Origin of the sequence: Comamonas sp. MYb396 (genome assembly GCF_037479555.1) — a bacterium.
Taxonomy (GTDB): Bacteria; Pseudomonadota; Gammaproteobacteria; order Burkholderiales; family Burkholderiaceae_C; genus Comamonas.
Genome location: NZ_JBBGYU010000002.1, coordinates 278001 through 334854 on the forward strand (window position 1 = coordinate 278001; position 56854 = coordinate 334854).

The following is a 56854-nucleotide window of genomic DNA, read 5'->3' on the forward strand; positions in this document are numbered from 1 at the left end:
GTGGTCAAGGCGCCACGCACGGCACGCGCGTTCTCGCGCGCAGCCAGCAGGCAGCTGTAGATCGACGAGGTATTGGTCTCATCGCGCACCATGAAGTGCAGCACCCCATCGAGGGTGATCTCGTCATGGCGCTCGTAGTAGGCAGGCAGCAGCTCGCTGATGGACAGCACGCTTTGCCAGGCCTTGGTCGCTGCGGTCGCGGACTGCGGCAGCATGGAGGTCTCGTAGCTCACATTGAGCATGCGGGCTGTGTTCTCTGCCCGCTCGGTATAGCGGGACATCCAGTAGAGGTGATCGGCGGTTCGGCTCAACATAGTGACATTCTTTCGCTAGGCAGATGGATGGCTTTCAAACAGGAACCTCCGGGGCTCACTGCTGCATGCCATCCCATTCGCTGTAATCGTCCTCCGGGCCGCGCAGCACCCAGGTGTCCTTCGTGCCCCCGCCTTGCGAGGAGTTGACCACCAGCGATCCATCCTTGAGCGCCACGCGCGTGAGGCCCCCGGGCACCATCTGCACCTCCTTGCCGCTCAGCACAAAGGGGCGCAGATCGATGTGGCGCGGCGCAATGCCGCTTTCCACATAGGTGGGGCTGCTCGACAGGCTCAAGGTCGGCTGGGCGATATAGCCATTGGGCTTGGCCTTGAGCACTGCGCGGAAGGCCTCGATCTCGGCGCGCGTGGAGGCCGGGCCGATCAGCATGCCGTAGCCGCCAGCGCCATGCACCTCCTTGACCACCAGCTCATCGAGGTGGTCCAGCACATAGGCCAGGTCATCGGGCTTGCGGCACATCCAGGTCGGCACGTTCTTCAGGATGGCCTCTTCACCCAGGTAGAAGCGGATCATCGCCGGCACATAGGGGTAGACCGATTTGTCATCGGCCACGCCCGTGCCCACTGCATTGCAGATGGCCACATTGCCCTTGCGGTAGGCGCGCATCAGGCCGGCGCAACCCAGGGTGGAGCTGGGGCGGAAAACGGTGGGGTCGAGAAAGTCGTCATCGACCCGGCGGTAGATCACATCCACCCGCTGCAGACCCTGCGTGGTGCGCATGTAGACCACATCATCGCGCACCAGCAGGTCCTGGCCTTCGACCAGCTCCACGCCCATTTGCTGGGCGAGGAAGGCATGCTCAAAGTAGGCGCTGTTGTACATGCCCGGCGTCAGCACCACCACCGTGGGGTTGTTGGCCGCCTGGTTGGGCGCACTGGCACGCAAGGTGTCGAGCAGCATATCCGGGTAATGCGCCACCGGCGCCACCGCATGGCTGCTGAACAGGCTCGGAAAGAGGCGCATCATCATGCGGCGGTTTTCCAGCATGTACGACACGCCCGAGGGCACGCGCAGGTTGTCTTCGAGCACATAGTAGGTGCCGCTGCCGTCCACCTCGGCTGCGCGCACGATGTCGATGCCGGCGATATGCGCATAGGTGTCCAGCGGCACATGCACGCCCCGCATCTCGGGCCGGTACTGGCTGTTGTCGAGCACCAGGTCGCGCGGAATGATGCCGGCCTTCAGAATTTCCTGGTCGTGGTAGACATCGTGGATGAAGCGGTTCAGGGCTGCCACGCGCTGCACCAGGCCCTTTTGCATCTGGGCCCACTCCTGCGAGGGAATGATGCGCGGGATCAGATCAAAGGGAATAAGGCGCTCGGTGCCCGAGCCGTCTTCGTCCTTTTCGCCATAGACCGCAAAGGTGATCCCTACGCGGCGGAATATCAGCTCGGCCTCCTCGCGCAAGGCTTGCATCTTCTCGAAGGGCTGCAGCTGCAGCCATTTGGCATAGCTTTGGTAGTGCGCTCTTTCGGCACCTGCTGCATAAGGCAGGCCCTGGTACATCTCATCGAACTTTTGCATCGCAAAATCCTTTCTGGCACCAGCAGCTTAGCAAGTTTCGCGCCACCCAAAACTAAGTACTAACCTTCATCAAGAATTAGTGCTTGATTTGTTTTGTTAATATCCAATATGCCGCTTGTCTGGCCCTGCTCGGCAGCCTGGTGGCGCCAATAGCGCGGCCGCTTTTGCCGCTCGCACAGCAGCGTCTGGGGCTGGTCGGAGCGCCAGTGCGCTGCACCGCAATGGACCGTGTTGCGCAGCACAATCTGCATCTCCTGGTAACGCTGCTGTACCCGCGCAGCCGGGTGCCCGAAGCGGTTGCGGTAGCCCGTTTGTGCCACCACCCAGCGCGGGCGCACCGCCTCCAGCAGCGGCCGCGTGGACGAGGTGTTGCTGCCGTGGTGTGGGGCCAGCATCAGGTCGGCCCGCAACACAGACGGCGCTCCCGCATAGCGCTGCACCAGCGCCCACTCCTGGGCCCGCTCGATATCGCCGGGCAACAAGGCGCTGGCGGCATGGCCGCCGTGCGCCGCCGCCTCGATACGCAGCACGCAGCTGTGGGCATTGCCCGAGCTATCCCTTGGAATGGAACTGTCTGTGGCACCCAGCTCCTGCGCCCCCGGAAACAGAATGCTGAAATGCACTCCATCCCAGATCCAGGCCTGGCCCGCAGCACAATCTTGCCAGGGCGCTTCGGCAATGCCCAGGCGCTGGCGCTCATGGGGCAGCAGCGAGCCCAGCATGCCCACCGGCTGGAGCTGCTCCACCACCGCCTGGGCACCGCCCGTATGGTCCACATGGGCGTGGCTGAGCACCAGCAGATCGAGCCGGCCGCTGTCCAGCCCGCGCACGCCCATCGCCCGCATCGCCGGCACCACCACCCGGTCGCCTGCATTGCTGCCAGACCCGTACAACGGGCCCGCGTCATACAGCAGGCTGTGCCTCGCCGTCTGCACCACCACCGCCTGGCCCTGGCCCACATCCAGCGCCCAGAGCGCAAACTGGCCATGGGGTGGCCGCAGCGGCTGCCAGAACAAGGCGGGCAGCAGGCAAGGCAGGCCCAGCAGCCGCAAGCGCCAAGGCCAGGGCAGCACCAGCCAGATGCCACCCAGCACGGCAACGAACGCCGCCCAGCCCGGCGCTGCCGCCAGCCACAACGCCGCATGGGGCCAACTGGCCAGCCACTGCAGCGCGGCCATCAAGGGCTGCAGCGCCCAGGCCGCTGCCGTCCACAACGGCGGCAGCACGGCGCCCAGCAAGGCCAGCGGCGTGACCACCCAGGTCACCCAGGGGATGGCCAGCAGATTGGCCACAAAGCCGACCAGCGACACCTGGCCAAACAGCAGCAGGGACAAGGGCGTGATCGCCAGGGTCACCACCCACTGCTCGCGCAGCAGCTTGGCGGCGGCAGCGCAGGCGCCGCGCAGGCCGCGCTGCGCCCTGCCTTGCTCGGGCAGTGCAGCGCTGCGGCTACCCCCCCCTCGGTCGGATGCAAACAAGATACCGACTGCCAGAAAGCTCAGCCAGAACCCCGCCTGCAGCAAGGCCATGGGCTGGGCCAGCACCACACAGACACAGGCCAGCAGCCAGCGCATATGCCAGGGCCATTGCCGGCCGCTCGCAGCGAGCGCGGCCACCACCACCAGCATCAGCACCGTGCGCTGCGCCGGAATGCCCCAACCGCTGAAGAGCGCATAGAGCCCCGCGCACAGCACCCCGCCCCACAGGGCGACATGGGGTGCCGGCAGCCACAGGCACAGCGCCGGGCTGCGCCGCCAGCCCATGCGGATCAGCGCTGCCGCCACCCAGGCAAACAAGGTGATATGCAGGCCCGATATCGCCATCAAATGGGCCACGCCGGTGGTGCGGAACACACGCCAGTCCTCGCGCTCAATGGCACGCTGCTCCCCGGTCACCAGCGCCACCAGCACGCCGGCAATGCGCGCCTGCTCTGACGCCTGCGCCTGGCCCGGCGGGGCAAGGCGCTGCACCATGGCATCGCGCACCGCCTGCCGCCAGCGCTGCACCACATGGCCTTGGCCGGAGGCCAGCAGCTGCGGCCCCTGGGCCTGGCCGTGGCGCACATAGCCCGTGGCCTGCACGCCCTGCTCCCACATCCACATCTCGTAGTCAAAACCATGCGGATTGAGGCTGCCATGGGGGGCACGCAAACGCAGCGGCAGCCGCCAGCGCTGCCCCGCCTGCAGCAGCGGAAGATCAGCCTCTGCCGATGCAGACGGCTCGGGCGCCGCAGCCGAAAAAGCCCGGTGGTCGGCGCGGTACCACGACAGGTCGATCAGCGGCGGCACCGCCACCGGCGCCCCCTGCTGCCCGCCTTGTCCGCCCCGCCAGGCCTGCCCGGTTTTGAGCCGAAAACGCTGGCCGCCGGTGATCGGCAAAGGCATGGCGACAATGACGCCCTCGACCTGCAGGTCTAGCCCTTCCAACGCTGGCAGCAGCTGCGTTTGCGCCTGATGGGCGGCACGCATGCCCGCCAGGCCCAAGGCCAGCGCAGCGGCGGCCAGGCAGCACAGCGCGCGATCCGGCCACGGCAGCGGCCCGCGCCAGCGGCTCAGCAGCAGGCTGGCCACCGCCCCCAAGAGCGCCAATGCCGCGTACTGCCAGACAGGCGCCAGGCTGGCCTGCTGCAGCTGCAGCGCCGTACCCGCCAGGATGCCCCAGAGCCAGGCCGCCGGTCGCCAGTAGCCCGCCCAGCCCGGCCCCACACTGCGCTGGTCTGCCCGCTTGCAGGAAGAGGTCTCCATCATCTCCACATGCTAGGCAGCGCTGCCTGCAGGCCCGATCAGGGCTTGCCCTAGAGTTCACCGCCGCCCCTCTCAAGCGACATGGGAAACGGCGCCCTGGCAGGGCATTTGTGCCACACTTGGCGCTTTGCCCCGCCTCCACTTTTGAAAGGACTCCATGAGCGTTTACGACAAACTCCAGGCCCTCGGCATCAGCCTGCCGCCACTGGCGGTACCCGCAGCCGCCTATCTGCCCTATGTACAGACCGGCAACATGGTGTTTTTGAGCGGCCATATCGCCCGCAAGGATGGCAAGCCCTGGGTGGCGCAGTTTGGCCGCAACATCAACACCGAAGAAGGCAAGCTCGCGGCCCGCGCGGTGGCCATCGACCTGCTGGGCACCTTGCAGCATGCCGCCGGTGGTGACCTGAACCGTGTCAAGCGCGTGGTCAAGCTGATGAGCCTGGTCAACAGCACCGGTGACTTCACCGAACAGCACCTGGTGACCAATGGCGCCAGCGAGTTGTTCGCCGAAGTGTTTGGCCCTGAAAAAGGTGCCCATGCCCGCAGCGCCTTTGGCGTCGCCCAGATCCCCATGGGTGCCTGCGTCGAGATCGAGCTGATCGCCGAACTGGCCTAAGCCACGCAACCCGCCATGCGGCGCCCATGCCCTGCGGGTATGGCGCCGCATTGTTTTTGCATGCATCCACGCCCGGTGGGGGCTCTAAGATCTCTGTCTTCCACCCAGCAAGGACAACACCGGCATGAGCATCTACGACCAACTCAAAGCGCTGAACATTGAACTGCCGCCCGTGCGCACACCGGCTGCGGCTTACGCACCGTTTGCACAAACCGGCAAACTGGTCTTTATCAGCGGCCACACGGCCAGCAAGAACGGCCAGTCCTGGACCGGCAAGCTGGGCAAGACCATGGACACCGCCGAAGGCCAGCAGGCAGCGCGCGCGGTCGCCATCGACCTGATGGGCACCCTGCAGGCAGCAGTGGGCGGCGATCTGAACCGGGTCAAGCGCATTGTCAAGCTGATGAGCCTGGTCAACAGCACCGAAGACTTCACCGAGCAACATCTGGTCACCAACGGCGCCAGCGAATTGCTGGCCCAGGTGTTTGGTCCCGACAAGGGGGCGCATGCCCGCAGCGCCTTTGGCGTCGCCCAGGTCCCCCGGGGCGCCTGTGTCGAGATCGAACTCATCGCCGAAATGGAATAAATCTGTCGATTAATCAATAGATTTTTCGCTAAATCCCTACAAAAGCCGCAGCCATGCGGCTTTCTTATGGGCGCCGTATCATGGCAGTCGCTAACGCCCCCCTGCCTGATTGACACACCCCATGCAAGAGCCCCGCCCCGCGCCCTCCTCCAGCAACACCACCCGCGGCAACGGCGGCTTTCAGCGCCTGCGCAGCGGCTGGCTGGTGGCCACTGCTTGCTCATTGGTGGCCTGCGCCTCCACCCCCGACGAGGACAGCCAGCGCCGCTACCAGGCATCGCCCCAGTATTCCTCGGCCGACAAGCGCTTTCAGAACCCGCCCAATCCGGCGGCCAAGCCCCATGCCGGCGGCTTTCAGATCTGGTCGCGCTTTTTGTTTGGTGACAAGAGCGGCACCACACCGCAGGACAGCATTCCGGTCCACACCGTCACCCCGGCGCAGCTGCAAGCGCTGCCCGCCGATGCCAACCATGTGATCCGGCTCGGCCACTCCTCGCACCTGCTCAAGCTCCAGGGCCAATACTGGCTCATCGACCCGGTGTTTGGTGAGCGCGTATCGCCGTTCAGCTTTATCGGCCCCAAGCGCTTCCACCCCACGCCGCTGCCCTTGCAGGACCTGCCGCCGATTGCCGGTCTCATCCTGTCGCACGACCATTACGACCACCTGGACGAGCCGACGATCAAGTTCCTGCTGGGCAAGGTCGAGCGCTACTTTGTGCCGCTGGCCGTGGGCGCGCGCCTGCGGGACATGGGCGTGGCGCCCGAGCGCATTGTCGAGCTCGACTGGTGGCAGCAGGAGCAGCACGCCGGCGTCGAAGTCACCGCCACGCCCAGCCAGCATTTCTCGGGCCGCACGCTCAATGACCGCAACAGCACGCTCTGGGCGTCATGGGTGCTGCAGACCGGTGGCCAGCGCATCTACTACAGCGGCGATACCGGCTACTTCCCCGGCTTCAAGGCCATTGGCGACAAGTTTGGCGCGATGGACCTCGCGCTGATGGAAAACGGCGCCTACGACGCCTACTGGCCCTCCGTGCACATGACGCCGGAAGAAACCATCCAGGCCTTCAGCGATGTGCGCGGCCAGGTGCTCTACAGCGTGCACAACAGCACCTTTGCGCTGGCCATGCACGGCTGGCGTGAGCCGCTGGACCGGCTCGCGGCGCTGGCGCAGCAGCAGGGCATCCAACTGGCCACGCCCGAGATCGGCGAGGTGCTGACCGTGGGCCAGCCGCGCAGCAACAAGCAGTGGTGGGAAGCGCTGCGCTAAGCGCCGCTCCCAAGTTTCCCCAGCCGCTCAAACCAAGGCTTACTCCACCTCAATCTGGGCGCGCTGCGCCACATCGCGCATCAGCGGCAACTCGCGCTCCACACGGGCCTGCAGGGCACGGCCATTGCCCCAGGCGGGCGTGAGGCCAATGCTTTCAAGCTTTTGCTGGGTAGCGGGCTGGGCCATCACATCGGCCAAGGCGGCTTCGAGCTTGGCACGCACCGGCTCAGGCAGGCCAGCGGGCGCCAAAAAGGCAAACCAGGTGCTCATGTCAAAACCGGGAAAGCCGCTTTCGGCCACGGTCGGCACCTCGGGCAGCAAGGCCAGGCGCTGGGCGCCCCGCGCGGCAATCGGTTTGATCTTGCCGGCCTTGATCAGCGGCGTGGTCGCCACCACGGTGTCCACCGCCAATTGCACCTGGCCCCCCATCAGCGCGGTCAGGCTCGGCGTGCTGCCGTTGAAGGGCACATGCAGCATGCGCATGCCGGTCGCCGTCTTGAGCATCTCGCCGGCAAAGTGCACCGACGAGGCCGGGCCGAAGGAGCCGTAGGAAAAGCGGTCTGGCGCCGCCTTCGATTGCGCCACCAGGTCCTGCAGTGATGTGGCCTTGACGGCCTGGTTCGCCACCAGCACCAGGCCCATGTCTGCGACCAGGCCCAGCATGCTGAAGCTGCGCATCGGGTCATAGGGCAGCGCCTTGCGCACCACCGGGTTCATCGCCAAGGTGGAGCTGGCACCCAGAAACAAGGTATAGCCATCGGCAGCCGACTTGGCCACCTGGCCGCCCGCAACGGCCGTGCCTGCCCCCGGGCGGTTCTCGACAAACACCGACTGGCCCAGCTTGTCGCTGAGCTGCGAGGCCAGCAGCCGTCCCAGGATATCCGTGGCCCCGCCGGGTGCAAAAGGCACCACCAGCTTGATCGCGCGGTCGGGGTAGCCCTGCGCCAGCGCAGGGCGCAAAGCCAGGCCGGCAGCGCCTGCGGCCAGGTAGGTCAAAAAGCGGTGACGGGATATCGGCATGGACATGGGATCTACCTTTTTGTGAACAAACGGGTGCAGAACCATCGCAGACCCGCGCTGCCAAGGCGCCGGGTCTGCTGCGGTATGCGCAGGGGAAAATGTGCTGGGCGATAGGGGCCGGCAAGCGCGGCTCGGCTAGCCAAGCAAGGGGCTGCGCCGGCGCGCATGGCCGCTGGCCTGGTCGTAGGCATGGCCGATTTGCAGCAGCGCTTTGTCAGCCTGGGTAGGCCCGATGATCTGCAGACCGGCAGGCAGCCCGTTGGGGCCAAAGCCGGCAGGCACCGACAAGGCCGGCAAGCCGGCCATCGTGGCGCCCACCACCGTCTGCATCCAGCGGTGGTAGGTGTCCATGCTGCGGCCGCCCACGGCATGGGGCCAGTCCAGCTCGGCGTCGAACGGAAACACCTGCGCAGCCGGCAGCACGACAAAGTCATAGCGCTCGAACAAGCGGCGCAGCACCTCGTACCAGCTGCTGCGCACCTTGGCGGCGGCATAGATATCCATGCCCGACAGCGCGCGGCCGCGCTCCATCTCCCACAGCGCTTCGGGCTTGAGCAGCGCACGCTTTTGCGGGTCGTCATACAGCGCCGCATTGGCGCCTGCCACGCTGAAGCTGCGCAGATCGATCCAGGCCCGCCACAGCTGCTCCAGGTCAAAGTCGGGCAGCACCTCATCCACCGTGCAGCCGATATCAGCAAAGGCGCCCAGCGCCGCGCGGCAGGTCTCAAGCAGGCCCGGCTCGGTCGGCAGGTGCCCGCCCAGGTCGCCCAGCCAGGCGATCTTGCGGCCCCGGAAGTCACGCTCCAGGCCCTGGCCCCAGTCCTGCGCGCCTTCGCTGCGGCGCGTGAGCGGCAAGCGCGCATCAAAGCCCGCCTGCACCGACAGCAGCAAGGCCAGATCGGGAATATCGCGTGCCATGGGCCCGGCCACGCTGAACTGCTGGAAGAACACCTCATCGCCCGGGCCATGCGGCACGCAGCCCACGGAGGTGCGCAGGCCGTAGACATTGTTGAAGGCCGCTGGCGTGCGCAGCGAGCCCATCATGTCCGAGCCATCGGCCACGGGCAGCATGCGCAAGGCCACCGCAACGGCTGCACCGCCGCTGCTGCCACCGGCCGAGCGGCTCTGGTCAAAGGCATTGCGCGTGGTGCCGTAGACCGGGTTGTAGGTGTGGCCGCCCAGGCCAAACTCAGGCGAATTGCTGCGCGCCACAAAGAGCGCGCCGCCTGCGCGCATGCGCTCAAAAATCACTGCATCGCTGCTGCTGACCTGGCCCTGGAAGATGGGCGAGCCCTTGGTGGTGACCATGCCGGCGGCGGGCGAAATATCTTTGGGCGCCTGTGGAAAGCCGTGCAGCGGCCCCCGGCTTTTGCCCTGGGCCAGTTCAGCATCGAGCTGCGCGGCCTGGGCCAGCAGCGGCTCGCGCGGCATGGGCGCGACCAGCGCATTCACCTGGGGGTTGAGCCGGTCGATCTGGCCCCAGAAGGCCTGCAACACCTCGGTGCAGGACAGCGCACGCCGCTGGATGGCTGCGGACAGCGCCACGGCGCTCAACTCGACGATGCTGTGGTCGGCAGGAACAGGCTGGGATGGCATGGGAGGTATGTCTCTTTGATGTCAGAAAAATCCAGCATAGGCAATGCGGCCTATTTCGACAATCACAATTTTTTGCGGTTATCGTTGCGTTTTTTGCAAAGCAGACCATGACCCCCTCGCAGCACCTCCAGGACACCGCCATCCGCTATTTTCTGGAGGTCGTGCGCAGCGGCTCGGTGAGCGAGGCCGCACTGCGCCTCAATGTCTCGGCCTCGGCCGTCAGCCGCCAGATCGCATCGCTGGAGGAAGTGCTGCAGGTGCCGCTGTTCGAGCGCCGCCCGCGCGGCATGGTGGCCAGTGCGGCCGGTGAGCTCTTGGCCACCCATGCCAAGCGCCACGCGCTGGATGCCGAGCGCGTGGTCGCCGATATCGAGGCACTGCAAGGCCTGCGCCGGGGCCAGGTGCGGGTCTGCGCATCGGCGGGTTTTGCGTTTGAGTTTTTACCCCTCGCGATGGCCACGTTCCGCGAGCAGCACCCGGGCATGCAGTTCCAGCTGGTCTCGGCCTCACCCGCCCAGGTGACCCAGGCGGTGCGCAATGGCGAGGCTGATGTGGGCCTGACCTACAGCCGCGCTGCCGTGCGCGATATCGATGTGCAGCACCGCCAGAACTCTCCCGTCATCCTGATCATGCCGCCCGGCCATCCGCTGGCCCGCTTTGCCAGCGTCAGCCTGGCGCAGATGCAGCCCTACCCGCTCGCGCTGCTGGACGACGGCAATACCGCGCGCCAGCTGTTTGACATTGCCAGCGGCCAGCGCGGCCTGGTGTTTGACCCGGTGCTCGAGAGCGGGCAGTTCGATGCGCTGGTGCGCTTTGTATTGCACGGCGGCGGGCTCACCCTGGGCGGCGAGGTCACCGTGCGCGAGTATGTGCGCCGGGGCCTGCTGCACACCGTGCCCATCCGCGAGCGCGGCATGCATGCGCGCTCCATCGAGCTGCAAACGCTGACGGGCCGCAATCTGCCCCGGGGCGTACGGGCCTTTGTCGAGCATCTGCGGGCGCTGTTGCCGGCGCAGCGTTGATCGGCGCTGCAACGACGGGGCATGAAAAAGCCCTGCCGGACAATACCAGGCAGGGCTTGGGAGTGAATGACCGCGCGCTTTATTCGACGCGGAACACGGCGCTGGGCTTGAAGCCCAGGTCGGCGAGCTTGCCCTTTTTGGCGCGGCCGGCCTTGGCGTTGTTCAGGCTGCGGATCTCCAGGGTTTCCTCGCGGGCCTTGCCGCCGCGCCCCACGCCTTCGATGCGGATGCTGCGCGTGTAGACGGCCACACCGGCCAAGCGGTCCTTGTCTTCCAGGTCAATGAGCTTGAGCCCCTTGCCGCCCTTGGCCATGTGGTTGAGCTCGCCGATCTCGAAGGTGAGGATCCGGCCACCCACCGAGGCACAGGCCACATGGCTGGCATCGGCTAGCGGCTGGCTGCCGCTGCTGCCCGAGATATGCGAGGGGGCGCAGAGCGTATCGCCCTCGTCCAGGCTGACAAAGGCCTTGCCGCCCTTCTGGCGCGAGACCATGTTTTCCACCAAGGCCGTGAAGCCATACCCCGCGCTGCTGGCTAGCAACAAATGGGCCGACAGCGGACCGGCAAAGTAGTACTGGATCTGGGTGCCCGCTTCCAGCTCCATCAAGGTGGTGACGGGCTGGCCATCACCGCGGCCGCCGGGCAGGTTGGCGACGGCGACCGAGTAGACCCGGCCGTTGCTGCCAAAGACCAGCAGCTGGTCGACCGTGCGGCATTCAAAGGTGCCATAGAGGCTGTCACCCGACTTGAAGCTGAAGCTGTCGGCCGCATGGCCGTGGCCGGTGCGGGCACGCACCCAGCCTTTTTCCGACACCACGACGGTGACCGGCTCATCGACCACCTTGACTTCGGCAACCGCCTTTTTCTCTTCCTGGATCAAGGTGCGGCGCGCATCGGCAAACTGCTTGGCGTCGGCCTCAATCTCCTTGACCATCAGGCGCTTGAGCGAGGCGGGGTTGGCCAGAATGTCTTCGAGCTTGCCCTGCTCTGCGCGCAGCTCGCTCAGCTCCTGCTCGATCTTGATCGCTTCGAGACGGGCCAACTGGCGCAGGCGGATTTCCAGGATGTCGTCGGCCTGGCGCTCGCTCAGGTCAAAGCGCGCCATCAGCGCGGCCTTGGGCTCGTCGCTGGCGCGGATGATGGCGATCACCTCATCGATATTGAGCAGAATGGTCTGCCGGCCTTCCAGGATATGGATGCGGTCGAGCACCTTGGCGAGCCGGTGCTCGGAGCGGCGCGTGATCGTCGTCTGGCGGAACTCGATCCACTCTTCCAGCATCAGGCGCAGTGACTTTTGCGTGGGCTTGCCGTCGATGCCGATCATCGTCAGGTTGACCGACGAGGAGCTCTCCAGGCTGGTATGCGCCAGCAGGCAGGTGATCAGCTCGGACTGCGGCGTCTTGCCGGTCTTGGGCTCGAACACCAGGCGCACGGCCGCATCCTTGCTCGACTCGTCCCGCACCACATCGAGCAAGGACAGCACGGTGGCCTTGAGCTGGCTTTGCTCCTGCGTCAAGGTCTTCTTGCCGGTCTTGATCTTGGGGTTGGTCAGGTCCTCGATCTCTTCGAGCACCTTTTGCGAGGACACGCCAGGCGGCAGCTCGTTGACGACCAGCTGCCACTGGCCACGCGCCAGCTCTTCGATGGTCCAGCGCGCACGCACCTTGATCGAGCCGCGGCCCGTGCGGTAGGCATCGGCAATGTCCTTGTCGCTGCTGATGATCTGGCCGCCACCGGGGAAGTCCGGACCGGGGATGATCTGCTGCAGATCGAAGTCGGTCATCGCCGGCTTCTTGATCAACGCCACGCAGGCATCGGCCACTTCGCGCAGGTTGTGGCTGGGGATTTCGGTGGCCAGGCCAACGGCAATGCCGCTCGCGCCATTGAGCAGCGAGAACGGCAGGCGCGCGGGCAGCTGGCTGGGCTCCTGGGTGGAGCCGTCGTAGTTGGGCACAAAGTCCACCGTGCCCATGTCGATCTCGTCAAGCAGCAAGCTGGTGATCTTGGACAGGCGCGCCTCGGTATAACGCATGGCCGCTGCGCCATCGCCATCGCGGCTGCCAAAGTTGCCCTGGCCATCGATCAGCGGGTAGCGCTGGGCAAAGTCCTGGGCCATGCGCACCAGCGCGTCATAGGCCGATTGGTCGCCATGCGGGTGAAAGCGGCCCAGCACATCGCCCACCACACGGGCGCTTTTGACAGGCTTGGCCGCCGTTGCGCGGTTGGGGCCGCTGTAGCCCAGGCCCATGCGCTCCATCGAAAACAGGATGCGGCGCTGCACGGGCTTCAAGCCATCGCAGACATCGGGCAGCGCGCGGCCCTTGACCACCGACAGCGCATATTCCAGATAGGCGCGCTGCGCGTAATTGCCCAGGTCCAGGCTCTCGCCGTCGTCGGGCACCGGGTTGGACAGCAGGTCCTGACCGTTCTCTTCACTCATAGGGGTTCAGCTTTCTTTGCTTGTGGCACGGCTGCGCGCGGCTGGCTTGGGTTCGATTGTTTATTCAGCGGCATGGGCAGCAGGACATCAGATATCAATTTCGACCTCATGGCCGTGCAGCTCCATCAGGTCGCGGCGGGCCGCAGCCTCGCCCTTGCCCATCAGCTGGGTCATGACCTCACGGGTTTGCTGCACATCGGTCTGGCTCAGGCGCACCGGCAACAGGCGGCGCGTGTCCGGGTTCAGCGTGGTTTCCCACAGCTGCTCGGCATTCATCTCGCCCAGGCCCTTGAAGCGGCTGACCTGGCATTTCTCGCGCGGCACACCGTCCTTGGCGGCCTTGTCGAAGATGGCATGCATCTCGGCCTCGTCCAGTGCGTAGACCTTGGCAGCGGGTTTCTTGCCCCGGGCAGGGATATCGACGCGAAAGAGCGGCGGCCGCGCCACGCAGACATGGCCCTTGTCGATGAGCTGCGGGAAATGCTTGAAGAACAGCGTCAGCAGCAGCACCTGGATGTGCGAGCCGTCCACGTCGGCGTCGCTCAGGATGCAGATCTTGCCGTAACGCAGACCGCTCAGGTCGACCTCGTCATCGGGGCCATGCGGGTCCACGCCGATGGCTACCGAGATATCGTGGATTTCAGTGTTGGCAAACAGGCGGTCGCGGTCCACTTCCCAGGTGTTGAGCACCTTGCCGCGCAGCGGCAGGATGGCCTGGGTTTCCTTGTCGCGGCCCATCTTGGCGCTGCCGCCGGCCGAATCGCCCTCGACCAGAAACACCTCGTTGTAGGCCAGGTCGCGGCTTTCGCAATCGGTCAGCTTGCCGGGCAACACGGCCACGCCGCTGCCCTTGCGCTTTTCCACCTTCTGGCCGGCGCGCTGGCGCGTCTGCGCCGCCTTGATCGCAATCTCGGCGAGCTTCTTGCCGTATTCGACATTCTGGTTCAGCCACAGCTCCAGCGCCGGCCGCACCATGCCCGAGACCAGGCGCACCGCATCGCGCGAGTTCAGGCGCTCCTTGATCTGGCCCTGGAACTGGGGATCGAGCACCTTGGCCGAGAGCACATAGCTGGCACGGGCAAACACGTCCTCGGGCATCAGCTTGACGCCCTTGGGCAGCAGCGAATGCAGCTCGATAAAGCTCTTGACCGCCTGGAACAGGCCATCGCGCAGCCCGCTTTCATGCGTGCCGCCCGCCGTGGTCGGGATCAGGTTGACATAGCTCTCGCGCACCGGCTGGCCTTCGTCGGTAAAGGCCACGCACCACGATGCCCCTTCGCCCTCGGCAAAATGGTCATCGCTGCGGCCGGCAAAGCCCTCGCCCTCGAACACGGGAATGATCGGGTCCACCGGCAAGGTCTGCAGCAGGTAGTCCTTGAGGCCGCCCTTGTACAGCCAGGTCTGCGTCTCGCGGCTCTTGTCCTGCGTCAGCTGCACGCTCACGCCCGGCATCAGCACGGCCTTGCTGCGCAGCAGGTGCACCAGCTCGCCCATCGGCAGGTGGCTGGATTCGAAATACTTGGCATCGGGCCAGACGCGCACCGTCGTGCCCTGCTTGCGGTCACCGCTGACCATCGCGCGCACCTGCAGGGGCTCGACCACATCGCCACCGGCAAAGGCCATTGTGGCGACCGAGCCATCGCGGTGCACCGTCACCTCCATGCGGGTGGCCAAGGCGTTGGTCACCGAGACACCCACGCCGTGCAGACCGCCCGAGAAGCTGTAGGCGCCGCCCTGGCCCTTGTCGAACTTGCCGCCCGCATGCAGGCGGGTGAAGACCAGCTCCACCACGGGCGCATGTTCTTCGGGGTGCAGGCCAAAGGGAATGCCCCGGCCGTCGTCCTCCACACTCACCGAGCCATCGGTGTGCAGGTAGACGCGAATTTTCTTGCCAAAGCCGGCCAGCGCTTCGTCGGCCGCGTTGTCGATCACCTCCTGGATGATGTGCAGCGGATTGTCGGTGCGGGTATACATGCCCGGGCGCTGCTTGACCGGCTCAAGCCCCTTGAGAACCCGTATCGAGCCCTCTGCGTATTCACTGGTAGACGTGTTTTTGCTTGCCATAACTTTCCATTCTAGCGGCTGCCATTGTAAATAGCTGTATAGATAAACAGGTGGAACTTGTTGACGATTCACGACGCTTGGCCGCAAAAGCCTGCAATGGGCTTGGGCGGCCACCGGGCAATATGCGGGCGACAGCCGGTTTTTGGCGTTGGAGTAACAATTCTTGGATAACGAGACATCCTTAGACTATGCAAAACAACGCACAACGATTGTCCATGGCCCGCGTGCTGCTCTGTGGCGGCGCCGTAGTGACCCTGTCCATGGGCATCCGCCACGGTTTTGGCCTCTGGCTGCAGCCGATCACCCAGGAGATGGGCTGGACGCGCGAGTCCTTCGCCTTGGCGCTGGCGGTGCAAAACCTCAGCTGGGGCCTGATCGGCATCTTTACCGGCATGCTGGCCGACCGCTTTGGCGCCAGCAAGGTGCTGGTCTGCGGCGCGCTGCTGTACGCGCTGGGCCTGGCCGGCATGGCCTGGGCGCCCAATACGCTGATGTTTGCGCTCACCGCCGGCCTTTTGATCGGCATGGCGCAGACGGGCACCACCTATGCGGTGATCTATGGCGTCATCGGGCGCCAGTTGCCCGCTGAGAAACGCTCCTGGGCCATGGGGGTGGCCGCGGCCGCAGGCTCCTTTGGCCAGTTCTTCATGGTGCCGGTCGAGGGCCAGCTGATCGCCAGCCTGGGCTGGCAGAACGCGCTGCTGGTCTGCGCCATCCTGGTGCTGACCATCGTGCCGCTGGCCATTGCGCTGCGCGAGCCCAATTTCCATGCGCTCAAGCGCAGTGCTGGCGCTGGCGCGCAGCAAACCATTGCCCAGGCCGTGGCAGAGGCCTTTCGCAACCCCAGCTTTTTGCTGCTGACCGCCGGTTATTTTGTCTGTGGCTTCCAGGTGATGTTCATCGGCGTACACATGCCCAGCTACCTGAAGGACTTTGGCCTGCCGCCCCATGTGGCCAGCTATTCGCTGGCGTTGATCGGCCTCTTCAATATCTTTGGCACCTACCTGGCCGGGTCGCTCGGCCAGCGCATGGCCAAGCGCTACCTGCTCTCGGGCATTTATTTCATCCGCGCCATCGCCATCGTGGTGTTCCTGCTGGTGCCGCTGTCGCCCTGGTCGGTCTACGTCTTTGCCGCCGTGATGGGCTTTTTGTGGCTGTCCACCGTGCCGCTCACCAATGGCGCCATCGCGCAGATCTTTGGCGTGCAGCACCTGTCCATGCTCAGCGGCTTTGTGTTCTTCAGCCACCAGATCGGCAGCTTCCTGGGCATCTGGCTGGGCGGTTACCTCTATGACCACACCGGCAGCTATGATGTGGTTTGGTACGTGGCCATTGGGCTGGGCGTGTTCGCCGGCCTGGTCAATCTGCCGGTCAAGGAAGAGCCCGTGCAGCGCCTGCCGCTGACGGCCTGATAAGTGAACTTTCATGCAACAGCCTGCACCACCCTCACTCCCCACTGCTGGCGCCGCGCCGCTGCGCGGCTGGCAGCGCGCCGCCATCTGGCTGCTGGTGGCGGTGCTGCTGACGCTGGTGTTCATGCTCTACACGCAACCGGAATTCATGGTGCAGATGGCCGACCATGTCTGGGCCTGTTTCTAGCGCATGTCCCATAGCCCCGCCCCCTCGCCCTGGATCACCCGCTTTGCACCGGTGCTACCTGCAGGCGGCCAGGTGCTGGACCTGGCCTGCGGCCAGGGCCGCCATGCCCGCTACCTGCAAGCACAGGGCTTGCGGGTGACAGGCGTTGACCGCGATGGCGCGGCGCTGCGTGCGCTGCAAGCAGATACGGCGGGCGAATGGCTGCTGGCCGATATCGAAAATCGGGCCTGGCCGCTCGAGGGCCGGGTGTTTGATGCGGTGGTCGTCACGCACTATCTGTGGCGCCCGCTGTGGCCGCAGATTTTGGCCAGTGTGGCGCCCGGCGGTCTGCTGCTGTACGAGACCTTTGCCCAAGGCAATGCCGCCTATGGCAAGCCTTCCCGGCCCGACTTCCTGCTGCAGCCCGGCGAGCTGCTGCAAGTCTGTGCCGGCTGGTCCGTCATCGCCTATGAAGCGGGCCTGCTGCGCACGCCGGAGCGGGTGGTGCAGCGCATTGCGGCACGCCGCCCACTGGGTGACAGCCCAACGCCACCCGCGCCGCTGCTCTGAAACCAGGGCCGCTTTGCATAACTTTGCGGCGCTGCAAAATCGGCCTGACCCCGCCCAAACCCAATGGGCATGCGGTTTTCGCTTTGTCACACCTGCCACAAAGCCGGCCCAACTTCCTCCACATTTGGCTCCTATAGTTCAGTCATGGGCTCTGCGGAGAGGCGTAAACACACTCCAGTTTCTCTGTTTCACCCGCTTCTTTCTGTCCCACACCAGATCGCGGCCTGGCCGCAGAGCCTCTTTTTACACAAGGAATGCCATGAGTTCTCAACCACTTCGCCACCGTCTGCTGTGCAGCACCGCCGTGACTGCAGCCCTCTGGATCGCCACCGCCCAGGCCTACGCGGCCAGCCCCGCCAAGCCCGCGCCGTCCAAGCAAGCCATTGAGGCCTGCCAGGGCAAGAAGGCCGGCGATAGCGTGCAGCTGACGCTGGACAACGGGAAAACAGCCAAGGCCACCTGCCGCTTGGTGGGCAAGCAGCTGGTGGCGCAGCGCGGCGCCACCATCGGGCCTTGATAAGACCGCTGGCATTGCGCCGATCAAGCAACACTTTTACACACCCACGCACTGTGTAAGAGAATAGCCGGGCAGGCATTGCGCCTGCCCGTTTTTGCCGTTTGGCCCTCCCCGTTCATTTGCCCACCTGCCTCTGTGACCACGCCCCGCCTTCAGCTGTTTCGCTTTACCCGTCTGCAAACACGGGTGCTGCTGGCCATGGTGCTGCTGCTGCTGGGCCTGCTGCTGGGGTTTTTCGGCTTTTCGTACTGGAGCCTGCAGCGCGGCCTGGGCGGCTATGTCGCGCAGATTGAGCTGGGCCGGCTGGAATACCTGGAGAGCCAGCTGCGGCGCGAGTATGCCAAGGACCCGCACTGGGTCTCGCTGACGCCGGAGCGCTGGAACGCGCTGACCCGCTTTGGCAGCCAGGCGGCCGTGCCCGTCTCGCCCCCGGCGGAGAGCGAGGCGCCGCGCCGCGCGACGATTGGCCCCATGCTGACCCAGCAATTGCGCCCCATCGAGCGCCACCCGCTGCACCAGCGCCTGGGCCTGCTCGACAACCAGGGCAAGCTGATCGCTGGTGTAGCGCCCACACCAGGCAGCGCCAAAAACCCGCTGTTCGACAGCCAGCACATGCTGATCGGCACCCTGACGCTGAACCAGCCCGAAGACCTGAAAAACCAGATCGACAATGCCTTTTTGAAGGAGCACCTGGTGTTCCTGGCCATCACCGGTCTGCTGGGCCTGCTGCTGGCCGGCGCCCTGTCCTGGTGGTTGAGCCGGCGCTGGATTCGCCCCATCGAGGCATTGAGCGAAGGCGCCAAGGCCTTTGCCAGCGGCCAGCTCGACTACCGCATTGCCGTGGCGGGCCACGACGAGCTGGTGGAGCTGGCCGACCGCTACAACCACATGGCCGAGCAGCTCTCCCAGGCCCAGGCCCAGCAGCATGAATGGCTGACCCAGGTGGCCCACGAGCTGCGCACGCCGCTGGCCGCAGTGCGGGCCGAGATCGAGGCGGTGCAAGACGGCATCCGCCGCTTTGATGCGCAGACGGCTGCGCGCCTGCACCGCCAGATTCTGCGCCTGACCCAGCTGGTCAGCGACATGCGCGCCACCATTCCCACGGCGCTGGTCGTGCACGCGCCCGAAGCCGCACCCGCGCTGCAGCTGACCGCCCACCTGCCCGCCACGGCGCGCCCGCTCGATATGCGGGCGCTGACCATCGAGGCGGTGGAAGCCGTGCAGATCCGCTTTGGCCAGGCCGGCATCGCGCTGCCCACGGCGCAAGAGCTGCACACCGCGCTGCCGCTCGCCTGGGTGCAGGGCAATGCCCAGCAGCTGCACCAGGTGCTGGGCAATATTTTGGAAAACAGCCTGCGCTACACCGATGCCCCCGGGCGGCTCAGCATCAGCGCCAGCCTGCACGGGCCAGCGCCCGCGCCCGCGTCGGGCCAGCGCTGGCTGGAGCTGCACCTCGATGACAGCAGCCCCTCCGTGCCGCCTGCGGAGCTGCCCCGCATTTTTGAACGCTTTTACCGCGTAGAGACCTCACGCAGCCGCGCCAGCGGCGGCTCCGGCTTGGGGCTTGCGATTTGCAAAAGCATTGTGCAAGCCCATGGAGGACAATTGCAGGCCTCCATCTCGTCCTTGGGCGGGCTGCGCCTTACCTTGATCCTGCCCTTGATAGACCCTGTTGCATGAACACCGCCAAACCCCGCATTCTGTACGCCGAAGACGAGGCCGATATTGCCTCGGTGGTCATTGACTACCTGCACCATGCCGGCTTCGAGGTCGAGCATTTTGCCGATGGCAGCCAGGCCATGGCGGCGCTGCGCGCACGCCCGCCGCAGTTGGCCATTCTTGACCTGATGCTGCCCGGCACCGATGGCCTGAGCATTCTGCGCGAATGCCGGGCCCGCCAGATCTGCCCCGTCATCTGCCTGACTGCCAAGGTCGAGGAGGTGGACCGCCTGGTGGGCCTGGAGATGGGCGCCGACGACTACATCTGCAAGCCCTTTTCACCGCGCGAGCTGATTGCCCGCGTCAAGGTGATCTTGCGCCGCCACGCGCCGCCTGCCCCTGGTGCGCCAGCCAGCCTGGCCGCCAGCGACTGGCAGCTGGACGAGACCACCAGCCAGGCGAGCTGGCGTGGCCAGGACCTGGGCCTGACGCGGCGCGAGTTTGCCCTGCTGCACATCCTGCAGCGCCACCCCGGCAAGATCTACCCGCGCAGCCAGCTGCTGGACCTGGCCTATGCCGATGCGCTGGAGGTGAGCGACCGCGCGATCGACAGCCATATCAAGAACCTGCGCAAGAAGCTGCGCACGGTGATGGGCGATGATGCGGACTGCATCCGCTCGATCTATGGCGTCGGCTTTGCGTTTGAAGACTGAGCAAGCCGCCAGACACCGCACTGTGGCGGTCTGGGCGGCCTGAGCACCTGCCCTGGCGCCCTCATCAATCCCGCGTGCTGGGGCTCCAGAACGCCTGGCGCACGCCCGGCTTGGCCGCCAGCTGCTGCACCATCGCATCGAGCTCCTCGCCCTCCACCGATTGCGCGGCCAAGGTCGCTTCGATGACGACCTCGCCCTCGCCAAAGGGCTGGATGTCGATGTCGCCAGGCGGGTAGCCGCCGCGCTCGAGCACATCCTGCAGCATGGCCAGCGCCAGCCGCTGGTGCAGGCGCTCGGCCACGACAAACACGGCATTGGTCATCTCGGTAGAGCCGACATCCAGCGGCTTACGGTTGATGGCGTTGACCAGCGGCCGCAGCAAGGTATTGGCCGCCAGCACCAGCACGGTGCCCATGGCCGCCTGCACGATCAGATCGGCGCCTGCGGCAGCGCCCACTGCGGCCGAGCCCCAGAGCGTCGCGGCGGTGTTCAGGCCACGCACATTGCCCTCTTCGCGCATGATGACACCGGCGCCCAGAAAGCCGATGCCCGAGACCACATAGGCCATCACGCGCACCGCGCCATCCGGCCCGGCAATGGTGTTGGCGCTGTCGACAAAGATGGCCGCGCCCACGGCGACCAGCACATTGGTGCGCAGCCCGGCCGTGCGTTGGCGGTACTGGCGCTCCAGGCCAATGACCGCCCCCAGCACAAAGGCGGTGACCAGGCTGATGGCCGTGTTGATCAGCGAATTGGCTTGTGTGTAGTTCAGCGCTTCGAGCATGGCGCCCTCCTTAGCAGATGGTTATTTTTCATGGCGCTTATTGCCAGCCGTAGCGACGGATGTACCACTTTTTCATGACCTGCGTAAGACCCATATAGGCCAGCAACACGGCAACGAGGAACACAAAGTACAGGCCAGGCAGGGCCTCCAGCTTGAAATAAGGGGCCAGCGCGCCCATGGGCAGGTAGATGCCGATGGCGACCACCACCAGGGTCATCAGGCCCACCGGCCAGGCAGCGCGGCTTTGGATAAACGGGATGCGCATGGTGCGGATCATGTGCACGATCAGCGACTGCGTAAGCAGCCCCACGACAAACCAGCCGGACTGGAACAGCGCCTGGCGCTCAGGCGTGTTGGCGCCAAACACCTTCCACATCACGACAAAGGTGGTGATATCGAAGATCGAGCTGATGGGGCCGAAGAACAGCATGAAGCGGCCCACATCGGCGGGGTTCCAGCGCTGGGGCTGGGTCAGCAGCTCGGGATCGACATGGTCAAACGGGATCGCCGACTGCGAGAAGTCATACACCAGGTTCTGCACCAGCAGCTGCATCGGCAGCATGGGCAGGAAGGGGATGAAGGCACTGGCAATCAGCACCGAGAACACATTGCCAAAGTTCGAGCTCGCCGTCATCTTGATGTACTTGAGCATGTTGGCAAAGGTGCGCCGGCCTTCCTGCACGCCCTGGTCGAGCACCATCAGGCTCTTGTCCAGCAAGATGATATCGGCCGCTTCCTTGGCTACATCGACGGCCGTGTCCACCGAGATGCCGATATCGGCCGTGCGCAGCGCTGCGGCATCGTTGATGCCATCGCCCATGAAGCCCACCACATGGCCATTGGCCTTGAGCATGCGCACAATGCGCTCCTTGTGCGCGGGGCTCAGCTTGGCAAAGATATGGGCTTCTTCGACCACCTGGGCCAGGCGCTGGTCGTCCATCTGCTCGATATCGCCGCCCAGCACGATGTGCTGCGCGGTGATACCCACTTGCTCGCAGACCTTGGCGGTGACGGCGGCATTGTCGCCCGTCAGCACCTTGGTCTGCACACCATGCCGGGCCAGCGCCTGCAGCGCGGGCGCTGCGCTTTCCTTGGGCGGATCGATAAAGGCCAGAAAGCCGCACAGCACCATGCCAGCTTCATCGGCCACGCCAAAGTTGCTCTGGCCGGCCTGGGTATCGCGCGTGGCCACGGCCACCACACGCAGCCCTTGGGCATTGAGCGCCTCGGCCGTCGCCACAATGCGCTTGCGCAGGCCCGCATCGAGGTCCAGCACGCCGCCTGCGGCCTGCACCGTGCTGCTGACCTGCAGGATTTCCTCGACCGCGCCCTTGGTGATGATCTTGCCGATGCCGGCAGCGTCACTCACCACCACCGACATGCGCCGGCGCACAAAGTCAAACGGCACTTCATCGACCTTGGCATAGGCATCGACCAGCGGGGCGCGCTCGGCATGGGCGAGCACGGCCACATCGAGCAGGCTCTTGAGGCCCGTCTGGTAGTAGCTGTTCAAGTAGGCCATATCCAGAACATGCTGCGACACATCACCCCAGGCATCGAGGTGGCGCTCGACCGAGATGCGGTCCTCGGTCAGGGTGCCCGTCTTGTCGGTGCACAGCACATCCATCGCACCAAAGTTCTGGATGGCGTCCAGGTGCTTGACGATCACTTTCTTGCGCGACAGGAACACCGCACCCTTGGCCAGGGTGGCGGTCACGATCATCGGCAGCATCTCGGGCGTCAGGCCGACGGCCACCGAGAGCGCAAACAGCAGGGCCTCGGTCCAGTCGCCCTTGGTCAGCCCATTGATCAGCAGGACCAGCGGCACCATCACCAGCATGAAACGGATCAGCACCCAGCTGACCTTGTTGACGCCCATCTGGAACGCCGTGGGGCTGCGGTCCATCGCCGAGACCTTGCCGGCCAGCGCGCCCAGGTAGCTGTGGTTGCCGGTGGTCAGCACCACGGCCAGGCCAGCGCCCGAGACCACGTTCGTGCCCATGAACACCAGGTTGCACAGCTCCACCGGGTTGTGCTGTGCCCCATCGGGCAGTTGGGCAAATTTCTCCACCGGCATGGATTCGCCGGTCATCGCCGATTGCGCCAGAAACAGGTCCTTGGCGCTCAGCAGGCGGCAGTCAGCGGGCACCATGTCGCCGGCAGCCAGCTGGATGATGTCGCCGGGCACCAGCTCGCGCACCGGCAGCTCGCGCACGGCCTGCAATGCCGACAGGCGCGAGGGTGGTGCATCCAGCGCCCGCCCCTCTTCATCCTGCGCCATGCGGCGCAGCACGGCGGCAGTGTTGGAGACCATGGCCTGCAGGCCGGCAGCGGCCTTATTGGCGCGGCCCTCCTGCCAAAAGCGCAGGCCGGTGGCCAGCGCCACCATGCTGCCGATCACCACCGTGGCCTTGGTATCGCCGGTCAGCCACGAGACGGCGGCCAGCACCGTCAGAAGCAGGTTGAAAGGCGTGCGAAAGCACAGCCACAGGTGCTCGCTGCGGGTCATGGCCTGGTCCTGCGCAATGCTGTTCCAGCCCGCTTGCGCACGGGCTTGCTGCACCTGTGCATCGTCCAGGCCCTGGCGGCTGGTGTTCAGGCTGTGCAGCAATACCTGTTCAGGGGCATGGGCGGCGTCGCGCAGCCGCTCGCCCATGGCCTTGGAAATACCGGCATCCACCGGCGTCTGGGCCAGTTGCTCCAACATGGGCAAGCGGCGGAAATGCACGCCCCAGTGGCGCGAGCGCAGAAAGTTGACGAATCCATTCTTCAGCAGGTTCAACATGACCCATCTCCCAGCCAGGGGCGCGGCTGATCCGCGCCGCATGGCGTCTGCAAGCAATACAGGCGTGCAGCTGCGCTGCCGCTGCAGTGCGGCCGCACATATGCACCTCAGACAGAAGAAAGGTCAGCGACTGAAGGGGTCCAGCGCAGCCGATGCCGAGCAGGACTGCGCTGCGCCCTTGCCCACCGGGGCGCGGCGGCGCAGCATGGTCGCGAGCTGGCGCTGCAGGCGGCAGGGCAAGCCCAGACCGCAGCAAGGCGTGATGGCCCATGGCGCAGCCTTGCGCCGCAGTGCGCGCAAGGGGGCCAGCGAAGACATACGCAGTGGCATGAAAAGCTCCCACACCCGGCATGGCAGCGCGCAACAAAGGCACTCGCCACGGGGCAAGACTGGAAGATCGAATGGGATGCCGTAGGCGCGTAGGTCTAAAAAACTACGGCGCCTGACAGCTGCCCGCCTGGTTGGGCAAGGCAGCGCGCAAAGCTGGGGCGTTTGCGATTACCTTGCCTGTGGTCGGTTGGCCGCTGGCCAACAACTCGGTAAGTCCACAGGGTTACTCCTGATAAAAAAGTTGGCCGATTGTAGATCAACGTTCCCGAAACTGCCAGTGGTTTGGAAAGCACAAATCACGCTTTACCTGCGCTTTTCAAAACGCTCAGTCCAGCACCAGCTTGCGCTGCTGCACCAGTTGCTGGATCTGGGCGCGCGTATCGCTGATCAGCAGCGCAAACTCTTGCGGGCTGCCGCCCATGGGCACCACACCGAGCTGATCCAGGCGCGCCTGCACGGCCGGTTGGCGCATCGCTTCTTGCGCTGCGCGGTTGAGGGTGTCGACCACGGCCGGCGGCGTGCCAGCGGGCGCCACCAGGCCAAACCAGGTGATGGCCAGGCGGTTGAGCGCGGGGTAGCCGGCCTCTGCCAAGGTCGGCACGTCCGGCAGCGCCAGCAGCCGCTGAGGTGCAGCCACGGCAAACGGAACCAGCCGCCCCGATTGCACCAGGCTGCTCGACGAGGGGTACTGGTCGCTCAGCACCTGGGTCTCGCCGGCCAGCGCACTGTTGATCACCGGGCCCTGGCCTTTGTAGGGAATATGGCGCAGGCGCACGCCCAGCGCTTCATTCATCGCCTCGGCAATCAGGTGGCCGATGGAGCCCACACCCGCCGATCCGATCGTGTAGTGCTCGGGCTTGGCGCGCAACGTAGCCACCAGGCCCTGCAGGTCGTGTACCCCCAGGCTGGGATGGGTGGAGAACACCGACGGAATCTGCGCCAGTGCCATGACCGGTGCCAGCGCTTGCAGCGGATCGCGGCGCACCGATTTGAGCATCACCGTATTGACGGCCAGGGTGCTGATGGTTCCCACGCCAACGGTGTAGCCATCGGGCTGGGCACGGGCCACCGCCTCGGCGCCAATCAGGCCGGCGGCACCGGCCTTGTTCTCCACCACCACCGGCTGGCCCAGCGGCTCGCGCATCGCATCGGCCAGCAGGCGCGCCACGATATCGGTCGAGCCGCCCGGCGCAAAAGGCACCACCAGCTTGACCGGCTGGCTCGGGTAGGCGCGCCGCTCCTGCGCTTGCGCCGTCACAGCGCCGGCCAACGCCAGGCCCAGACAAAACAGCGCGGACAGCAGCGCAAACGCGCGCAGGATGGGAAAGCGGGACATCATGGCAGGTGGGCACGCAACATCAGAGAGGAGAATTATCCTCCCGAGCGGGGACCTAGGACTAGGCCGCGCAGCTGGCCTGCACGCCTGGCGCCTCGTCCTGCAGCCCTTGGGATTGCGCATAGTCCATGCCCCAGTCGCGCATCGCAATCAGCACCGGTTTGAGGCTGCGCCCCATGTCGGTCAGCGCATAGTCCACGCGCGGCGGTACCTCGGCATAAACGGTGCGCGCAACAATGCCGGCCTCTTCGAGCTCGCGCAGCTGCAGGGTCAGCATGCGCTGGGTGACATTGGGAATGGCCCGGGACAGTTCGCTGAAGCGCTTGGTGCCATGGAGCAGATGGAAAAGCACAATCGGCTTCCAGGTGCCGCCCATGACGGACAAGGTCACCTCCACCGCGCAACCACTTTTGCTGTTCAAACGCTTCATATTCTCTCCACCGAGCCAGTCGACCAGGGTGCCATCCTAGCGCCAAGCCAATGCCCATGCATTGCTTACATTTTTAATACTAGACCACAAATATGTTGGTTCTGGCTTTCTGAGCCTGGCGCTTGCATGATGGCCGGGTGGCTGCGCCGTGCAGCCTTCACCGCTCTTCAACGTGATAGCAACCCAGGAAAGAGAAACGCCATGAAAGCCATACAAGTTGCCGCCCCCGGTGGCCTGGACCACCTGCAGCTGGTCGACCTGCCAGCACCTGCCGCGCCCCGCGCCGGCGAAATCCAGGTACGCCTGCATGCCAGCTCGCTCAACTACCACGACCTGGCCATTGCCGCTGGGCGCTCGCCCACGGCCGATGGCCGCATCCCGATGGCCGATGGCGCCGGTGTGGTCACGGCCGTGGGCGAAGGCGTGACCGAGTTTGCCGTCGGCGACGCCGTGGTGTCCTGCTTTTTCCCGCTGTGGCAATCGGGCAAGCAGGTGCCCTCCACCTTTTCTACCGTGCCCGGCGATGGCGTGGACGGCTTTGCGCGCGAGCAGGTCACGATGGCCGCCACGGCCTTTACCCATGCACCCAAGGGCTATACGCATGAGGAAGCCGCCACCCTGACCACCGCTGGCCTCACGGCCTGGCGCGCTTTGGTGGTTGACGGCCGCATCGAGGCGGGGCAAACCGTTCTGGTGCTGGGCACCGGCGGCGTCTCCATCTTTGCGTTGCAACTGGCCCATGCGATGGGCGCCAAGGTGATTGCGACCACCTCCAGCGCCGCCAAGGCAGAGCGCCTGCGTGCCCTGGGCGCCGACACCGTCATCAACTACCGTGACCAGCCCGAATGGGGCGATGCGGTGCTGCAGGCCACCGGCGGTCGCGGTGCCGATATCGTCGTCGAAGTGGGCGGCCCCGGCACGCTGCCCCAGTCCATCCGCGCCTGCGCGCCTGGCGGCCATATTGCGCTGATTGGTGTGCTGACCGGCTTTGCCGGCGCTGTGCCCACTGTGGAGCTGATGCGCAAGCAGCAGACCTTGAAAGGCCTGATCGTCGGCAGCCGCGAGCAGCAGCAAGACCTGGTGCGTGCGCTGGAGCAGCTGGCGCTGCGCCCCATCATCGACAGCAGCTACCCGCTGGAGAAAATCGCCGATGCCTTTGCGCACCAGATCAGCGCGCAGCACTTTGGCAAGATCTGCCTGCACTGGTAACTGGTGGCGGCAGGGCAAGTGCGCTGATGTCCGCCCTGTTTGCCCCATCTGTCCCACTTGCCCCATGAAAAAACCGCCCCGGGCTTGCGCCTGGGGCGGTTCTTCATGGAAGGCGAAGGACGCTCAGTCCAGCAGCGAGATATCGCGCACCGCGCCCTTGTCGGCCGAGGTCACCAGTTTGGCATAGGCCTTCAAAGCGGTGGACACCTTGCGTGGACGGGGCTTGGCAGGCTTCCAGCCCAGCGCATCTTGCGCTTCGCGGCGCTCGGCAAATTCCTCGTCGCTCACCAGCGCATTGATGGTGCGGTTGGGGATGTCGATCAGGATACGGTCGCCGTTTTGCACCAGGCCAATCGCGCCTCCAGCCGCTGCCTCTGGCGAGCAGTGGCCAATCGACAGGCCCGAGGTACCTCCCGAGAAACGGCCATCGGTCAGCAGTGCGCAGGACTTGCCCAGGCCCTTGGACTTGATGTAGCTGGTCGGGTAGAGCATCTCTTGCATGCCGGGGCCGCCCTTGGGGCCTTCGTAGCGCACGATCACGACATCACCAGCCTTGACCTTGTCGCTCAGGATGTTTTCCACCGCCTCGTCCTGCGACTCGACCACATGGGCCGAGCCTTCGAACACCAGGATCGAGTCATCAACACCGGCGGTCTTGACCACGCAGCCATCCAGCGCGATATTGCCGCGCAGCACGGCCAGGCCGCCTTCTTTGGAGAAGGCATGGTCGTAGGAGCGGATGCAGCCTTCGGCGCGGTCCAGATCCAGGCTGGGCCAGCGCGTGCTTTGGCTGAAAGCCACCTGGGTGGGGATGCCGGCCGGGCCCGCCATGTAGAAGGTGCGCACGGCCTCGTCTTCGGTACGCACGATGTCCCATTGGTCCAGCGCGTCCTTCATGGTCTTGGCATGCACGGTGGGCACATCGGTGTGCAGCTTGCCGGCGCGGTCGAGCTCACCGAGGATGGCCATGATGCCGCCTGCGCGGTGCACGTCTTCGATGTGGTACTTGTTGGTATTGGGCGCCACCTTGCACAGCTGCGGCACGGTGCGCGACATGCGGTCGATGTCGGTCATCGTGAAATCGATGTCCGCCTCTTGCGCAATCGCCAGCAAGTGCAGGATGGTGTTGGTCGAGCCGCCCATCGCGATGTCCAAGGTCATCGCGTTCTCGAAGGCCTTGATGCCAACGGCGCGGGGCAGCAGGGTCGCTTCGTCTTGCTCGTAGTAGCGCTTGGCCAGCTCCACGATCAGGCGGCCTGCGCGCTTGAACAGCTGCTCGCGGTCCGAGTGGGTGGCCACCACGGTGCCATTGCCTGGCAGGGCCAGGCCCAGCGCTTCGGCCAGGCAGTTCATCGAGTTGGCGGTGAACATGCCCGAGCAGGAGCCGCAGGTCGGGCAGGCCGAGCGCTCGACTTCGGCCACATCGGCATCGCTCACATTGCTGTCAGCGGCCATCACCATCGCGTCGACCAGGTCGAGCTTCTTGATCTGGATGGTCTTGCTGCCGTCAGCCGCTGGCACGGCCAGGCGCACCTTGCCCGCTTCCATCGGGCCGCCCGAGACAAACACCACGGGGATATTGAGGCGCATCGCAGCCATCAGCATGCCGGGGGTGATCTTGTCGCAGTTGGAGATGCAGACCATGGCATCGGCGCAGTGCGCGTTGACCATGTATTCGACCGAATCGGCAATCACTTCGCGGCTGGGCAGCGAGTACAGCATGCCGTCATGGCCCATCGCAATGCCATCATCGACGGCAATGGTGTTGAACTCCTTGGCCACGCCACCTGCCGCTTCGATCTCGCGGGCGACGAGCTGGCCCAGGTCCTTCAGGTGCACATGGCCCGGAACGAACTGGGTAAAGGAGTTCACCACCGCAATGATGGGCTTGGAGAAATCGTCGTCTTTCATGCCGGTGGCACGCCACAAGGAGCGGGCACCAGCCATGTTGCGACCGGCGGTAGAGGTTTTGGAACGGTATGCGGGCATCGTGGTGTACGAATCAGTAAACAATAAGAATGCGGCCTGTCTTGCATAGTGCGGGCCTGGATATACGCCAGGGCCAGCGGGCAAGTTGGCGAGAACCTCTTGAGTGCACGCCGATGTGAGCGATGATTATCGCGCAGCTGGGCAAATGACGGAGACACTCGGGTTCCAGCCAGTAAAGGCCGTAGGGGCAGCGGGCGGGCAGAAAAAAACCGCCTCGTCGGCGGTTGGTGCCCCAGCAGCCGCTGTCAGCGGCGCCGGCGGGTCGATTGGCCCAGCGCTTCCTTGGATTTTTGCAGGCGGCGCTCTTTTTTCAGCACCTCCTGCTCCATCGCCTTGCGCTTGGTGTAGCCCGACCAGTCGGCCCAGGCCCACCACAGCGCAGCCAGGCCAAAAGGGGCCAGCACGGCAGTCCAGGACCAGGCCGCCACCGGGCCTATCTCCAGGTACTTCAACAACAGCAGAATGATCCCCAGGATCAGAAAATACATGGTCTCTCCATCCGCTTTGGCCCCTTGTATGTCGGTGGCGTAAAGCCCGTAAAGAATGCAAACTTGTGGAACATCCTGGCGCCCCCGCAGTCCTATGCAGCGACCCATTAGAATTAATGTACCTCATGCGCTAAGGAGATAACACGATGAACCGTATTCTGATTGCCACGGCACTGGCCTTGTCGGCCAGCGCACCTGCGTGGGCTGATCAGGCATTGGCCCAATCCAAGAACTGCATGGCTTGCCATTCGGTCGACAAGAAAGTAGTGGGCCCCGCATTCAAAGATATTGGCGCCAAGTTTGCAGGCCAGCCCGGCGCATCCAACATGCTGGCCCAGAAGATCATCAAGGGCAGCGCCGGCGTCTGGGGCCCCGTGCCCATGCCCGCCAACACCCAGGTCAGCGAAGCCGATGCCAAGAAACTGGCCGACTGGGTGCTGACCCTCAAGTAAAGAGCGCCTCGCATGCAGGTCGGGCCTGCCGGCCCACTCCCATGAAAAAACCACCTCGCGAGGTGGTTTTTTGCTGGCTGCGCAAGTGCGTCCTTCAGAACGTATTGCGCGGCGGCTCGACATGGCGCATGCGGTCTTCAATCTGGCCCAGGTAAGCGGCATTGCTGTTGTCCGACTCCTGGGCACGGGCCACCAGGTGGGCTTCCAGCTCTGCCAGGCGGGCCAGCAGTGCCGACTGGCCAGCGGCGTGCTGGCTCTCCAGCACCTGGCGCAGCTCGGTAAAGCGCGATGCCTCGGCCTTGTCGGCCAGCTCACGCTGGGCCGTCATCTCCTTGTTGTGGCGGCGCGCCTCCAGCATGACCGAGCCCTGCAAGGACAGCACATAGGCGATGAAGATGACGCACAGCAGCACCGTCAGCGCCAGCATCAGCACACCGAGCGGGGCGTGGATGGTGGTCAGGCCCAGGTTGACCTCGGACGGGGTGGACAGCACCTCCCAGTTGAGGGCCGCCAGGCCGCCGATGAGCACGGCGATGATGAGAAGAAGAATGCTGCGCATAGTGGATTTTGATGGCAATAGTGGAACGCATAGACCATAGCACGGTCCATGCACCAGCGCTTGTCAGCCAATGCTGGCAATTTCCTAGCGGTTCTTCAGCTTTAACAACAGCTTGGCGCGCTGGAAGGCTCCAGCGCGCCATTTGTTGACATTTACCGGTCAGTGCGTATCGGACAGCTGGTCGAGGATCGCCGGGTTCTCCAGGGTGGAAGTGTCCTGCGTGATCGCCTCGCCCTTGGCGATCGAGCGCAACAGCCGGCGCATGATCTTGCCCGAGCGCGTCTTGGGCAGGTTGTCGCCAAAGCGGATGTCCTTCGGCTTGGCGATCGGGCCGATCTCCTTGGCCACCCAGTCGCGCAACTCCTTGGCAATCTGCTTGGCTTCGTCGCCAGTCGGGCGTGAGCGCTTGAGCACCACAAAGGCGCAGATCGCCTCGCCCGTCATGTCATCGGGCCGGCCCACGACGGCCGCCTCGGCCACCAGGTCGGTCTTGGCGACCAGGGCCGACTCGATCTCCATCGTGCCCATGCGGTGGCCCGAGACGTTCAGCACATCGTCGATGCGGCCGGTGATGCGGAAGTAGCCGGTCTTGGCATCGCGCACCGCGCCGTCGCCGGCCAGGTAGATGCTGCCGCCCATCTCTTCGGGGAAATAGGCTTTCTTGAAGCGCTCGGGGTCGTTCCAGATCGTGCGGATCATCGACGGCCAGGGCTTGCTGATCACGAGGATACCGCCGGTACCGTTGGGCAGCTCCTTGCCGGTCTCATCGACGATCTGGGCCATGATGCCCGGCAGCGGCAGGGTGCAGGAGCCCGGCACCAGCGGCGTCGCACCCGGCAGCGGCGTGATCACATGGCCGCCGTTTTCCGTCTGCCAGAAGGTATCGACAATTGGGCAGCGCTCGCCGCCGATGTTCCGGTAGTACCACATCCAGGCTTCGGGGTTGATGGGCTCGCCCACCGATCCGAGAATGCGCAGGCTGCTGAGGTTCCAGTTGCGAGGATGTACCTTGTCGTCCGAGTCAGCCGCCTTGATCAGCGAGCGGATAGCCGTGGGGGCGGTATAGAAGATCGACACGCCATGGCGCTCGATCATCTGCCAGAAGCGCCCGGCATTGGGGAAGGTCGGCACGCCCTCGAACACCACCTGGGTCGCGCCAGCGGCCAGCGGGCCGTAGGCAATATAGGTGTGGCCAGTGATCCAGCCGATATCGGCCGTGCACCAGAACACATCGCTGGGCTTCAGATCAAAGGTCCACTCCATCGTCATCTTGGCCCAGAGCACATAGCCGCCGCTGGCATGCTGCACACCCTTGGGTTTGCCGGTGGAGCCGCTGGTGTACAGGATGAAGAGCGGATGCTCGGCATTCACCGGCACCGGCGCGCATTCCTTGCTCTGGCCGGCCAGCGCCTCGCCAAAGCTCACATCCCGGCCGTCGACCTTGTTCCAGGCCGTCTGGGTGCGTTCAAACACCAGCACTTTCTTGACGGTGTCGCAGCCACCCATGGCCAGTGCGTCGTCGACAATCGCCTTCAGCGGCAGCTCCTTGCCGCCGCGCATCTGGTAGTTGGCGGTGATGATCAGCACCGCGCCGGCATCGATGACGCGCTCATTGACCGCCTTGGCCGAGAAGCCGCCAAACACCACCGAGTGGGTCGCACCAATGCGCGCGCAGGCCTGCATCGCCACAATGCCCTCGACGGTCATCGGCATATAGATAAGGACCCGGTCCCCCTTTTGCACGCCCTGGGCCTTGAGCGCATTGGCAAAGGCGCTGACCTTGTCCAGCAGCTCGCGGTAAGTGATCTTGGTCACCTGGCCATCATCAGCTTCAAAGATGATCGCTGTCTTGTTCTCCACCGGCGTGCCGATGTGCTTGTCCAGGCAGTTGGCGCTGACGTTGAGCTCGCCATCCTGGAACCACTTGAAGAACGGCGGCTGGCTCTGGTCCAGCACCTCGGTGAAGGGCTTGGTCCACTGCACATGCTCGCGGGCACGTTTCGCCCAAAAACCTTCAAAGTCGGACTCGGCCTCGGCGCACAGCGCCTGGTAGGCCTCCATGCTGCCGACGCGGGCCGTGGCAGACAGGCTGGCGGGTGGGGGAAATACGCGGTTTTCGACCAGAACGGATTCAATGGTTCCTTGGGCTGGGGCTGTCATGGGTGGGTCTCCTTTGCAAACATTGTAGGTATGAAAATCGCTGCTACTGTGGACCGGCGCACTTACAGGCATCTGACAACGCAGCACTGGCTGCCACCGCTTGCGATAGACAAAACCAACCACCCGATCCAGACAAGGAATTTTCCCAATCGCCACACTGCAGACGCAGGGCGCTGGCTACAATGCGCGACGCTCTTTTTAGCGGCATTTCCGCACGCGCTGAGCCAGCATCCGGACAGGCTGGCACGGACCTCAGCGATGGACGGCCGAAACACAGATTCCAAACCTGCTGCAGGGCACTCTCTCCACTACCCCCTCCACCATGTCTCTCCCTCAAAATGCTCCTTTGCGCCCCTTGCCGGCGCTGATTTTTGCCAGCCGCTGGCTGCAACTGCCGCTCTACCTGGGCCTGATCGTTGCCCAGCTGGTGTATGTCTGGCATTTCCTGGTCGAGCTGCTGCACCTGGTTGAAGCGGCCTTTGGCAGTGATACCGCGCTGCGCATCCTCGTCACCTCGGTGGGCTACTCGCCCGATGTCCAGATCACGGCGCTCAACGAGACCATCATCATGCTGGTGGTGCTGGGCCTCATCGATGTGGTGATGATCTCCAACCTGCTGATCATGGTGATCGTCGGCGGCTACGAGACCTTTGTCAGCCGCATGCACCTCAACCGCCACCCGGACCAGCCCGAATGGCTGGGCCATGTGAACGCCTCGGTGCTCAAGGTCAAGCTGGGCCTGTCCATCATCGGCATCAGCTCCATTCACCTGCTCAAGACCTTTATCAATGCGCCCAATTACAGCGAGAAGGTGCTGATGTGGCAGACCATCATCCATGTGGTCTTCCTGCTGTCCGCGCTGGCCATCGCCTGGACCGACCGCATCCTGCACCCCGCAGGCCCTGCGCACAAGGACAGCCACTGATCCAGCAGCCGCTACGCGCCCCCCAGCCCCGCCCCCGTGCGGGGCTTTTTCATGGGCGCTTTGGTGATCCGTATTGGCGAAAAATTCCTACATGGCAGCCCTTGGTTTTCATATATCAGTAGTCATTTACCCTTAAAAGACAGCATCCACAGCACAAGCAACGTGATCGGTGCGCAATTGCCAAAATCGGGGTCTTTTCTGCATTGGCTTCGCATAAAATTGAAACTAGATGTTTCCTGCTCATGCAAAGCCCTGACCGCTTGATCCGACCATATTTGGTTTTTTATTGCTATTAAAAAAGTAGCAACACAGAAATCAGATGCTGCAAATGGCCGCGTTGAGCGCTAAATTCGCCCGGATGAAACCCGCTTTTTTTGACTTCTATATTTCCAATACGTATACTTAAAGGATGTTTTACAACCTGCAACGCAGGTAATCCGTGCCTTTCTGACAGGCGCGGATCGTCTCCGTCGGGTCTTTGGCGCCACGCCAAAGTCCGTCAACAGGCCGGAATATTCCCGGCCCTGATGCCCCGGCGTGGTGGCCTTTTTACAGTGTCCGCCGCGCTCGCGTGATTGAAACGATCGGGTTTCAATGCGCACGAGAGACCCTGTACCTGGCTCGACCCTGAAGCCCATCGCTGCTGGCATGCACGCCCGGTACAGGCAGAAATTGTTGGTCACATTGCGTGTCCTGCCCACCCCACGAGGGCTTGCCATGGTTGTCGCTTCGACAGCCAGGCGCAGCTATCGGCATCAGGGTTGAGAGATTGACGGTCCCGTGCTGGACGACGCCCTTCAGGGGCGTCTTCAGCGTTGTAGCCACTACAACTTAGGGAGGAGCCACACATGGCCAAACAAATCCGTATCGAGCACGTCTTCAAGGTGTTCGGAGATTCCCCAAAAGCCGCGCTCGAGCTGGTGCGCAAAGGCGCCACCAAGCAAGAAGTCATGGAGAAGACCGGCAACTCCATCGGCGTGTTTGACGCCAACTTCACCATCGAAGCCGGTGAGATCTTTGTCGTCATGGGCCTGTCGGGCTCGGGCAAGTCCACCCTGGTGCGCATGCTCAACCGCCTGATCGAGCCCACCAGCGGAGCCATCGTCGTCGATGACCAGGACATCAACCAGCTGTCGGACAGCAAGCTGCGCGCACTGCGCCGCAAGGACATCTCGATGGTGTTCCAGTCCTTTGCGCTGATGCCCCACCTCACCGTGGTCGAGAACACCGCGTTCGGCCTGGAGCTGGCCGGCGTGGCTCGCGAAGAGCGCCTGACCGCTGCCGAGCAAGCGCTCGAGCAGGTGGGCCTGGCCGGCTGGGGCGCAAGCTACCCCGATGAGCTGTCTGGCGGCATGCAGCAGCGCGTGGGCCTGGCCCGTGCGCTGGCATCGGACCCCTCGATCCTGCTGATGGACGAGGCCTTCTCGGCGCTCGACCCGATCATCCGCACCGAAATGCAGTCCGAGCTGATGCGCCTGCAGGAGATCAAGCGCCGCACCATCGTCTTCATCTCGCATGACCTGGACGAAGCGATGCGCATTGGCGACCGCATTGCCATCATGAAGGACGGCATGGTCCAGCAGGTCGGCACGCCTGACGACATTCTGCGCAACCCTGCCAACGACTATGTGCGCGCCTTTATCCAGGGCGTGGATGCTGCAGCCGTCTTCAAGGCCGCCGATATCGCGCGCCGTGGCATCACCATCGTCAAGGAAAGCGACCAGCGCGGTGCGCGCGCCGCAATGCAACTGCTGCAGGACGAGGACCGGGACTTTGCCTATGTCGTTTCGCCCCGCAAGCAGTACCTGGGTACGGTCTCGACCGAATCCCTGCGCAATGCCTTGAAGGGCCATGTCGGCCCGTTGGGTCTGCAGCATGCCTACCTGGACAAGGTCGAGCCCATTGCCGAAGACGCGCTGGTGGCCGATCTGTTTGGCCAGGTTGCGCAGGCACCCTGCCCGCTGCCGGTGCTGCGTGCCGATGGCCGCTTTGTCGGCGCGATCAGCAAGAACACCCTGCTGCGCTTCCTGGACCGCGACACGCCGCCGGTGCCGCCGACCGACCCTGCGGTGATCGCCATGCAGGCGGCCACCGAGGCCGCTGCCGCTGAAGCCGCCAATACCGACAACAACGACAACAGGAGTGCCGCATGAGTACCGACAACACGCTGACCATCGCCCAGAACACTGCTGCGGCCGACCCCTGGGCCGATACCGCATCGACCAGCTCGAGTGCGGCCACCGCATGGACCGCCACCGACGCTACGGACGCCGCTGCAGCACCCACCCAGGCCGCACCGGTGGACGACCCCTGGGTTGCCGTGGGCAATGTCTCGGGCAACACCGACTGGCTGGGCGGCCCCGACGCCGTGGGCCAGACCGCGGACGCAGCCCAGGCTGCCGCGCAGCATGCGCAGGCCGCCCATGACAGCGGTTTCCACCTGAGCCAGCTCTGGGACGGCAGCCTGCCGGTGCAGGACTGGATCAACAGCGGCCTGACCTGGGTGGTGGCCAATTTCCGCCCCTTCTTCCAGACCGTGCGCGCGCCGATTGACGCCACGCTCACCGGTGTGGAGCATTTTCTGACCGCCATCCCGATGCTCGCGATGGTGGCGATCCTGGCGCTGATCGCCTGGCAATTTGCCGGCGGTGCCCTGGCCATTGGGGCCGTGGTGTCGCTGCTGATCATCGGCATGCTGGGTATCTGGCACGAGGCCATGGTCACCCTGTCGCTGGTGCTGACCTCGCTGGCCTTCTGCATCATCATCGGTCTGCCGCTGGGCATCTTGCTGGCCAGCAGCGACCGGGCACAGAAGTTCTTCCGCCCGGTGCTGGACGCCATGCAGACCACCCCGGCCTTCGTCTACCTGGTGCCGGTGGTGATGCTGTTTGGCATTGGCAATGTGCCAGGCGTCGTGGTGACCATCGTGTTTGCGCTGCCACCGCTGGTGCGCCTGACCAACCTGGGTATCCGCCAGGTACGCCCTGACCTGATCGAGGCGAGCCGTGCCTATGGCGCCTCGCCTCTGCAATTGCTGTGGAAGGTGCAGCTGCCGCTGTCCATGCCCTCGATCATGGCCGGTATCAACCAGTCGCTGATGCTGTCGCTGTCGATGGTGGTGATTGCCTCGATGATCGCCGTGGGCGGCCTGGGCCAGATGGTGCTGCGCGGTATTGGCCGCCTGGACATGGGCCTGGCCACTGTTGGCGGCCTGGGCATTGTGCTGCTGGCTATTTTGCTCGACCGCATCACCCAGGCCATGGGCCAGCCACGCCGTGGCGTGCGCCACTGGTGGCAGACCGGCCCGGCCGGCCTCATCGCCCGCGCCCTGCACAAGCCAGAAGCCAGCCCTGCGCCCAAGCCCCTGCCCCAGGCAGCGGCCCAAAAGCAGGCGCAGGCATCCACGCAGCCCGGCCAGGACGCCGTGCCTGCCGCCTAAGCCCAGCCAGGGCAGCCGCAACCGCCCGCTGCCCTGCCCACCCGCTTGGCCCCATTTGCACATTGATCGGCGGCGCGCACTGCGCCCGCGCCGAACCCCTAACAAGGAGCATCCATGACATCCACCCCCCATTCCTGGCAGGCCTTCGCGGCCCCCACCCGCATGGTCAAAAGCCTGCTGACCACCAGCCTGCTGGCCGCTGGCCTGGCCGCCGCCGGCCATGCTGTGGCCCAGGACCTGCCCGGCAAGGGCATCAAGGTCCAGCCGCTGCAAAGCTCGATCGCCGAAGAGACCTTTCAGACCCTGCTGGTCAACAAGGCCATGCAAAAGCTCGGCTATGACGTGCAGCCCATCCGCGAGGTGGAGTACGCCACCGCCCACGTGGCGATCGGTAACGGCGACGCCACCTACATGGCCGACCACTGGGATCCGCTGCAGGCCGACTTCTACAAGAATGCCGGCGGCGCCGACAAGCTCTACCGCGAAGGCGAGTACTCGACCAGTGCCGTGCAGGGCTACCTGATCGACAAGAAGACCGCCGACGAGCACAAGATCACCAATATCGAGCAGCTCAAGGACCCCAAGATCGCCAAGCTGTTTGACACCGATGGGGACGGCAAGGCCGACCTGACAGGATGCACCCCCGGCTGGGGCTGCGAGGGCGCGATCGAGCACCAGCTGACGGCCTACAAGCTGCGCGACACCGTCACCCATGTGCAAGGCACCTATGCCGCGCTGATGGCCGACACCATCGCCCGCTACAAGTCCGGCAAGCCCATCCTCTACTACACCTGGACGCCGTACTGGGTCAGCGCCGAGCTGCGCCCTGGCCGTGATGTCGTCTGGCTGCAAGTGCCGTTCACCGCACTGCCCGGCAACCAGGCCGATCTGAAGACTGCGCTGCCCAACGGCAAGAACTACGGCTTCCCGCTCAACACCCAGAAGATCGTCGCCAACAAGAAGTTTGCCGAAGCCAACCCAGCGGCCGCCAAGCTGTTTGCGATCATGAAGCTGCCGGTCGCGGACATCAACGCGCAGAACCTGGCGATGAAGGACGGCCAGAACAAGCCTGCCGATATCGAGCGCCATGCCGACGGCTGGATCAAGGCCCACCAGGCCGAGTTTGACGGCTGGATCAAGACGGCGCTGGACGCCGCCAAGGCGCAATAAGCCTGCCTGCAGCACCCGCCCGGCAGGACCTTGCCGGGCCGGTGCCTTTCCCCCTGGGCATGCCGCCATGCCCACCGCTGCAGCGCCAGCGCTGCGCAGCCCCAAGCCCCCCGCAAGCTGCACACAGACCAGCCGGCACCACCGGCCGGGCGCCGTCTTGCCCCAGGGCTGCCCATGTTCCCTCTCGGTGCACATCGGGTGCATCGCGTATCCATCCAAGGAGAAGACCATGACTGATAAAAACCGCCTCAATCGCCCCGTCCACCTGGCCTGCGCCGCCGCCATCGCGCTGATGGCCTGGGGCCCCGTCGCCCAGGCGCAAGACCTGCCCGGCAAGGGCAAGGATGTGCTGCCGCTGCTGGGCACCGTGGACGAGGAGATGTTCCAGACCCTGATCGTCTCGCGCGCGCTGGAAAAGCTCGGCTACACCGTCAAGGACCCCAAGGGGCTGGAGAACGGCACCGAGCACGTGGTGGTCGGCCAGGGCGATGCCACCTTCATGGCCAACCACTGGATTCCGCTGCACCAGGAGTTTTATGAGCGCAATGGCGGCGCCAAGGTCTTCTACCGCGAAGGCATGTTCTCGACCAATGCGGCGCAGGGCTACCTGATCGACAAGGCCACGGCCGAGAAGTACAAGATCACCGACATCATGCAGCTCAAGGATCCCAAGATCGCCAAGCTGTTTGACACCGATGGCGACGGCAAGGCCGATCTGACCGGCTGCAACCCCGGCTGGGGCTGCGAGCTGGCGATCAACAAGCACCTCAAGGGCCTGGGCCTGGAAGGCAGCGTGACCCACCGCCAGGGCAACTATGCGGCGCTGATTGCCGACACCATCGCCCGCTACCAATCGGGCAAGCCGGTGCTCTACTATGTCTGGACCCCCTACTGGGTCAACGGCGTGCTCAAGCCCGGCCAGGATGTCGTCTGGCTGCAGGTGCCCAACATCCCCAATGCCAAGGGCGATGACGACACCCGCCTGCCCAACGGCAAGAACTATGGCTTCAAGGTGAACAACCAGTACATCCTCGCGAACAAGAAATGGACCGACGCCAACCCGGCCGCCGCCAAGCTGTTTGCGCTGATGCAGGTGCCCATCGAGGACATCACCGCGCAGAACCTGCTGATGCGCAATGGCGAAAACAAGACCGCCGATATCCAGCGCCATGCCGACACCTGGATCAAGAACCACCAGGCCAAGTTTGACGGCTGGATCAAGCAAGCGCTGGCCGCCAAGTAAGCCTGGCGCCTTCTGCACCGCAGCCCGAGCCCGCTCACCCAGCGGGCTTTTTTGTGGCTTTCAGCGGCGCAAAACTACAATAGCCGCCAAACAACGCCCATGCCCCATGTCCCATCCCTGCCTCAGTTGCGGCGCCTGCTGCGCCAGCTTTCGCGTTGATTTTTCCGTCCATGAATGCGACAGCAACGGCGGCCGTGTGCCCTCGGGCCTGGCCGAAGAGGTCAACGACTCGACCTGCCGCATGCGCGGCACCGACTATGCCCGCCCACGCTGCGCGGCCTTGACCGGCACCATTGGCCAGCAAGCCGCCTGCGGTATTTATGAATGGCGCCCCTCGCCCTGCCGGGAGTTTGCCACCGGCAGCGAGGCCTGCAACAAGGCCCGCCTGCGCCATGGCATGCAGGCGCTCGAAGGTGGGCTGTACTAGCCAGCCCGCCCAGCGCCCCATGCGTTGCGCTAGAGCGGTGCTAGAGCGGAGCAATCCGCACCACTGGCGCGCTGGCTGTCTCGATGGACATGCGCAGCGGCAGAAACTGCGCAATCACCGCCATATTGCTGTGCAGGTGCGCGCTGGCCTCGCTGCAGCTGAAGGCTGCAGGCTGGCCGCTTTGCCACACGGCCAGCGCCTGCAGCAGCAAGAGCTGGTCGGCCAGGTAGGCGCAGACAGCGGCATCGGGCTTTTTCTGGTAATCGCGCAGGTCCTGGCAGAGCTTGCGCGCCACCGCTTCGGACGATACGCCGTGCGCCCCCAGGCACCAGAACAGCTCGGTGACATGGTCATAGCGCAAGGTGGCCTGCAGCAGATTGCCCGGGCCTTCCTCCTGGCCCACCGGCAGCAGCTCCATCGCGCGCCGGTCCCAACCGGTCAGCCGCGCCAGCTCATCGAACTCGCGCATCGCCACGCCACGCGGCACGGCCGCGCAGACCGCCTCCACCGACACATGCTGCAGCATGCCGCGCGCCAGCAGGTCAAAAGGCTGCAGCCCTTGCGCTGCCGGGCTGATGCAGGCCAGCGCCTCGCCACCGCCCGCCGGGTAAAAGCCAAAGCGGCGCAGGCGCAGGTCCAGCCCTGCCCCCATGCGTGCCACCAAGGGTGCATAGGCGCGCTCGATGAAATGGGAGTTCGGCGCCAGCGGGTTGTGGGTGCCGCCCGCCAGCTGCACCGTGCTCGCGCCATCGGCCATCAGCAGCGCCGGCAGCACCGTCTGCAGCACCAGCATGGCACTGCCCGCGCCCGAGATCGGGAAGCGGTAGTCCCCGGCCTTGAGCGTCACCGGCGCAAACTGCAGCTCCGTCACGCCCGCAGCGATGGGCGACAGCTGTGCCTCGCTGATGGTCTGCGCCGCCTGCACACAGGCCAGGTGCTGGCGCATCAGGCCCGGCTTGGAGCGCCTGGCCCGGATGCTGTGCATCGCCAGCGGCCTTTGCGTGATGACCGACAGCGCCAGCGCTGTGCGCAGCATCTGGCCGCCGCCCTCGCCTTGCGAGCCGTCGATCTCGACCAGCCCCTTTTCTATCCATTGGCTTGCGGTTTGCATTGGAATCGTTTCCCTCTCACTGTTTTCTTCTTCGGTTTTTACCTGCGCTGGCTCAGTGGCCGGACAGCGCAGCGCCCATGGTCACGCGGGGATAGGTAACTACTCGGCAGACGCGATGCACGCCGGGGCGCAGCTCCAGCTCGCGCCGCAGGATGCGGTCGATGCGCGGCGCCCAGCTGCGCTCCAGGCTCAGCGCCTCCAGCTGCGCATGCGCGGGCTTGTCACCAAACTGCACCCACCACCAGGCGAGGGCCTGCGCTGCCAGGCTGCGCAGATCCGGCGCCTTGGACTGCAAGGCGGCATGCACACGGGCACGGGCAGACGCATCGGGGCGGTCACGCCATAGCGAACGCAAAGCCGCCATCTCCGCCGCATCGCAATGGCTTTGGCGCCAGGCGCGGTGCCGGGCACGGCAGTCCTTGCAGCGGCTGGCACTGGCATACAGGCTGCCTTGCACTTGCTCGTACCACCATTTCTGGTCCTGCGCGGTCCAGACTGAGGCTGCACCGCAATCACAGCAGCGGTAGCTGATATCGACGTAGTAACCGGGGAGCCAAAAAGGCGCGCCGTGGATCAGTTCAAGGCGCTGCACATCAGCCGCCAAGGCGCCATGCGGCATGGCTGGGCGTAACGCTGCTTCGCGCTGCGCCTCCATGCGCGCCCAACGGCGCTGCTTGATCTCGTGTCGACGTTGCTTATTGCTCTTCATCACCCTTCTCCTCAGGGTTGCGGCCCCAGGGCCGCCGCCCTTTTTACCCCTTCACACACACCACCTGCTTGAGCGTGTACACCACCTCCACCAGGTCACTCTGCGCCGCCATCACCGCGTCGATGTCCTTGTAGGCCATGGGGATCTCGTCGATCACCTCGGCATCCTTACGGCATTCCACCCCTTCGGTGGCGCGCATCTGGTCCTCGACGGTGAACAGCTTCTTGGCCTTGGTCCGGCTCATCGTGCGACCGGCGCCGTGGCTGCAGCTGTTGAAGCTCTCGGGGTTGCCCTTACCACGCACGATAAAGCTCTTGGCCCCCATGCTTCCCGGGATGATGCCCAGCTCACCCTGGCGGGCGCTCACGGCGCCCTTGCGGGTCACAAACACCTCCTGGCCAAAGTGGGTCTCGCGTTGCACATAGTTGTGGTGGCAGTTCACCGCTTCCAGGTGCGTCTCGAACGGTTTGCTAATCACCTTCTGCAAGGCATGGATCACGCGGACCATCATCACCTCGCGGTTGGCACGCGCAAACTTCTGCGCCCAACCCACCGCTTTGACATAGTCGCCAAAGTAGGCGGCGCCTTCTTCAAAGTAGGCCAGGTCCTTATCGGGCAGGTTGCGCTGGTGCAGCTCGGCATCCTTCTTGGCCAGCTCGATGAAGTGGGTGCCAATGGCGTTCCCCACCCCGCGCGAGCCCGAGTGCAGCATGATCCACACGGCTTGGTTCTCGTCCAGACAGACTTCGATGAAGTGGTTACCGGACCCCAGGGTTCCCAGGTGCTTGTAGTTGTTGGTGTTCTTCATGCGCGGGTGCGCTTCGCAGATCTCCTCGAACTCTTTCACCAGCACCGTCCAGGCGGCATCGGTTTCCTCAGGCGGCGTCTCCCAGCTTCCCTTGTCGCGGCCATAGCGCTTGGGCGTCATACCCACGGGCACCGCCCGCTCGATCGCAGCGCGGATCGGCGCCAGGTTGTCGGGCAGATCGCTGGCCGTCAGCGTGGTCTTGCAAGCCATCATTCCGCAACCCAGGTCCACCCCCACCGCCGCCGGGATGATGGCCTTCAGCGTAGGCACCACCGAGCCGATGGTGGCACCAATCCCCAAGTGGACATCAGGCATCACCGCCACGTGCTTGAACACCACCGGCAGGCGCGAGATATTGGCCAGCTGGTTCTGCGCTTCGGCCTCGACCGGCACGCCGTTGGTCCACATCTTCACGGGCACGCCATTAGGCACTTGCATTTCGTTGTATTGCGACATCTCTTAGCTCTCTTCTTTATCTTCACACCGCTGTATGACAGCGATGACTTGGTAGGGCGGGATACGGTGAGCACCTCTGGGCTGCGACCAGGGTTTGGTGAAACACTTCCGGAGCTCTGGCACTGAGCTACAGGTTCAAAGAACCTGGCGGGATTCCAACCCGCATCGCCGGATTCCAATGTAGTTCCACCGGCATTCGCAGCCAGCGATGCAAACCTTCCCAAAAACACTATCCCAACAAAAGCGCGACCAGGGTCGGCAAGACAACTGCCACACCGGTTTCCCGGCTGAGGATTCGAACCCCCGGCGTTCCGAATGTAGTCTTGCCAGCATTCGCGCAAACCAAAAATCTTGTGCAGATGGGCCACCTGCAGCGACTAAAAAGGTGAAATATTTTTCGTGCTCTACCCATGAGCTACAACTTGCGTTGGCAGGACTCGAACCTGCTCCCTCGAGCGTTAAAGGCTGTAATTTCACCGGCATTCGCCGCAAGCCACCCAAACCTTTTAAACCTTATTCATTGTCGATATCCACCGTTGGCGACCAGATTGGTGGTGTGACGCAACAGTTTTGGAATGTAGTCACACCGGCATTCGCCAACAGCAGATAAAACACAGCTTACTGGGCGGGCAGCACGATCTGCTCGATTTCGCCTACCCAATGTGCGGCACCCAGCTTGCCTTCGGCAAAACGGGCCACCACATCAAATACCGCATCGCTGAAACCACCGATATTCAAGATATCGGCACGCTCCTGCGCCTGCGTCGTCGCATACGGCTGGATGTCAATACACACCAGCTTGGCAGCGGGGTTGCGTTGCTTGATGCGCGCCCATTGCTGCATCGTCTCCGTCGCACCCGAGCGCTTGCCATCCACCCAGGACTCGTTGTCCGAGACCAGGATCACCAGGTCCACGGCCGCCTTTTCATCGGCCAGCAGCTTGAGCGGCGCACTGCAATTCGTACCGCCTCCGCCCACAGCCGCCAAGCGGGAGGCATTGGTCATCACCGAATCACGGCCGTTGAGCGACAGCGGCACCACCTTGCATTCAAAGGGCAGCACGCGCGCCTCGCGGTTCTTGCGCAGCACGGCAGCCGCCATCAGGCCGGCCACATCGATGCAGCGCACCTTGCTGGCGGCACCGGCCCGGTACCCCGTCACCGACGAGCCCATGGAGCCGGAGACATCGGGGCAGACGGCGACCCGGCCCGCAAATTGCGGCACGTTGGCCGTCGCCAGCTCCATCGCATCCTGCAGCGCCTCTGCCACGGCAGCCGGCACCTGCTGGCCCGCAGCCTGGTAGGCCGACAGCAGCTGGTAAGGCATCGCACGGGCCTTGGCCACGGCTGCCGCATCCTGCAGCTTGGCGGCCACGCGCTCAGCCATACCGGGCAGCTCAAACACACCATGGCGCGCCAAGGTGTTCAGGTTCTGCCGCAGCATCTGCCACGAACCCTGGCTCGCAATCTGCGCCCACTGCTGCGCACCCAGGCCCAGCGCGGTCAGCATCTGGAACGGCACCTCCGGCACCTGCTCGGGCATCTGGCCCTGGGCCACCGCACGCTTGAAGCGCTCGAACGCCAAGGTGATGGGTGGCAGGCTGGCTTCGTCATACGACTTGCCAATCAGCCAGGCAAACCAGGCAGCGCGCCATGCCTCATCGGGCTTGGGATGCACCATCTTGACCACATCGGCGAGCGAGGGTTGGCTACCGATGGCGGCGTTGAGCAACTGCTTTTCCGTCGCCGTCAGCAACCACTGCTGCACCAGCTTCTTGGGCCGGGTACCGAGCGACTTGCGCCCCAGCACCCCGCTGCGCAGGATCTGCACAAAATTGCGCAGCATCTTGCCGTTGTCCACCACGCGGGGAAAGATCTGTGCCAGCAGCTCGACATCACGCACGGCCAGCACCGCCGCCAACGCGGCAGGCATGTCCTTCATATAGCCACGCTCACGGGCATAGATGGCCGTCTTGGCAATAAAAGTCGCTTCGACCTTGGCCAGCACGTCCATCAGTTGCGAGAGCTGGTCCTGCGGGCTGGCATAAAAAGTCTGGCCCAGGCAGCCGGTCAGCGCCATTTGCGCCAGCTGGTGCTGCGGGCCAAATGCATAGGCCGCCATACCCGATTGGTTGGTGGCATCCGCCGTTGCCAGCTGGGCGCCCTTGTAGGTTTGAAACAGTTGCAGGTTGACCATGGTGTTCTTCTTTCTTGTTCATTCAACGCCTCGGGAAAGCAGAGACCCTGCTCTGCTTTCCCCAACTCACGCCACGTGGCGCTTGTTAGGTTTATTGCCAAAAGCGTGCCAACTTTTATACCCAGCACTCCTCCAAAAATAAATTATTGATTTATATATAAATTTTCATATCACTGCCAATCCTCACTTCAGCATCGTCTCGTTATTTTTATCTTTCCAGATAAGATATTTATAATATGGAATCGTCTTCAAGATCGCAATCGCATGAAACCCATCACCGTCATCGGCTTTCTCGGCACCCAGCTCGACAGCGGGCGCGGCGCAGGCCGCTGGAGCAAATGGCGGCCCTCGGTGGCCATCACCCAGCATGAAGACATGGTGGTGGCCCGCATGGACCTGCTCTACACCCGCGCGCATGTGGACCTGGCGCGGCTGGTGCAAAAGGACATTGCCACCGTGAGCCCCGAGACCGAAGTCCACCTGGTGGAGCTGCCGATCCGCGACCCCTGGGACTTTGAAGAGGTCTACGGCGCGCTCTATGACTGGACCAGCAGCTACCACTTCGACAGCGACCAGGCCCAGTACTGGCTCAACATCACCACGGGCACCCATGTGGCGCAGATCTGCCTGTTTTTGCTGGCCGAGTCGCGCACGATCCCCGGCGTGATCCTGCAGGCCTCGCCACCCAAGCGGCAGATCGATGGCGCGGCGGGCAACTATGCGCTGATCGACCTGGACCTGTCACGCTACGACGCGCTGGCCACCCGCCATGCGCAGGCCCAGCAGGATGCGGTGGCCTTTCTCAAAAGCCACATCCCCACCCGCAACCCCCGCTTCAACCAGTTGATTGCCGAGATCGAGCAGGTGGCAGGCCGCTCGCAGGCCCCCATGCTGCTGGTGGGGCCTACGGGCGCAGGCAAGTCCTTTCTGGCGCGCCGCATGTACGAGCTGAAAAAGGCGCGCCACCAGATCAGCGGTGCCTTTGTCGAAGTGAACTGCGCCACCTTGCGCGGCGACAGCGCCGCCAGCACCTTGTTTGGCCACAAGAAAGGGGCGTTCACCGGCGCCGCCACAGAGCGCGCCGGCCTGCTGCGCACCGCAGACCAGGGCCTGCTCTTTCTCGACGAAATCGGCGAGCTGGGCGCCGACGAGCAGGCCATGCTGCTGATGGCCATCGAGGAAAAGCGCTTCTACCCCATGGGCTCGGACAAGGAAGTGAGCAGCGACTTCCAGCTGATAGCCGGCACCAACCGCGACCTGCGCCTGGAAGTCAGCGCCGGCCGCTTTCGCGAAGACCTGTTTGCCCGCATCAACCTCTGGACCTACAACCTGCCTGGCCTGGCCCAGCGCAGCGAAGACATCGAGCCCAATATCGACCACCTGCTGGTGCAGCACGCCCAGCAAACCCACCGCACCGAGCGCTTCAACGCCGAAGCGCGCAAACGCTACCTGCAGTTCGCCCAGAGCCCGCAAGCCCTGTGGAGCGGCAACTTCCGCGATCTGCATGCGAGCGTGACGCGGCTGGCTACGCTGTCGACCAGTGGTCGTATCACCGAGGACCAGGTGGAGGCGGAGATTGGGCGGCTGCAGTGGCTGTGGCAGCGGCCGGAGGCTGTGGCTTCGTCTGTCGGTGGTTCTGCTGAAGTGGCGTTGGAGGCCTTGTTGCCTGGAGATGCCATTGAGGCGATGGATTTGTTTGACCGGATGCAGTTGGCGGCGGTGGTGGGGGTGTGTCGTGCCTCTGGCAGTTTGTCGGAGGCGGGGCGGCAGTTGTTTCAGGCTTCGCGGGCACAAAGGGCGGTGGTGAATGATGCGGATCGGTTGAGGAAGTATTTGCAGAAGTTTGGGTTGAGTTGGGATTTGGTTTGTTCTGCTCGTTGAGCCTTTTGAGGTCTGATGCTGTTTTTAGCTGCTGCTGGTCATCGTATGCTGCCGGCCTAGTGCAGCTCTTGCTTATTCGTATGCCTGCGGCGCTTTTGTCTTTTGCTGGCCGGATTTCGCCCGGCGGGCGAGGTACTTTTCTTGGCGACCAAGAAAAGTACCCAAAAGAAGGTCGCCCTGCTGACTGCGTCCCTTCGCTTCGCTACGGGCAACCTGTGGTGCTCGGGTATGGGCTGCACCGCGAAACTCACTACGCGCCAAAGGCGCTCCGTTCAAACAGACGCGGTGAGTCAGTTCACGAAGCAGTTGCACTCTCCGGTGCAACTGCCCAGCCCATACCCTGTGCTCCTCGGCGCATTCAGAAGGGAAACTGAGCAGACATGTGCCATCGCTGCGCTCGGCCCCAAAAGCAGGCCAAGCGCAGCGATGGCCTATTGGCATTTGGCTGTTTTGATGTTTACCCCCCTTTTGCATGCGCCTGGGGCGTGGCGTTTGCGGGGTGGCGCTGGCACCGAAGAGTGCCAGTGCATCGTGAACTAGCTTGCCGCGTCTGTCCGAACGGAGCGCTTTCAGCGCGTAGTGAGTTTCGCGGCACGCCCCGCAAACGCCACGGCACAGGTTGCCCTTCGCAACGCGAAGGGTCGCAAGCAGCAGGGGCGGCCTTCTTTTGGGTACTTTTCTTGGCCGCGCAAGAAAAGTACCTCGCCAGCCGGGGCGAGACCCGGCCAGCAACAACTTGCAAAGTTAAAAGCCCATCTAACAGGCATGTCACAAACAAGCGACATGGATTCCCCACAAAACCTAAAATCCCCACCTCCCCCGCGCACCAGCGGCCCGCAAAGCCGCCCCAGCGTCACCACAGGCATAACAGGCAAAACCACCCGTGTCCCCTTTTGAATCGATTGCCCGCCGCGAACGCGGGCTGCTGCAGCAACTCACTGCAGCCCAAATGACGATGATCGCCATCGGCGGCGCCATCGGCACCGGCCTCTTCATGGGCAGCGCATTTGCCATCGGCTTCGCCGGGCCCAGCGTGCTCATCAGCTACGCCATCGGCGCGCTCATCGGCCTGCTGCTGATGGGCTGCCTGGCCGAGATGACCGTCGCGCACCCGACCAGCGGCTCGTTTGGCGCCTATGCTGAGCACTACCTCAGCCCGCTCGCCGGCTTTGTGGTGCGCTATGCCTACTGGGCGGCCGTGGTGCTGGCGGTGGGGATGGAAGTCACCGCCGTCGGCAAATACATGAAGTACTGGTTCCCCGAGGTGGAGCAATGGGTCTGGGTGGCGCTGTTCTCGGTCGTGCTGGCCGCCGTCAATGCCACCAGCGTCAAGGCCTTTGGGCAGATGGAATATGTGTTCTCCATGGTCAAGGTCGTGGCCATCGTCACCTTTATCCTGATCGGCGCCTATGTGGTGTTCGGCTCGCGGCCCGAGGGCGTGGGTTTTTCCAACTACACCGCAGACCGGGGCTTTTTCCCCAATGGCTGGTGGGGCACCTGGGTGGGGGTGATCATCGCCATCTTTAGCTACCTCAGCCTGGAGTCGATCGCGATTGCCGCCGGTGAGGCGCAAAACCCGCGCCAGGCGGTCACCTCGGCGTTCAAGACCACGGTGTTGCGCCTGGTGCTGTTCTACCTGCTGTCGCTGGCTTTGATGCTGGCCATCGTGCCCTGGAGCCATGCCAGCACCGACAAGAGCCCCTTCGTCAAGGTGATGGAGATCGTCGGCATTCCCGGCGCGGCCAGCGTGCTCAATTTTGTGGTGCTGGTCGCCAGCCTCTCGGCGATGAATGCGCAGCTCTATGTCACCTCGCGCATGATGTTCAGCCTCTCGCGCGGCGGCTATGCGCCAGCAGCGCTGGGCAAGGTCAACAGCCGGGGCGTGCCGATGGGCGCGATTGCGATCTCCTGCCTGGGCATGGCGGTCGCCATGGTGCTCAACGTACTCAAGCCCGAGGAGTCGCTCACCCTGATGATGTCGATCTCGATGTTCGGCGCCATGTTTGCCTGGTTCATGGTGTTTGTCACTCACCTCTTCTTCCGCCGCCGCTGGCAGCGCGAGCATCCGGGCGAGCGCCTGCAGTTCCGCATGTGGGGCTTTCCGGTGCTGACCCTGCTGGGCGCCGTGCTGATGCTGGCCGTCATCATCACCACCTATTTCACCGATGTGTTCCACATGACCACCTTGATCGGCGTGCCCATGCTGCTGGTGATGACCGCCGTCTACCTGATCTGGTACCGCAAGCGCTGATACATTGCATAGCTATGCCAAACACGCCTCACTCTGCGCCAAGCATTTGGGACATCTCGCCGCCCGTCTACGTCGGCATGCCGGTGTTCCCCGGCGACACGCCCTACCAGCAGCAATGGGTGGCCAGCATCGGGCCGGGTTGCCCGGTCAATGTGGCCAGCATCACCAGCACCCCGCATGCAGGGGCCCATGCCGATGCGCCGCTGCACTACGCCCCCGATGGCGCGACCATCGGCAATGTTGATCTGGCGCCCTACCTGGGCCGCTGCCGCGTGGTCCATGCGATCGGCTGCGGCCCGCTGATCGAGTGGCAACACATCGAACAGGCGATCAACGACGACCTGCCCGAGCGCGTTTTGGTGCGCACCTACCAGCAGATGCCGCAAACCCAGTGGGATGCGGGCCTGACCGCCTATGCGGCCGAGACCGTGGAGCGCCTGGCTGCGCTGGGTGTGCGGCTGATCGGCATTGATACGGCCAGCATCGACCCGGCCGACAGCAAGGCCCTGCCCAGCCACCAGACCATCCGCCGCCATGACATGCGTGTGCTGGAGAACCTGGTGCTGGACGCCGTGCCCGAGGGCGACTACGAGCTGATCGCGCTGCCGCTCAAGCTTGTGCAGGCCGATGCCTCGCCGGTGCGCGCCGTGCTGCGCGCGCTGCCCGGCACCTACAATCAGGCCTCGGTCTGAACCACCCCATCCCTTGCGGCAGGCGCCTGGCCCACCAGCGCCTGCCCGCCACCATTGACAAAGAGACATAGCCATGACCACCTTGGAAGCCTGCCGCGACGTTGACCAGCAAGAGCCGCTGGCACCGCTGCGCCACCTGTTCGACCTGCCCGACGGCGTGATCTACCTGGACGGCAACTCGCTGGGCCCGCTGCCCAAGGCCACGGCCGCGCGCGTGGCCGATGTGGTGCAGCGTGAATGGGGCCAGGGCCTCATCCGCAGCTGGAACGATGCCGGCTGGATCGACCTGCCCCAGCGCCTGGGCGACCAGTTTGCGCCCTGGATTGGCGCCAAGCCTGGCGAAGTCGTGTTCACCGACACCACCTCGGTCAACCTCTACAAGGTGCTGAGCGCGGCCATCCGCCTGTCGCAGCAGGAGTTCTCCGACCCGGCGCCGCGCACCAAGGTGATCAGCGAGCGCAGCAACTTCCCCACCGATCTGTACATTGCCGAGTCGCTGTGCAAGCAGCACAACCTGGAGCTGGTGCTGATCGAGCCCGAGGAGCTGCCCGCCTGCCTGACCACCGACGTAGCCGTGCTGCTGCTCAGCCACGTGAACTACCGCACCGGCCATATGCACGACATGACCCAGGTCACGCGCGATGCGCATGCCCAGGGCGTGCTGACCGTCTGGGACCTGGCCCATGCCGCCGGCGCCGTGCCAGTGGACCTGAACGCCGCCAACGCCGACTACGCGGTGGGCTGCAGCTACAAATACCTCAATGGCGGCCCCGGCGCCCCAGCCTTTGTCTGGGTGCATGCGCGCCATACCGACAAGTTCTGGCAGCCGCTGTCGGGCTGGTTTGGCCATGCCGAGCAGTTTGCCTTCAACAGCGGCTACCAGCCAGCCGCCGGCATCCGCCGCTACATGTGCGGCACCCAGCCGATGATTGCGCTGTCGGCCCTGCAGTGCGGCCTGGACATCTTTACCGAAGCCGAGAAATACGGCGGCATGACGGCGCTGCGCCGCAAGTCCGTGGCGCTGACCGACCTGTTCATCGAGCTGGTGGAGACCCGCTGCGCCGGCTACGGTCTGGGCCTGGCCACGCCGCGCGATATCTTTGCGCGCGGCTCGCAGGTGTGCCTCACGCGCGACGACGGCGCGGGCGTGGACGGCCAGGGCAGCGGCGCCTACGCCATCGTGCAGGCGCTGATCGCTCGGGGCGTTATCGGTGACTTCCGCAAGGGCGATGGCGGCAACGGCCCGCACAAGGACATTCTGCGCTTTGGCTTCACCCCCCTCTACACCCGTTTTGAGGACGTGTGGAACGCGGTCGAGCACCTGCGCCAGGTGCTGGAATCGGGCGAATGGCAAAAGCCCGAGTTCAACCGCATCCATGCGGTAACCTGATTGCCGAGCACCTCCAGCACCCGCCCCGCCATGTCCGAACGCATCGCCATTCTCGACTTTGAAACCACCGGCATGAGCCCGGCGCATGGCGCGCGGGCGGCCGAGGTCGGCATTGTCATGGTCGAGAACGGCCGCATTGTGGACCGCTACCAGAACCTGATGAATGCCGGCCAGCGCATGCCCAGCTTCATCACCCAGCTCACCGGCATCACGACCGCAATGCTGCAGGCGGCGGCGCCCGCTGAGCAGGTGATGCGCGAGGCAGCAGATTTTGTCGGCACGGCGCCGCTGGTGGCACACAACGCATCGTTTGACAGCAAGTTCTGGCTGGATGAGCTGGAGCGCGCAGGCTGCGCAGCCAGCCCGGCCGCAGCGCCTGTCGGCAGCCTGTTTGCCTGCACGGTCTTGCTGTCGCGCCGCCTCTACCCCGAGGCGCCCAGCCACTCGCTGGGCAAGATCGTGCGCCATCTGCAACTGCCGCCGGCCGACAAGGCCCACCGGGCGCTGGCCGATGCAGAAATGACCGCCCATTTGCTGCTGCGCATGCAGGCCGACCTGCGCAGCCGCTGGCATATCCCCGACCCCAGCCATGCGCTGCTGAGCGAGCTGCAGGTCTGCCAGCGCAAGCACCTGGGCCGCTGGCTCAGCAACACCTCGGCCCGGCAAACCCAGCCGCAGCTGCCTGAGCTGGCCGGCAGCTTGGCGCCTAAGGCTGCTGCAGAACGGCGCTGAGCAGCACATTCAGTGCCGCCATCAGCAGCACCGCCAGCCCGGTGACCAGCAGCACCTTCGCCTGCACCCAGGCGCGCTCAGCCTGCGCAGCGCCAGGCGCCTCCCCAGGCACCAGCTGGCAGGCCATCTCCACCTTGCCGGGGGAGGCCATCAGCAGCAGCGCCGCGCTGACATTGTGGACCGCCATAAAGGGCAGTACCGCGACGCCCAGGGCTTGCGCAATCTCGGCCTGGGTCGCAGCAAACATCGCATTGGCCCCCGTGTTGGAGCCGGTCACAAAGCCGCCCAGCGCAGCCACAAAAGGCGCAGCAAACACATAGGCGCTGCCGCCCTGCGCCAAGGCATGGGCCAGCTGCGCGGCCATGCCCGACACGGCCATCACCACGCCGAGCACGATGAACAGCCCCGTCACGGGCGCCACCTGGCGCCAGGACTGCCACACCCGCTGCAGGCTGCTGGGCGCTGGCAGGCCGCGCGCAAACCAGGCCGCCGCCACAAACAGCCACAGTGCAGGGGATGCCAGCAAATGCCAGGCGCCCGCGCCTTGCAAGGCGCGCAGCACGGCCCCTGCCACCAGCACACCGAGCAGCAGCAAGCCATAGGCGGCCAGCGCGCGCCAGCCCAGGGGACCGAGCGGCGCAGCGGCTTTGTCAGCTGAAGCTGCCGCCCCCCGCCGGCCCAGCCACAGCCATAAAACGGTCATCAGCAAAGCGCCTAAGGCCCCGGCCGCCGATGTGCCCGCCAGCACATTGCTCACACCAATCGCCGCCGCTAGCAGCAGGCCTGACAGCGCACCCTTGAGCATCGCTGCCCCACGCCGGCCCGGCGCACTGGCCAGCCAGGCAGCGGCCACACCCACGACCACCATCGGTATCACGCTCACCGCTGCCGAGGCCACGCCCAGCGCATCAAATGACAGCCCGGCCATCGTCGCGGCAACCAAGGTGCCCGGGCCCATCGAACCCCAGGGCACGGCGCACAGGCCCAAGAGGCCAATCAGCGCGATCTTGCGCGCCGGCAACCCGCTGTGCGCCAGCAGCGGAATGCCAATCGTGATGCCAATGCCAAAGCCGGTCAGCGATTCGGCAAAGGGCGTGACGCCATGCACCACCAGCAGCACGGCGCCCACGCCTTCACCGGTGCGGCCCATCACCCATTGCGCCAGCGCTTTTTGCGCGCCGGCGGCGCGCAGCACTTCGGACAGCAAGAGGCCCCCGCCCACAATCAGCAGCACCTCGGCCAGCACCGGCATCCAGCCGGCCAGTGCCTGCAGCGCTGCGGGCGCGCTGAGCGGAAACGCCATCACACAGCCGGCCAGCGCCAACGCCACGCCGATCAGCGCTGCATACAGCGACCGCAGGCCCAGCAGCAACCCGGCGATAACGGCCAGGACCGGCGACGCACTCAATAACAGGTACATTGGGAGAGCTCTTGTTGAAATTGCATATAGGCAAATAATATTTCCTACACGAAATATAGTCAATCCATGTCGACTGAAAACTCCCCACCCAGCGCGGACTCCGACCTGCAGTTCGGCCTGGCGGTGCGCGCCCGCCGCGCCCAGCTGGCCATCACCCTGGACCAGTTGGCGCAGGCCAGTGGCGTCACCTCGGGGGCGCTGTCCCGGGTGGAGCGGGGGCTACTGAGCGTGAGCCTGCGCAACGCGATGGCCATTGCGCGCGGCCTGGGCTGCGAGCTGAGCGATCTGGTGCAAAGCCCTGCCCCGGCGCAGATCACCCGCGCGGGCGAACATGCGCGCTTTGTGCATGAGGACACCGGTATCGTGCGCCTGGCGCTGGCCCGCCCGCTGCCGGGGCTGGAGCTGCTGCACTATGCGGTGCCGCCGGGCCAGACCTCCAGCCACTTCGCGCCGCACCGCCCGGGCACGCGCGAGGTGTTCTATGTCGAGACCGGCAGCCTGCGCGTCTTCACCGGTACGGATTCGGTGCTGCTGCAGGCGGGCGACAGCGCCCAGCTGGCGATGGACACCGAGCACCACTTTGCCAACGAAGGCCGGGGCGTCGCGCATTTCATCCTGCTGGTGGCAGCTCCGGCACACGGCGGCTGATGCCCCGGCGCCTGGCCTCGATGGGCTTTATGGCGACGGTGGCTGGAACAGCCGCTCGGCCACAAAGTCCACAAACACGCGCAGGCGCGGCGACATCAGCCGGCCCGAAGGCCAGAGGATGCTGAACTGGCCGGAATAGGTAAGACAGTCGTCTAGCACCGTCTCCAAGCTGCCATCGGCCAGCGCATCGCGGGCCAGAAAATCGGGCATATAGGCGATGCCCAGGCCCCCGATCGCCGCGCCGCGCAAGGCCTCCATGTTGTTGCAGGTCAGCGCCGGCGGGTGGGCAGCGGCATCCTGCTGCGCCTCGGCCGTGTCACCGCCCATCTGCCAGGGCTGCAGCTTGCCTGAGGTGGGAAAGCGAAAACGCAGGCAGTCATGCGCCGCCAGCTCCTCGGGGCGCTGGGGCCGGCCGCGCTGCGCCAGATAGGCGGGGGATGCGCAGAGCACAAAGCGGAACAGGCCCAGGCGCCGGGCGCTGAGGCTGGAGTCGGCCAGCATCCCGCTGCGGATCACCGCATCCAGGCGCGCCTCGACCACATCGACCAGCCGGTCGTTGAAGTCCAGGTCCAGCGCGATATCCGGGTAGCGCGCACGGAAGTCTGGAATCACCGGCAGCAAGAAGCGGTAGCCAATGGTGGGCAGGCCAATGCGCAACAGGCCCCGGGGACTGCTTTGCGTGCTCGACAGCAGCGCCTGCGCATCCTGCAGGTCATCAAGGATGCGGCGCCAGTGCGTGTACATCAGCTCGCCCTCATGCGACAGCGACACGCGCCGCGTGGTGCGCACCAGCAGCTGCGTGCCCAGCTGCGCCTCCAGCTTGGCCACGCTTTTGCCGACGGCTGATGCCGAGATGCCCAAGGCACGGGCAGCGGCCACAAAACTGCGGCGCTCGGCCGCCTGCACAAAGGCGGCGATGTGGTTCAGGTTGTCCATGCGCGCATATTACGGAAATTTGGTTGTTAATTAAACAACGATCGGCCTGTTTATTGGCAATCTATTCCTCATTAAGCTCCACAGCGTGTTTTTGCAGGAGTTGGCTATGCACCGTGTTTTACCCTCCGCCTGGCGCGGGCCCTGGATGGTTCTGGCATCCGTTTGTCTGGCAGCAATGGTGCTGCCACTCAGCTTTTCTGGCGGGGCCGTGGCCACGCCGGCGATTGGCCGTGCACTGGGCGGCAGCGCCACCAGCCTGGGCTGGATCACCAATGCCTTCATGCTGGGCTTTGGCAGTTGCCTGATGGCCGCTGGCGCACTGGCCGACCAGTGGGGGCGCAAGCGGCTGTTTTTGCTGGGTCTGTCGACCTTTTGCCTCGCGGGCCTGGCATTGGTGCTGGCGCGCAGCGTCTGGCAGATTGACCTGCTGCGTGCGCTGCAAGGCGTGGCCGCAGCCGCTACGTTGGCCGGCGGCACGGCTGCGCTGGCGCAGGAGTTTGCGCCGGCCCAGCGCGCCCAGGCCTTTAGCCTGCTGGGCACCACCTTTGGCACCGGCCTGGCCTTTGGGCCACTGCTGACAGGCTGGCTGGTCGAACAGGCCGGCTGGCAGGCCGGTTTTGCGCTCTGCGCTGGCCTGGGCCTGGTCGCCTTGCTGGTGGGCATGGTGGCGATGCGCGAGTCGCGCGACCCGCAGGCCCAGGGGCTGGACTGGCCCGGTGCGCTGCTGTTCACCAGCATGCTGGTCTTGCTGACGCTGGGCATGGTGCAGGCCGCCGCGCTGGGCTGGCGCAGTCCGCAGGTCATCGCGCTGCTGCTGGCATCCATGCTTGCGCTGCTGCTCTTCATCGCCGTGGAGCGGCGCGTGGCCCGGCCGATGCTGGACCTGAGCCTGTTCCGCTACCCGCGCTTTATCGGTGTGCAGGTGCTGCCCATTGCGACCTGCTACTGCTATGTGGTGTTGCTGGTGCTGCTGCCGCTGCAGCTGATCGGCATTGCCGGCTACAGCGAGGTGGCAGCGGGCTGGTGGATGCTGGCGCTGTCGGCCCCGATGCTGGTGGTGCCGCTGGTAGCAGCCTGGCTCACGCGCTGGTTCCACGCCGGCCCTATTTCGGCCGCTGGCTTGCTGCTGGCCGCCGGGGGCCTGGTATGGCTGGCGCAGGTGCCTGTGGATGCCGGGGGCATGGCAAGGGTGCTGCCGCTCTTGCTGATCGGCAGCGGCGCGGGTCTGCCCTGGGGCCTGATGGATGGGCTGTCGGTAAGCCTCGTGCCCCAGGAGCGCGCGGGCATGGCCACCGGCATCTTCAGCACCGTGCGGGTGGCCGGTGAAGGTATTGCGCTGGCGATGGTAACGGCGATGCTGGCCGGCTTGATAACCCCACATCTGCCGGCGGTGCTGGATGCGGCCAGCCTGCAAACCGCCGCCCAGCAGTTGGCGATGGGCGAGCTGCGCCAGGCGCTGGCCTTGCTGCCCGCCCAGCCCGATGCGGCAGCGGCGCTGGGTTTGCAACATGCCTATGGCCAGGCCTTTGCGCAGCTGCTGTATGTGCTGGCGGCGATAGCCACGGTCTCGGCCCTGGTGGTGCTGGGCCTGCTGCGCCCGGCCAGTGGCGATACGCTGCAGGCCCTTGAAGCCAGTCCTCAGT

The 56854-nt window shown here is 64.8% G+C and carries 49 protein-coding genes (3 of these 49 cut by a window edge); 26 read left to right on the forward strand and 23 right to left on the reverse strand.

The window, feature by feature from the left end; genetic code table 11:
- The 3 genes in view from WH265_RS05460 to WH265_RS05470 are tightly spaced (at most 59 nt apart) and all read right to left on the reverse strand, a layout consistent with a single transcriptional unit that may run on beyond the window.
- Window positions 1-314: the 5' portion of an alpha-E domain-containing protein gene (locus WH265_RS05460; protein WP_339557608.1), read on the reverse strand. 661 nt of this gene lie to the left of the window's left edge; the window shows 314 of its 975 coding nt (coding positions 1-314); it begins with the start codon at window positions 312-314; its stop codon lies off the left edge, out of view.
- Between the two features lie 55 nt (window positions 315-369).
- Window positions 370-1857 carry a circularly permuted type 2 ATP-grasp protein gene (locus WH265_RS05465; RefSeq protein ID WP_021025530.1) on the reverse strand — a complete coding sequence of 496 codons (1488 nt, stop codon included), beginning with the start codon at window positions 1855-1857 and terminating at the stop codon, window positions 370-372.
- A 59-nt stretch (window positions 1858-1916) separates the two neighbouring features.
- On the reverse strand, window positions 1917-4601 hold the full coding sequence (locus tag WH265_RS05470; RefSeq protein WP_339557609.1) for a DNA internalization-related competence protein ComEC/Rec2: 2685 nt from the start codon (window positions 4599-4601) through the stop codon (window positions 1917-1919).
- Window positions 4602-4758: 157 nt separating this feature from the next.
- Between WH265_RS05470 and WH265_RS05475 the strand changes: the two genes are divergently transcribed.
- From WH265_RS05475 to WH265_RS05485, 3 genes are all read left to right on the forward strand, one after another.
- A complete protein-coding gene (locus WH265_RS05475) occupies window positions 4759-5220 on the forward strand; it encodes a RidA family protein (RefSeq protein WP_021027680.1) in 462 nt (153 codons plus the stop codon).
- A 124-nt stretch (window positions 5221-5344) separates the two neighbouring features.
- Complete coding sequence (locus WH265_RS05480; protein WP_339557610.1) at window positions 5345-5806, forward strand: RidA family protein; 462 nt, start codon at window positions 5345-5347, stop codon at window positions 5804-5806.
- Window positions 5807-5927: 121 nt separating this feature from the next.
- Complete coding sequence (locus WH265_RS05485; RefSeq protein WP_021027682.1) at window positions 5928-7076, forward strand: MBL fold metallo-hydrolase; 1149 nt, start codon at window positions 5928-5930, stop codon at window positions 7074-7076.
- 39 nt (window positions 7077-7115) lie between these two features.
- On the opposite strand, the gene WH265_RS05490 is transcribed toward WH265_RS05485, so the two are convergent.
- Together WH265_RS05490 and WH265_RS05495 are read right to left on the reverse strand one after the other, a co-directional pair.
- Window positions 7116-8096, reverse strand: a complete 981-nt coding sequence (locus WH265_RS05490) for a Bug family tripartite tricarboxylate transporter substrate binding protein (RefSeq protein WP_339557611.1) — start codon at window positions 8094-8096, stop codon at window positions 7116-7118.
- A gap of 135 nt (window positions 8097-8231) precedes the next feature.
- Complete coding sequence (locus WH265_RS05495) at window positions 8232-9692, reverse strand: amidase (protein ID WP_339557612.1); 1461 nt, start codon at window positions 9690-9692, stop codon at window positions 8232-8234.
- A 107-nt stretch (window positions 9693-9799) separates the two neighbouring features.
- Here WH265_RS05495 and WH265_RS05500 point away from each other — a divergent pair, with 107 nt between their 5' ends.
- Window positions 9800-10714, forward strand: a complete 915-nt coding sequence (locus tag WH265_RS05500; RefSeq protein ID WP_339557613.1) for a LysR family transcriptional regulator — start codon at window positions 9800-9802, stop codon at window positions 10712-10714.
- Between the two features lie 79 nt (window positions 10715-10793).
- Here WH265_RS05500 and parC read toward each other — a convergent pair whose 3' ends face one another.
- Both parC and WH265_RS05510 read right to left on the reverse strand, forming a co-directional pair.
- The gene (gene parC / locus WH265_RS05505) at window positions 10794-13154 is read right to left on the reverse strand and encodes a DNA topoisomerase IV subunit A (RefSeq protein ID WP_339557614.1); all 2361 of its coding nucleotides are present in this window, start codon (window positions 13152-13154) and stop codon (window positions 10794-10796) included.
- Between the two features lie 87 nt (window positions 13155-13241).
- On the reverse strand, window positions 13242-15218 hold the full coding sequence (locus WH265_RS05510) for a DNA topoisomerase IV subunit B (protein ID WP_339557615.1): 1977 nt from the start codon (window positions 15216-15218) through the stop codon (window positions 13242-13244).
- Between the two features lie 188 nt (window positions 15219-15406).
- Here WH265_RS05510 and WH265_RS05515 point away from each other — a divergent pair, with 188 nt between their 5' ends.
- From WH265_RS05515 to WH265_RS05540, 6 genes are all read left to right on the forward strand, one after another.
- Window positions 15407-16630 (forward strand): MFS transporter, encoded by a 1224-nt coding sequence (locus WH265_RS05515; protein ID WP_339520845.1) that lies wholly within the window; start codon window positions 15407-15409, stop codon window positions 16628-16630.
- 13 nt (window positions 16631-16643) lie between these two features.
- Window positions 16644-16817 (forward strand): hypothetical protein, encoded by a 174-nt coding sequence (locus WH265_RS05520; RefSeq protein WP_021027689.1) that lies wholly within the window; start codon window positions 16644-16646, stop codon window positions 16815-16817.
- Window positions 16818-16820: 3 nt separating this feature from the next.
- On the forward strand, window positions 16821-17366 hold the full coding sequence (locus WH265_RS05525) for a class I SAM-dependent methyltransferase (protein WP_339557616.1): 546 nt from the start codon (window positions 16821-16823) through the stop codon (window positions 17364-17366).
- A gap of 259 nt (window positions 17367-17625) precedes the next feature.
- Complete coding sequence (locus WH265_RS05530; protein WP_339520849.1) at window positions 17626-17883, forward strand: hypothetical protein; 258 nt, start codon at window positions 17626-17628, stop codon at window positions 17881-17883.
- Window positions 17884-18018: 135 nt separating this feature from the next.
- Window positions 18019-19563, forward strand: coding sequence for an ATP-binding protein (locus WH265_RS05535; RefSeq protein WP_339557617.1), 1545 nt, complete (start codon window positions 18019-18021; stop codon window positions 19561-19563).
- Complete coding sequence (locus WH265_RS05540; RefSeq protein WP_021027693.1) at window positions 19560-20255, forward strand: response regulator; 696 nt, start codon at window positions 19560-19562, stop codon at window positions 20253-20255. Before WH265_RS05535 ends, WH265_RS05540 begins: the two co-directional genes overlap by 4 nt.
- 64 nt (window positions 20256-20319) lie before the next feature.
- On the opposite strand, the gene WH265_RS05545 is transcribed toward WH265_RS05540, so the two are convergent.
- The 5 genes from WH265_RS05545 to WH265_RS05565 form a co-directional block, all read right to left on the reverse strand.
- Entirely contained in the window at window positions 20320-21039 is a 720-nt protein-coding gene (locus tag WH265_RS05545) for an MgtC/SapB family protein (protein WP_339557618.1), read from the reverse strand.
- Window positions 21040-21076: 37 nt separating this feature from the next.
- On the reverse strand, window positions 21077-23824 hold the full coding sequence (gene mgtA / locus WH265_RS05550; protein WP_339557619.1) for a magnesium-translocating P-type ATPase: 2748 nt from the start codon (window positions 23822-23824) through the stop codon (window positions 21077-21079).
- A gap of 123 nt (window positions 23825-23947) precedes the next feature.
- Window positions 23948-24142 carry a hypothetical protein gene (locus tag WH265_RS05555; protein ID WP_312989232.1) on the reverse strand — a complete coding sequence of 65 codons (195 nt, stop codon included), beginning with the start codon at window positions 24140-24142 and terminating at the stop codon, window positions 23948-23950.
- A 337-nt stretch (window positions 24143-24479) separates the two neighbouring features.
- On the reverse strand, window positions 24480-25490 hold the full coding sequence (locus WH265_RS05560) for a Bug family tripartite tricarboxylate transporter substrate binding protein (RefSeq protein WP_339520857.1): 1011 nt from the start codon (window positions 25488-25490) through the stop codon (window positions 24480-24482).
- A 61-nt stretch (window positions 25491-25551) separates the two neighbouring features.
- Window positions 25552-25920 (reverse strand): winged helix-turn-helix transcriptional regulator, encoded by a 369-nt coding sequence (locus tag WH265_RS05565; RefSeq protein ID WP_165841233.1) that lies wholly within the window; start codon window positions 25918-25920, stop codon window positions 25552-25554.
- Between the two features lie 201 nt (window positions 25921-26121).
- On the opposite strand from WH265_RS05565, the gene WH265_RS05570 reads away from it, so the two are divergent.
- Complete coding sequence (locus tag WH265_RS05570; RefSeq protein ID WP_339557620.1) at window positions 26122-27129, forward strand: zinc-dependent alcohol dehydrogenase family protein; 1008 nt, start codon at window positions 26122-26124, stop codon at window positions 27127-27129.
- A gap of 123 nt (window positions 27130-27252) precedes the next feature.
- Here WH265_RS05570 and ilvD read toward each other — a convergent pair whose 3' ends face one another.
- Complete coding sequence (ilvD, locus tag WH265_RS05575) at window positions 27253-29118, reverse strand: dihydroxy-acid dehydratase (protein ID WP_339557621.1); 1866 nt, start codon at window positions 29116-29118, stop codon at window positions 27253-27255.
- A 245-nt stretch (window positions 29119-29363) separates the two neighbouring features.
- A complete protein-coding gene (locus WH265_RS05580; RefSeq protein WP_312989235.1) occupies window positions 29364-29606 on the reverse strand; it encodes a TIGR04438 family Trp-rich protein in 243 nt (80 codons plus the stop codon).
- A 146-nt stretch (window positions 29607-29752) separates the two neighbouring features.
- On the opposite strand from WH265_RS05580, the gene WH265_RS05585 reads away from it, so the two are divergent.
- Entirely contained in the window at window positions 29753-30058 is a 306-nt protein-coding gene (locus WH265_RS05585; RefSeq protein ID WP_021027702.1) for a c-type cytochrome, read from the forward strand.
- Window positions 30059-30152: 94 nt separating this feature from the next.
- On the opposite strand, the gene WH265_RS05590 is transcribed toward WH265_RS05585, so the two are convergent.
- Both WH265_RS05590 and acs read right to left on the reverse strand, forming a co-directional pair.
- Window positions 30153-30617 carry a hypothetical protein gene (locus WH265_RS05590; RefSeq protein WP_021027703.1) on the reverse strand — a complete coding sequence of 155 codons (465 nt, stop codon included), beginning with the start codon at window positions 30615-30617 and terminating at the stop codon, window positions 30153-30155.
- A 159-nt stretch (window positions 30618-30776) separates the two neighbouring features.
- Complete coding sequence (gene acs, locus WH265_RS05595; protein ID WP_339557622.1) at window positions 30777-32777, reverse strand: acetate--CoA ligase; 2001 nt, start codon at window positions 32775-32777, stop codon at window positions 30777-30779.
- Between the two features lie 322 nt (window positions 32778-33099).
- Here acs and WH265_RS05600 point away from each other — a divergent pair, with 322 nt between their 5' ends.
- The 6 genes from WH265_RS05600 to WH265_RS05625 all read left to right on the forward strand — a co-directional run bounded on the left by WH265_RS05600 (window position 33100) and on the right by WH265_RS05625 (window position 39981).
- Complete coding sequence (locus tag WH265_RS05600; RefSeq protein ID WP_027011086.1) at window positions 33100-33702, forward strand: TIGR00645 family protein; 603 nt, start codon at window positions 33100-33102, stop codon at window positions 33700-33702.
- Window positions 33703-34550: 848 nt separating this feature from the next.
- Window positions 34551-35855: a glycine betaine/L-proline ABC transporter ATP-binding protein ProV gene (gene proV, locus WH265_RS05605; RefSeq protein ID WP_021027706.1), complete on the forward strand. Its 1305-nt coding sequence runs from the start codon at window positions 34551-34553 to the stop codon at window positions 35853-35855.
- Window positions 35852-37141: a glycine betaine/L-proline ABC transporter permease ProW gene (gene proW, locus WH265_RS05610; RefSeq protein WP_339557623.1), complete on the forward strand. Its 1290-nt coding sequence runs from the start codon at window positions 35852-35854 to the stop codon at window positions 37139-37141. Before proV ends, proW begins: the two co-directional genes overlap by 4 nt.
- A gap of 162 nt (window positions 37142-37303) precedes the next feature.
- Entirely contained in the window at window positions 37304-38311 is a 1008-nt protein-coding gene (proX, locus tag WH265_RS05615; protein WP_339557876.1) for a glycine betaine/L-proline ABC transporter substrate-binding protein ProX, read from the forward strand.
- Window positions 38312-38540: 229 nt separating this feature from the next.
- On the forward strand, window positions 38541-39554 hold the full coding sequence (gene proX / locus WH265_RS05620) for a glycine betaine/L-proline ABC transporter substrate-binding protein ProX (protein WP_339557624.1): 1014 nt from the start codon (window positions 38541-38543) through the stop codon (window positions 39552-39554).
- 106 nt (window positions 39555-39660) lie between these two features.
- The gene (locus WH265_RS05625; protein ID WP_339557625.1) at window positions 39661-39981 is read left to right on the forward strand and encodes a YkgJ family cysteine cluster protein; all 321 of its coding nucleotides are present in this window, start codon (window positions 39661-39663) and stop codon (window positions 39979-39981) included.
- 40 nt (window positions 39982-40021) lie between these two features.
- Here WH265_RS05625 and rtcA read toward each other — a convergent pair whose 3' ends face one another.
- Genes rtcA through WH265_RS05640 form a run of 3 tightly spaced genes read right to left on the reverse strand, consistent with a single transcriptional unit; the run spans window position 40022 to window position 43065 of the window.
- Window positions 40022-41092, reverse strand: coding sequence for an RNA 3'-terminal phosphate cyclase (gene rtcA, locus WH265_RS05630; protein WP_339557626.1), 1071 nt, complete (start codon window positions 41090-41092; stop codon window positions 40022-40024).
- 52 nt (window positions 41093-41144) lie between these two features.
- Window positions 41145-41801 (reverse strand): zinc-ribbon domain containing protein, encoded by a 657-nt coding sequence (locus WH265_RS05635; protein ID WP_339557627.1) that lies wholly within the window; start codon window positions 41799-41801, stop codon window positions 41145-41147.
- A gap of 43 nt (window positions 41802-41844) precedes the next feature.
- Window positions 41845-43065 (reverse strand): RtcB family protein, encoded by a 1221-nt coding sequence (locus tag WH265_RS05640; protein ID WP_339557628.1) that lies wholly within the window; start codon window positions 43063-43065, stop codon window positions 41845-41847.
- Window positions 43066-43273: 208 nt separating this feature from the next.
- Here WH265_RS05640 and WH265_RS05645 point away from each other — a divergent pair, with 208 nt between their 5' ends.
- On the forward strand, window positions 43274-43675 hold the full coding sequence (locus WH265_RS05645) for a hypothetical protein (RefSeq protein ID WP_339557629.1): 402 nt from the start codon (window positions 43274-43276) through the stop codon (window positions 43673-43675).
- An 8-nt stretch (window positions 43676-43683) separates the two neighbouring features.
- On the opposite strand, the gene WH265_RS05650 is transcribed toward WH265_RS05645, so the two are convergent.
- Window positions 43684-45261, reverse strand: coding sequence for a vWA domain-containing protein (locus tag WH265_RS05650; RefSeq protein ID WP_339557630.1), 1578 nt, complete (start codon window positions 45259-45261; stop codon window positions 43684-43686).
- 264 nt (window positions 45262-45525) lie between these two features.
- Between WH265_RS05650 and rtcR the strand changes: the two genes are divergently transcribed.
- The 5 genes from rtcR (at window position 45526) to WH265_RS05675 (ending at window position 52207) form a co-directional block, all read left to right on the forward strand.
- Entirely contained in the window at window positions 45526-47142 is a 1617-nt protein-coding gene (gene rtcR / locus WH265_RS05655) for an RNA repair transcriptional activator RtcR (protein WP_339557631.1), read from the forward strand.
- An 883-nt stretch (window positions 47143-48025) separates the two neighbouring features.
- Window positions 48026-49393 carry an amino acid permease gene (locus WH265_RS05660; RefSeq protein WP_339557632.1) on the forward strand — a complete coding sequence of 456 codons (1368 nt, stop codon included), beginning with the start codon at window positions 48026-48028 and terminating at the stop codon, window positions 49391-49393.
- A gap of 14 nt (window positions 49394-49407) precedes the next feature.
- Window positions 49408-50085: an arylformamidase gene (gene kynB / locus WH265_RS05665; RefSeq protein ID WP_339557633.1), complete on the forward strand. Its 678-nt coding sequence runs from the start codon at window positions 49408-49410 to the stop codon at window positions 50083-50085.
- Between the two features lie 73 nt (window positions 50086-50158).
- Window positions 50159-51475 carry a kynureninase gene (gene kynU, locus WH265_RS05670; protein ID WP_339557634.1) on the forward strand — a complete coding sequence of 439 codons (1317 nt, stop codon included), beginning with the start codon at window positions 50159-50161 and terminating at the stop codon, window positions 51473-51475.
- A 30-nt stretch (window positions 51476-51505) separates the two neighbouring features.
- Window positions 51506-52207: a 3'-5' exonuclease gene (locus WH265_RS05675; RefSeq protein WP_339557635.1), complete on the forward strand. Its 702-nt coding sequence runs from the start codon at window positions 51506-51508 to the stop codon at window positions 52205-52207.
- Here WH265_RS05675 and WH265_RS05680 read toward each other — a convergent pair.
- Entirely contained in the window at window positions 52182-53627 is a 1446-nt protein-coding gene (locus WH265_RS05680; protein WP_339557636.1) for an L-lactate permease, read from the reverse strand. The two genes, WH265_RS05675 and WH265_RS05680, sit on opposite strands and share 26 nt — an antisense overlap.
- 66 nt (window positions 53628-53693) lie before the next feature.
- Here WH265_RS05680 and WH265_RS05685 point away from each other — a divergent pair, with 66 nt between their 5' ends.
- Window positions 53694-54275 carry a helix-turn-helix domain-containing protein gene (locus WH265_RS05685; protein WP_339557637.1) on the forward strand — a complete coding sequence of 194 codons (582 nt, stop codon included), beginning with the start codon at window positions 53694-53696 and terminating at the stop codon, window positions 54273-54275.
- A 27-nt stretch (window positions 54276-54302) separates the two neighbouring features.
- Here WH265_RS05685 and WH265_RS05690 read toward each other — a convergent pair whose 3' ends face one another.
- On the reverse strand, window positions 54303-55211 hold the full coding sequence (locus tag WH265_RS05690; RefSeq protein ID WP_339537702.1) for a LysR substrate-binding domain-containing protein: 909 nt from the start codon (window positions 55209-55211) through the stop codon (window positions 54303-54305).
- A 106-nt stretch (window positions 55212-55317) separates the two neighbouring features.
- Between WH265_RS05690 and WH265_RS05695 the strand changes: the two genes are divergently transcribed.
- Window positions 55318-56854 carry the 5' portion of an MFS transporter gene (locus WH265_RS05695; protein ID WP_339557638.1) on the forward strand. Its footprint extends 2 nt past the window's final position, so 1537 of the gene's 1539 nt are visible here — the first part of the coding sequence; its start codon is at window positions 55318-55320; its stop codon straddles the right edge of the window (only 1 of its three bases is visible, at window position 56854).
- A protein-coding gene (locus WH265_RS05700; RefSeq protein WP_339557639.1) for a DNA-3-methyladenine glycosylase 2 crosses the window boundary here: on the reverse strand, window positions 56850-56854 show its 3' end. Its footprint extends 916 nt past the window's final position; 5 of the gene's 921 nt are visible here — the last part of the coding sequence; its start codon lies beyond the right edge, outside the window; it ends in the stop codon at window positions 56850-56852. The two genes, WH265_RS05695 and WH265_RS05700, sit on opposite strands and share 7 nt — an antisense overlap.

What these genes read in the sequence shown, in the direction of transcription:
- WH265_RS05465 (WP_021025530.1), bottom strand. Translation starts at nt 1,857, where the DNA reads ATGCAAAAGTTCGATGAGATGTACCAGGGCCTGCCTTATGCAGCAGGT.
- WH265_RS05470 (WP_339557609.1), bottom strand. Translation starts at nt 4,601, where the DNA reads ATGGAGACCTCTTCCTGCAAGCGGGCAGACCAGCGCAGTGTGGGGCCG.
- WH265_RS05475 (WP_021027680.1), top strand. Translation starts at nt 4,759, where the DNA reads ATGAGCGTTTACGACAAACTCCAGGCCCTCGGCATCAGCCTGCCGCCA.
- WH265_RS05480 (WP_339557610.1), top strand. Translation starts at nt 5,345, where the DNA reads ATGAGCATCTACGACCAACTCAAAGCGCTGAACATTGAACTGCCGCCC.
- WH265_RS05485 (WP_021027682.1), top strand. Translation starts at nt 5,928, where the DNA reads ATGCAAGAGCCCCGCCCCGCGCCCTCCTCCAGCAACACCACCCGCGGC.
- WH265_RS05490 (WP_339557611.1), bottom strand. Translation starts at nt 8,096, where the DNA reads ATGCCGATATCCCGTCACCGCTTTTTGACCTACCTGGCCGCAGGCGCT.
- WH265_RS05495 (WP_339557612.1), bottom strand. Translation starts at nt 9,692, where the DNA reads ATGCCATCCCAGCCTGTTCCTGCCGACCACAGCATCGTCGAGTTGAGC.
- WH265_RS05500 (WP_339557613.1), top strand. Translation starts at nt 9,800, where the DNA reads ATGACCCCCTCGCAGCACCTCCAGGACACCGCCATCCGCTATTTTCTG.
- parC (WP_339557614.1), bottom strand. Translation starts at nt 13,154, where the DNA reads ATGAGTGAAGAGAACGGTCAGGACCTGCTGTCCAACCCGGTGCCCGAC.
- WH265_RS05510 (WP_339557615.1), bottom strand. Translation starts at nt 15,218, where the DNA reads ATGGCAAGCAAAAACACGTCTACCAGTGAATACGCAGAGGGCTCGATA.
- WH265_RS05515 (WP_339520845.1), top strand. Translation starts at nt 15,407, where the DNA reads ATGCAAAACAACGCACAACGATTGTCCATGGCCCGCGTGCTGCTCTGT.
- WH265_RS05520 (WP_021027689.1), top strand. Translation starts at nt 16,644, where the DNA reads ATGCAACAGCCTGCACCACCCTCACTCCCCACTGCTGGCGCCGCGCCG.
- WH265_RS05525 (WP_339557616.1), top strand. Translation starts at nt 16,821, where the DNA reads ATGTCCCATAGCCCCGCCCCCTCGCCCTGGATCACCCGCTTTGCACCG.
- WH265_RS05530 (WP_339520849.1), top strand. Translation starts at nt 17,626, where the DNA reads ATGAGTTCTCAACCACTTCGCCACCGTCTGCTGTGCAGCACCGCCGTG.
- WH265_RS05540 (WP_021027693.1), top strand. Translation starts at nt 19,560, where the DNA reads ATGAACACCGCCAAACCCCGCATTCTGTACGCCGAAGACGAGGCCGAT.
- WH265_RS05545 (WP_339557618.1), bottom strand. Translation starts at nt 21,039, where the DNA reads ATGCTCGAAGCGCTGAACTACACACAAGCCAATTCGCTGATCAACACG.
- mgtA (WP_339557619.1), bottom strand. Translation starts at nt 23,824, where the DNA reads ATGTTGAACCTGCTGAAGAATGGATTCGTCAACTTTCTGCGCTCGCGC.
- WH265_RS05555 (WP_312989232.1), bottom strand. Translation starts at nt 24,142, where the DNA reads ATGTCTTCGCTGGCCCCCTTGCGCGCACTGCGGCGCAAGGCTGCGCCA.
- WH265_RS05560 (WP_339520857.1), bottom strand. Translation starts at nt 25,490, where the DNA reads ATGTCCCGCTTTCCCATCCTGCGCGCGTTTGCGCTGCTGTCCGCGCTG.
- WH265_RS05565 (WP_165841233.1), bottom strand. Translation starts at nt 25,920, where the DNA reads ATGAAGCGTTTGAACAGCAAAAGTGGTTGCGCGGTGGAGGTGACCTTG.
- WH265_RS05570 (WP_339557620.1), top strand. Translation starts at nt 26,122, where the DNA reads ATGAAAGCCATACAAGTTGCCGCCCCCGGTGGCCTGGACCACCTGCAG.
- ilvD (WP_339557621.1), bottom strand. Translation starts at nt 29,118, where the DNA reads ATGCCCGCATACCGTTCCAAAACCTCTACCGCCGGTCGCAACATGGCT.
- WH265_RS05580 (WP_312989235.1), bottom strand. Translation starts at nt 29,606, where the DNA reads ATGTATTTTCTGATCCTGGGGATCATTCTGCTGTTGTTGAAGTACCTG.
- WH265_RS05585 (WP_021027702.1), top strand. Translation starts at nt 29,753, where the DNA reads ATGAACCGTATTCTGATTGCCACGGCACTGGCCTTGTCGGCCAGCGCA.
- WH265_RS05590 (WP_021027703.1), bottom strand. Translation starts at nt 30,617, where the DNA reads ATGCGCAGCATTCTTCTTCTCATCATCGCCGTGCTCATCGGCGGCCTG.
- acs (WP_339557622.1), bottom strand. Translation starts at nt 32,777, where the DNA reads ATGACAGCCCCAGCCCAAGGAACCATTGAATCCGTTCTGGTCGAAAAC.
- WH265_RS05600 (WP_027011086.1), top strand. Translation starts at nt 33,100, where the DNA reads ATGTCTCTCCCTCAAAATGCTCCTTTGCGCCCCTTGCCGGCGCTGATT.
- proV (WP_021027706.1), top strand. Translation starts at nt 34,551, where the DNA reads ATGGCCAAACAAATCCGTATCGAGCACGTCTTCAAGGTGTTCGGAGAT.
- proW (WP_339557623.1), top strand. Translation starts at nt 35,852, where the DNA reads ATGAGTACCGACAACACGCTGACCATCGCCCAGAACACTGCTGCGGCC.
- proX (WP_339557876.1), top strand. Translation starts at nt 37,304, where the DNA reads ATGGTCAAAAGCCTGCTGACCACCAGCCTGCTGGCCGCTGGCCTGGCC.
- proX (WP_339557624.1), top strand. Translation starts at nt 38,541, where the DNA reads ATGACTGATAAAAACCGCCTCAATCGCCCCGTCCACCTGGCCTGCGCC.
- WH265_RS05625 (WP_339557625.1), top strand. Translation starts at nt 39,661, where the DNA reads ATGTCCCATCCCTGCCTCAGTTGCGGCGCCTGCTGCGCCAGCTTTCGC.
- rtcA (WP_339557626.1), bottom strand. Translation starts at nt 41,092, where the DNA reads ATGCAAACCGCAAGCCAATGGATAGAAAAGGGGCTGGTCGAGATCGAC.
- WH265_RS05635 (WP_339557627.1), bottom strand. Translation starts at nt 41,801, where the DNA reads ATGAAGAGCAATAAGCAACGTCGACACGAGATCAAGCAGCGCCGTTGG.
- WH265_RS05640 (WP_339557628.1), bottom strand. Translation starts at nt 43,065, where the DNA reads ATGTCGCAATACAACGAAATGCAAGTGCCTAATGGCGTGCCCGTGAAG.
- WH265_RS05645 (WP_339557629.1), top strand. Translation starts at nt 43,274, where the DNA reads ATGCAAACCTTCCCAAAAACACTATCCCAACAAAAGCGCGACCAGGGT.
- WH265_RS05650 (WP_339557630.1), bottom strand. Translation starts at nt 45,261, where the DNA reads ATGGTCAACCTGCAACTGTTTCAAACCTACAAGGGCGCCCAGCTGGCA.
- rtcR (WP_339557631.1), top strand. Translation starts at nt 45,526, where the DNA reads ATGAAACCCATCACCGTCATCGGCTTTCTCGGCACCCAGCTCGACAGC.
- kynB (WP_339557633.1), top strand. Translation starts at nt 49,408, where the DNA reads ATGCCAAACACGCCTCACTCTGCGCCAAGCATTTGGGACATCTCGCCG.
- kynU (WP_339557634.1), top strand. Translation starts at nt 50,159, where the DNA reads ATGACCACCTTGGAAGCCTGCCGCGACGTTGACCAGCAAGAGCCGCTG.
- WH265_RS05675 (WP_339557635.1), top strand. Translation starts at nt 51,506, where the DNA reads ATGTCCGAACGCATCGCCATTCTCGACTTTGAAACCACCGGCATGAGC.
- WH265_RS05680 (WP_339557636.1), bottom strand. Translation starts at nt 53,627, where the DNA reads ATGTACCTGTTATTGAGTGCGTCGCCGGTCCTGGCCGTTATCGCCGGG.
- WH265_RS05685 (WP_339557637.1), top strand. Translation starts at nt 53,694, where the DNA reads ATGTCGACTGAAAACTCCCCACCCAGCGCGGACTCCGACCTGCAGTTC.
- WH265_RS05690 (WP_339537702.1), bottom strand. Translation starts at nt 55,211, where the DNA reads ATGGACAACCTGAACCACATCGCCGCCTTTGTGCAGGCGGCCGAGCGC.